Annotated in this window: 51 protein-coding genes and 2 tRNA genes (2 of these 53 cut by a window edge); 27 read left to right on the plus strand and 26 right to left on the minus strand. The window is 28.0% G+C overall.

The window, feature by feature from the left end; translation table 4 throughout:
- The 6 genes in view from NPA07_RS05375 to NPA07_RS05395 are tightly spaced (at most 51 nt apart) and all read right to left on the minus strand, a layout consistent with a single transcriptional unit that may run on beyond the window.
- Positions 1-39, minus strand: partial view of an IS3 family transposase gene (locus NPA07_RS05375; protein WP_256553197.1) — the 5' end (the start) only. Its footprint begins 252 nt before the window's first position; 39 of the gene's 291 nt are visible here — the first part of the coding sequence; it begins with the start codon at positions 37-39; its stop codon lies off the left edge, out of view.
- Positions 3-155 (minus strand): hypothetical protein, encoded by a 153-nt coding sequence (locus tag NPA07_RS05730; RefSeq protein WP_408634435.1) that lies wholly within the window; start codon positions 153-155, stop codon positions 3-5. Before NPA07_RS05730 ends, NPA07_RS05375 begins: the two co-directional genes overlap by 37 nt.
- Positions 86-403, minus strand: coding sequence for a hypothetical protein (locus NPA07_RS05380; protein WP_256553182.1), 318 nt, complete (start codon positions 401-403; stop codon positions 86-88). Before NPA07_RS05380 ends, NPA07_RS05730 begins: the two co-directional genes overlap by 70 nt.
- Before the next feature lie 29 nt (positions 404-432).
- On the minus strand, positions 433-600 hold the full coding sequence (locus NPA07_RS05385; protein WP_256553183.1) for an IS3 family transposase: 168 nt from the start codon (positions 598-600) through the stop codon (positions 433-435).
- Positions 601-632: 32 nt separating this feature from the next.
- Entirely contained in the window at positions 633-1,163 is a 531-nt protein-coding gene (locus NPA07_RS05390; RefSeq protein WP_126118075.1) for a helix-turn-helix domain-containing protein, read from the minus strand.
- A 51-nt stretch (positions 1,164-1,214) separates the two neighbouring features.
- On the minus strand, positions 1,215-1,970 hold the full coding sequence (locus NPA07_RS05395) for an MAG0110 family membrane protein (protein WP_126118239.1): 756 nt from the start codon (positions 1,968-1,970) through the stop codon (positions 1,215-1,217).
- A gap of 148 nt (positions 1,971-2,118) precedes the next feature.
- Here NPA07_RS05395 and NPA07_RS05400 point away from each other — a divergent pair, with 148 nt between their 5' ends.
- The 6 genes from NPA07_RS05400 to NPA07_RS05425 all read left to right on the plus strand — a co-directional run bounded on the left by NPA07_RS05400 (position 2,119) and on the right by NPA07_RS05425 (position 3,731).
- Entirely contained in the window at positions 2,119-2,259 is a 141-nt protein-coding gene (locus NPA07_RS05400; RefSeq protein ID WP_256553090.1) for a hypothetical protein, read from the plus strand.
- Between the two features lie 5 nt (positions 2,260-2,264).
- On the plus strand, positions 2,265-2,516 hold the full coding sequence (locus tag NPA07_RS05405; RefSeq protein WP_256553198.1) for a hypothetical protein: 252 nt from the start codon (positions 2,265-2,267) through the stop codon (positions 2,514-2,516).
- Between the two features lie 112 nt (positions 2,517-2,628).
- Complete coding sequence (locus NPA07_RS05410) at positions 2,629-3,012, plus strand: DDE-type integrase/transposase/recombinase (RefSeq protein WP_256553200.1); 384 nt, start codon at positions 2,629-2,631, stop codon at positions 3,010-3,012.
- A complete protein-coding gene (locus tag NPA07_RS05415; protein ID WP_256553201.1) occupies positions 2,997-3,404 on the plus strand; it encodes a hypothetical protein in 408 nt (135 codons plus the stop codon). Before NPA07_RS05410 ends, NPA07_RS05415 begins: the two co-directional genes overlap by 16 nt.
- Complete coding sequence (locus NPA07_RS05420) at positions 3,385-3,522, plus strand: hypothetical protein (RefSeq protein ID WP_256553071.1); 138 nt, start codon at positions 3,385-3,387, stop codon at positions 3,520-3,522. Before NPA07_RS05415 ends, NPA07_RS05420 begins: the two co-directional genes overlap by 20 nt.
- Entirely contained in the window at positions 3,462-3,731 is a 270-nt protein-coding gene (locus NPA07_RS05425) for a hypothetical protein (protein WP_256553166.1), read from the plus strand. The genes NPA07_RS05420 and NPA07_RS05425 overlap by 61 nt, the downstream gene beginning before the upstream one ends.
- Before the next feature lie 607 nt (positions 3,732-4,338).
- Here the strand turns inward: NPA07_RS05425 and NPA07_RS05430 are convergent.
- Positions 4,339-4,414, minus strand: a tRNA-Thr gene (locus tag NPA07_RS05430).
- Between the two features lie 121 nt (positions 4,415-4,535).
- Positions 4,536-5,327: a hypothetical protein gene (locus NPA07_RS05435; RefSeq protein ID WP_126118238.1), complete on the minus strand. Its 792-nt coding sequence runs from the start codon at positions 5,325-5,327 to the stop codon at positions 4,536-4,538.
- A gap of 246 nt (positions 5,328-5,573) precedes the next feature.
- Between NPA07_RS05435 and NPA07_RS05440 the strand changes: the two genes are divergently transcribed.
- Together NPA07_RS05440 and NPA07_RS05445 are read left to right on the plus strand one after the other, a co-directional pair.
- A complete protein-coding gene (locus NPA07_RS05440) occupies positions 5,574-6,701 on the plus strand; it encodes a DnaJ C-terminal domain-containing protein (RefSeq protein ID WP_126118237.1) in 1,128 nt (375 codons plus the stop codon).
- 36 nt (positions 6,702-6,737) lie between these two features.
- Positions 6,738-7,214, plus strand: coding sequence for a hypothetical protein (locus tag NPA07_RS05445; protein ID WP_126118236.1), 477 nt, complete (start codon positions 6,738-6,740; stop codon positions 7,212-7,214).
- 768 nt (positions 7,215-7,982) lie between these two features.
- Here the strand turns inward: NPA07_RS05445 and NPA07_RS05450 are convergent.
- The 3 genes from NPA07_RS05450 to NPA07_RS05460 all read right to left on the minus strand — a co-directional run bounded on the left by NPA07_RS05450 (position 7,983) and on the right by NPA07_RS05460 (position 9,430).
- Complete coding sequence (locus NPA07_RS05450; RefSeq protein ID WP_256553202.1) at positions 7,983-8,309, minus strand: hypothetical protein; 327 nt, start codon at positions 8,307-8,309, stop codon at positions 7,983-7,985.
- Positions 8,290-8,847, minus strand: a complete 558-nt coding sequence (locus NPA07_RS05455; protein WP_256553203.1) for a hypothetical protein — start codon at positions 8,845-8,847, stop codon at positions 8,290-8,292. The genes NPA07_RS05450 and NPA07_RS05455 overlap by 20 nt, the downstream gene beginning before the upstream one ends.
- A gap of 331 nt (positions 8,848-9,178) precedes the next feature.
- Complete coding sequence (locus NPA07_RS05460; protein ID WP_256553178.1) at positions 9,179-9,430, minus strand: hypothetical protein; 252 nt, start codon at positions 9,428-9,430, stop codon at positions 9,179-9,181.
- Positions 9,431-9,722: 292 nt separating this feature from the next.
- On the opposite strand from NPA07_RS05460, the gene NPA07_RS05465 reads away from it, so the two are divergent.
- From NPA07_RS05465 to gatB, 8 genes are read left to right on the plus strand one after another with little or no spacing between them, the layout of a single operon-like run.
- Positions 9,723-10,031, plus strand: coding sequence for a 4'-phosphopantetheinyl transferase superfamily protein (locus NPA07_RS05465; RefSeq protein WP_126118235.1), 309 nt, complete (start codon positions 9,723-9,725; stop codon positions 10,029-10,031).
- Between the two features lies 1 nt (position 10,032).
- On the plus strand, positions 10,033-10,779 hold the full coding sequence (locus tag NPA07_RS05470; protein WP_126118234.1) for a lysophospholipid acyltransferase family protein: 747 nt from the start codon (positions 10,033-10,035) through the stop codon (positions 10,777-10,779).
- On the plus strand, positions 10,769-11,527 hold the full coding sequence (locus NPA07_RS05475) for a segregation/condensation protein A (protein ID WP_126118233.1): 759 nt from the start codon (positions 10,769-10,771) through the stop codon (positions 11,525-11,527). Before NPA07_RS05470 ends, NPA07_RS05475 begins: the two co-directional genes overlap by 11 nt.
- Positions 11,517-12,101, plus strand: a complete 585-nt coding sequence (gene scpB, locus NPA07_RS05480; protein ID WP_126118232.1) for an SMC-Scp complex subunit ScpB — start codon at positions 11,517-11,519, stop codon at positions 12,099-12,101. Before NPA07_RS05475 ends, scpB begins: the two co-directional genes overlap by 11 nt.
- Before the next feature lie 50 nt (positions 12,102-12,151).
- Positions 12,152-12,994, plus strand: a complete 843-nt coding sequence (locus NPA07_RS05485; protein WP_126118231.1) for a pseudouridine synthase — start codon at positions 12,152-12,154, stop codon at positions 12,992-12,994.
- 8 nt (positions 12,995-13,002) lie between these two features.
- On the plus strand, positions 13,003-13,305 hold the full coding sequence (locus NPA07_RS05490; RefSeq protein ID WP_126118230.1) for an Asp-tRNA(Asn)/Glu-tRNA(Gln) amidotransferase subunit GatC: 303 nt from the start codon (positions 13,003-13,005) through the stop codon (positions 13,303-13,305).
- Positions 13,306-14,628: an amidase family protein gene (locus tag NPA07_RS05495; protein WP_126118229.1), complete on the plus strand. Its 1,323-nt coding sequence runs from the start codon at positions 13,306-13,308 to the stop codon at positions 14,626-14,628.
- Positions 14,621-16,042: an Asp-tRNA(Asn)/Glu-tRNA(Gln) amidotransferase subunit GatB gene (gatB, locus tag NPA07_RS05500; RefSeq protein WP_126118228.1), complete on the plus strand. Its 1,422-nt coding sequence runs from the start codon at positions 14,621-14,623 to the stop codon at positions 16,040-16,042. Before NPA07_RS05495 ends, gatB begins: the two co-directional genes overlap by 8 nt.
- Positions 16,043-16,194: 152 nt before the next feature.
- Here gatB and rpmG read toward each other — a convergent pair whose 3' ends face one another.
- The 5 genes from rpmG to NPA07_RS05525 all read right to left on the minus strand — a co-directional run bounded on the left by rpmG (position 16,195) and on the right by NPA07_RS05525 (position 23,064).
- Positions 16,195-16,347: a 50S ribosomal protein L33 gene (gene rpmG / locus NPA07_RS05505; RefSeq protein WP_126118227.1), complete on the minus strand. Its 153-nt coding sequence runs from the start codon at positions 16,345-16,347 to the stop codon at positions 16,195-16,197.
- A gap of 79 nt (positions 16,348-16,426) precedes the next feature.
- Positions 16,427-18,076, minus strand: coding sequence for a transglutaminase domain-containing protein (locus NPA07_RS05510; RefSeq protein ID WP_174705416.1), 1,650 nt, complete (start codon positions 18,074-18,076; stop codon positions 16,427-16,429).
- A 65-nt stretch (positions 18,077-18,141) separates the two neighbouring features.
- Positions 18,142-18,696 carry an inorganic diphosphatase gene (locus tag NPA07_RS05515; RefSeq protein ID WP_126118226.1) on the minus strand — a complete coding sequence of 185 codons (555 nt, stop codon included), beginning with the start codon at positions 18,694-18,696 and terminating at the stop codon, positions 18,142-18,144.
- Between the two features lie 238 nt (positions 18,697-18,934).
- On the minus strand, positions 18,935-22,534 hold the full coding sequence (locus tag NPA07_RS05520) for a transglutaminase-like domain-containing protein (protein ID WP_126118225.1): 3,600 nt from the start codon (positions 22,532-22,534) through the stop codon (positions 18,935-18,937).
- A gap of 188 nt (positions 22,535-22,722) precedes the next feature.
- On the minus strand, positions 22,723-23,064 hold the full coding sequence (locus tag NPA07_RS05525) for a hypothetical protein (RefSeq protein ID WP_126118224.1): 342 nt from the start codon (positions 23,062-23,064) through the stop codon (positions 22,723-22,725).
- 148 nt (positions 23,065-23,212) lie between these two features.
- Here NPA07_RS05525 and NPA07_RS05530 point away from each other — a divergent pair, with 148 nt between their 5' ends.
- From NPA07_RS05530 to NPA07_RS05540, 3 genes are read left to right on the plus strand one after another with little or no spacing between them, the layout of a single operon-like run.
- Positions 23,213-24,049, plus strand: coding sequence for an HAD-IIB family hydrolase (locus NPA07_RS05530; protein ID WP_126118223.1), 837 nt, complete (start codon positions 23,213-23,215; stop codon positions 24,047-24,049).
- A 28-nt stretch (positions 24,050-24,077) separates the two neighbouring features.
- Complete coding sequence (locus tag NPA07_RS05535) at positions 24,078-25,958, plus strand: ABC transporter permease (RefSeq protein ID WP_126118222.1); 1,881 nt, start codon at positions 24,078-24,080, stop codon at positions 25,956-25,958.
- Positions 25,958-26,986, plus strand: a complete 1,029-nt coding sequence (locus NPA07_RS05540) for an ABC transporter ATP-binding protein (RefSeq protein WP_126118221.1) — start codon at positions 25,958-25,960, stop codon at positions 26,984-26,986. Before NPA07_RS05535 ends, NPA07_RS05540 begins: the two co-directional genes overlap by 1 nt.
- Positions 26,987-27,030: 44 nt before the next feature.
- On the opposite strand, the gene NPA07_RS05545 is transcribed toward NPA07_RS05540, so the two are convergent.
- Positions 27,031-29,793 carry a YobI family P-loop NTPase gene (locus tag NPA07_RS05545; RefSeq protein ID WP_126118220.1) on the minus strand — a complete coding sequence of 921 codons (2,763 nt, stop codon included), beginning with the start codon at positions 29,791-29,793 and terminating at the stop codon, positions 27,031-27,033.
- Between the two features lie 454 nt (positions 29,794-30,247).
- On the opposite strand from NPA07_RS05545, the gene NPA07_RS05550 reads away from it, so the two are divergent.
- Positions 30,248-32,089, plus strand: a complete 1,842-nt coding sequence (locus tag NPA07_RS05550) for a ribonuclease J (RefSeq protein ID WP_126118219.1) — start codon at positions 30,248-30,250, stop codon at positions 32,087-32,089.
- A gap of 76 nt (positions 32,090-32,165) precedes the next feature.
- On the opposite strand, the gene NPA07_RS05555 is transcribed toward NPA07_RS05550, so the two are convergent.
- Positions 32,166-32,241 (minus strand) — tRNA-Lys (locus tag NPA07_RS05555).
- 383 nt (positions 32,242-32,624) lie between these two features.
- Between NPA07_RS05555 and rplK the strand changes: the two genes are divergently transcribed.
- Positions 32,625-33,227 (plus strand): 50S ribosomal protein L11, encoded by a 603-nt coding sequence (gene rplK, locus NPA07_RS05560; RefSeq protein WP_126118218.1) that lies wholly within the window; start codon positions 32,625-32,627, stop codon positions 33,225-33,227.
- A complete protein-coding gene (gene rplA / locus NPA07_RS05565; RefSeq protein WP_126118217.1) occupies positions 33,227-33,922 on the plus strand; it encodes a 50S ribosomal protein L1 in 696 nt (231 codons plus the stop codon). Before rplK ends, rplA begins: the two co-directional genes overlap by 1 nt.
- 82 nt (positions 33,923-34,004) lie before the next feature.
- Here rplA and NPA07_RS05570 read toward each other — a convergent pair whose 3' ends face one another.
- Together NPA07_RS05570 and NPA07_RS05575 are read right to left on the minus strand one after the other, a co-directional pair.
- Positions 34,005-35,141: a pyridoxal-phosphate-dependent aminotransferase family protein gene (locus NPA07_RS05570; protein WP_126118216.1), complete on the minus strand. Its 1,137-nt coding sequence runs from the start codon at positions 35,139-35,141 to the stop codon at positions 34,005-34,007.
- Between the two features lie 28 nt (positions 35,142-35,169).
- Entirely contained in the window at positions 35,170-36,084 is a 915-nt protein-coding gene (locus tag NPA07_RS05575; RefSeq protein WP_126118215.1) for a phosphatidate cytidylyltransferase, read from the minus strand.
- 153 nt (positions 36,085-36,237) lie between these two features.
- On the opposite strand from NPA07_RS05575, the gene NPA07_RS05580 reads away from it, so the two are divergent.
- Together NPA07_RS05580 and NPA07_RS05585 are read left to right on the plus strand one after the other, a co-directional pair.
- The gene (locus NPA07_RS05580; RefSeq protein ID WP_305880351.1) at positions 36,238-37,326 is read left to right on the plus strand and encodes a DNA-methyltransferase; all 1,089 of its coding nucleotides are present in this window, start codon (positions 36,238-36,240) and stop codon (positions 37,324-37,326) included.
- 228 nt (positions 37,327-37,554) lie between these two features.
- On the plus strand, positions 37,555-38,259 hold the full coding sequence (locus NPA07_RS05585; protein WP_126118214.1) for an MAG0920 family protein: 705 nt from the start codon (positions 37,555-37,557) through the stop codon (positions 38,257-38,259).
- A gap of 56 nt (positions 38,260-38,315) precedes the next feature.
- On the opposite strand, the gene NPA07_RS05590 is transcribed toward NPA07_RS05585, so the two are convergent.
- The 5 genes from NPA07_RS05590 to pth form a co-directional block, all read right to left on the minus strand.
- A complete protein-coding gene (locus NPA07_RS05590; protein ID WP_126118213.1) occupies positions 38,316-39,374 on the minus strand; it encodes an ABC transporter ATP-binding protein in 1,059 nt (352 codons plus the stop codon).
- Between the two features lies 1 nt (position 39,375).
- On the minus strand, positions 39,376-47,469 hold the full coding sequence (locus NPA07_RS05595) for an ABC transporter permease (RefSeq protein ID WP_126118212.1): 8,094 nt from the start codon (positions 47,467-47,469) through the stop codon (positions 39,376-39,378).
- Positions 47,470-47,656: 187 nt separating this feature from the next.
- Complete coding sequence (gene ftsH / locus NPA07_RS05600) at positions 47,657-49,744, minus strand: ATP-dependent zinc metalloprotease FtsH (protein WP_126118211.1); 2,088 nt, start codon at positions 49,742-49,744, stop codon at positions 47,657-47,659.
- A 45-nt stretch (positions 49,745-49,789) separates the two neighbouring features.
- The gene (gene tilS, locus NPA07_RS05605; RefSeq protein ID WP_235659541.1) at positions 49,790-50,704 is read right to left on the minus strand and encodes a tRNA lysidine(34) synthetase TilS; all 915 of its coding nucleotides are present in this window, start codon (positions 50,702-50,704) and stop codon (positions 49,790-49,792) included.
- Entirely contained in the window at positions 50,682-51,242 is a 561-nt protein-coding gene (pth, locus tag NPA07_RS05610) for an aminoacyl-tRNA hydrolase (protein WP_126118210.1), read from the minus strand. Before pth ends, tilS begins: the two co-directional genes overlap by 23 nt.
- Positions 51,243-51,357: 115 nt before the next feature.
- Here pth and NPA07_RS05615 point away from each other — a divergent pair, with 115 nt between their 5' ends.
- The 3 genes from NPA07_RS05615 to NPA07_RS05625 all read left to right on the plus strand — a co-directional run bounded on the left by NPA07_RS05615 (position 51,358) and on the right by NPA07_RS05625 (position 56,714).
- Entirely contained in the window at positions 51,358-53,955 is a 2,598-nt protein-coding gene (locus NPA07_RS05615; RefSeq protein ID WP_126118209.1) for an NPCBM/NEW2 domain-containing protein, read from the plus strand.
- A gap of 283 nt (positions 53,956-54,238) precedes the next feature.
- Positions 54,239-56,077 (plus strand): hypothetical protein, encoded by a 1,839-nt coding sequence (locus NPA07_RS05620; protein WP_126118208.1) that lies wholly within the window; start codon positions 54,239-54,241, stop codon positions 56,075-56,077.
- 88 nt (positions 56,078-56,165) lie between these two features.
- Positions 56,166-56,714, plus strand: coding sequence for a hypothetical protein (locus NPA07_RS05625; RefSeq protein WP_126118207.1), 549 nt, complete (start codon positions 56,166-56,168; stop codon positions 56,712-56,714).
- A 55-nt stretch (positions 56,715-56,769) separates the two neighbouring features.
- On the opposite strand, the gene NPA07_RS05630 is transcribed toward NPA07_RS05625, so the two are convergent.
- Positions 56,770-57,671, minus strand: the 3' end of a protein-coding gene (locus NPA07_RS05630; RefSeq protein ID WP_256553205.1) for an ATP-dependent DNA helicase. Its footprint extends 1,348 nt past the window's final position; the window shows 902 of its 2,250 coding nt (coding positions 1,349-2,250); its start codon lies beyond the right edge, outside the window; its stop codon occupies positions 56,770-56,772.

The following is a 57,671-nucleotide window of genomic DNA, read 5'->3' on the forward strand; positions in this document are numbered from 1 at the left end:
TTTTAGTTTTTCTGATATTGTGGCATTTGATATGGTCATCCTTGATCTGAATGAAATATCAATCCTTCAAGGTTATCGAATTTTGCTAACGCCTCGTCCAACATATCTTCAACCATTTTGAAATTTGGACTTTTTGATAATTTTCTAACAATAATATAACCTGTATGCATATCGCGAATTGGTGAGAGATATGTTTTTTGTCTTTCACTTTAAATTCGGTAACATCTGTTGTTCATTTTTGATTTGGCTTTGAAGTTTTAAAATTTTGACCTAATTTGCCTGTTTTATAGCCTTTTTCTTCTTTCTCTTCTAATAAATGATTAGGTATTTTCTTATTAAGTTCACCCTTAAATGATTTGTATTTTTCTCTTGGTTGAATTCCTTTTAATCCAAGTTCATTCATAATTCTTTTAACCTTTTTATGGTTAATTTTTAACCTTTTTGTAGTTCAATAGTGATTCTTCTATACCCATATCTTCCTTTGTGTTTTTCGTAGATAGATATTATTTCTTGTTTAATTTCACTATCAACTTCTGTTTTATTTACTCTTTTCAGATAGTAATAATATGTTGAACTAGAAGTTCAAAAATAAGAAATCAACTCACTTAATTTATAAATATGCCTTAGCTGATTTACGATTTCAAATCTGTATTTATTGATTTCTTTTTTGCTTTCACCTTTTCAGCTAAGGCTATCGATTTTTTTAAAATATCATTTTCCATTCAAAGAATTCTAATTTGTTCTTCATAGATTTTGCATCTTTGTTCTGAATCAATATTCTTGTATTTTTCATTATTAGTTAATAATTCTCTTCTAAGTATTTTTTTAATTCTTGACTTTTTCATAAGTCCATTATATCCTAATTCTTGGTATTTCATTACCCAAGATCTAATTGCACAATAACTAATTTTTTCTTGTATTGATATATCTTGTATTGTTTCACCATTAAGAACTCTCAAAACTATGAGATGCTTAAATTCAGGTGATTTATGAGTGGAATTTTTTCTTGGTTCGAAACTTGTTTTACCAAACGCATTGTATTTTTCGATAACATTAGTAACTGTACTTTCTGATAACCCAAACTTCAATGATATTTGACTTTTTATCATTCCTTTTTTATAAAAATTAACAATTTTTTTCTTAATACTTTTATCTAATTTCATATAAAAACCCCTAAAGTTCTTTTGTACAACTTTAGGGGTTCACTTCATAAGCTAGTTTTTAAAATTTGAGAAAAGTCTAATTAAATATAGAACACAATATATATAGTCATATGCTAATTTAAAACCAAAGAAAAGCGACATTCTAATCATTTCTTTTTTAGTTTCTTCTGTATTTATAAAATCACTATATACCTTGTTAAATTTATTAATAAGTAGTCAATCAATACCCATATATATAACCATAAGCAATACACCAAGACCTGAAATTAATGAGACTAATCAGTCTGAAAATACAAATCAGCTCACAATACTTAAGGTAATAATTGCAACAAATAGAACAATAAGTGGAACTCAAAGCATACTTAAATTAATCTTATTTGTTGCTGCTAATGTGCCCATGATTAACATAAAACCAGCTGGCAAGAATAAAACCAAATATAGTTTTCATCAATCAAGCGTATATTTTGCATAGTAAAGAGGAACAGAAAGAGCAAAGAGTCCAAAACCCATCATAATTATAGTAACTATTGGTATTGAAATTCCAAGGTGCATTTTAGGACCTAAAAACATATAAATAAACAAAAGTGCAATTGTTAGCACACCGCCTAATATTCAAGAATAGTAATGGTTTACAAAGTAATTAACAACAGTTACCATATTATATGTTGCTGCAAAAGCTGTTGTAAAACTTATGACCATACAAAATGTAAATCAAAGTAATGTATAACCTAAGAATGTATTCTTTCTAACTAATGTGTTGTCTACTATATTTAGATCATTATTATTTAATTGTTCATAATTTTTCATAGTAATCAAATTATAGCCTAATTTTTTTGCTTTATCATCAATGAACTTATTTGTAATGGTTTTATTTTATTTTGTCCACCCTGTTTTTATCTTTTATTTTGTCCATTTTTAGGTTTCAATTATTATTTTAAAAAGGAGAATTTAAATTATGGAAAATCTTGTAATTAAAACCAGATTTCAAGCAGTTGATACAGGTAAAACAACTGATTATGAAGATAAAAAAATTTTAGATTTAAAAAAATTCAACAATATTGAAATAGACCAAATGCCGAAATATCAAAAATATTAGGAAAATTGGGTTGTAGAACATCAACAAAAACAATTAAAAGATATAGAAATCAAATATTGATTGCATCTACAAATAACCAAGATGCAATCAGTATATCACATGGTAATAAAAATAAACTTAGGGGTGTGAAAGTAAGTGATTCAGTTATTATTGATTTAACTAATAGATATTATGAATTAGTGGAACATATTGAGAAAATATCAAAAGGTGATCTTAGTGTAGCCTTGTTGCATTTTTACAATAATGAGAACTACTAATGATGAAAAAAATTGTTGCCTTTCACTACCTTTTATAAAAGAATGCTTAGACTTGGTTATTGCAGTTCATATGCAACGAGAAAAGTAAAAAAATGAGATTAAGAGAAGAAGAATGTTTTTAGAAAACGGTCAAGATATTTCTAAAATCGAGGCACAGTTTATTAAAATTTATGAAAAAATTCTAAATAAAAATCCATTAAAAGGTGTTTACCAAAATAAAAGTTCTGACTATGATTTTGGGCAAATTATTGAAATTGATGCAACACCACTTCATCTTTTTGGAGAAAGTAAGAAGTACCATATTTATAATCTTGTTGATGCGGCAACAAAAAGTTTGTTAGCAATCTGAATTGACATTGAGGAAACAACAATTGGATATCAAAATCTTCTAACACAATTATTTAAAAGGTATGGCATTCCACAAGTAATAATAACGGATAGAAGAAGAACTTTTGAGGTTCAGATAGTACAAGAACAGTTATGGAAGAAGCACTAAATGCAAGAGGAATTGAACTTATAACAAGCGGCAATCCAAAGGCAAAACCAAATGTTGAAAGATCATTTTGAACATTGCAAAGATGAATAGGAACATTCTTTCATACAAACGGAATCAACTGTTTTGAAGACTTTTTGGGAAAAATTGAACTTTTAATTGATGAATACAACAAACAATTTAAAAAGGCCGAAGCAGTAAGTAAAAAATCAAATGTTTTTAGAAAGCCAAATACTGAAATTTTTGAAGAAGAGATGAATCTTGTAATTAAAAGAAAAATAGTTAATCATACTGTGAGATATGACAACAAATATCTTGCTCCATTTGATAATAATGGCGCTAGGGTTTCTATGTTTGAAAGTGGAGAGGCAAAGCATGGTAACTCCTGAAAATAAATTATTCTTTGTTGAGGGAAAAGAAAATATGAAGCCAGAGTACCGAAAGGAAACGAATTGAGTGCAATCGATGTATATGCAATATCAAAAAATCTTGATCCACAACATCAAGGTGTAAGAGCTACAATTAAAACCATGCTTCATAATAGAACATGAACATCCAGTACATTTGAAAAACTTGAAAATATATTTAAGAATTCTGCAAACCCAAACAATAAAGACATTGAATTTATTAAAAAACTATTAAGTGAAAATCTTGAAAAGTTAAATGATATTACAAAAGAAATGAAGGAATTTATTGACGCTAATTACAAATCATTTAAGTAAGTTTTCTTGTTTCTTCTTTTTTAAAAGAAGAAAGCCTATCTAGCAAGACAAAAAAAGTTTTGCTTCTTAAGACCGACAGGTCTTAATAAGAACCAACGGCTCAATACTTATTAAATAAGTTATTTTTATTTCAATCAACAATTTATTTGTTGATTGAAGAATATTTAAAAGAAATTAACAAATGATGTCAATCCCCAAAAGTTATGAAAAAACTTTAGGATTGAAGACAAAATGAATTAATTAAAAGCAACTTCTTAATGATGTTGTATGTTTTAATATGCAAAATTTTAAAAAATGTAATTTAACATTTAAAAAATGCGGTAAACCTTAATGTTGTACACACAAAAACAAAAAAATAACACATTTTTTGCTGTTTTAGTTAAAAAAATAGCCAAACTTTTATGTGTTTTGGCTATAATTTTTACAACCTTAAAAATTGGACAAAATAGAAGAAAATTATCATGCTTTATCATCAATGAACTTATTTGCCATATTTTCTTTATAGAACTCTTGCACAAATAAAGCATCGCCTAGTAGCATATGCTTTGTTACAATTTAATAAAAAAATAGTAGCAATGCCACTATCTGATTTGGAGTTTTTAACATATGGTGCCGACAACTGGACTTGAACCAGCGACCCCATCCTTACCATGGATGTGCTCTACCGACTGAGCTATGACGGCTAATTACGATTTTTATTATAGCAAAAAAGCCACTAAAGTTAAAAAATAGTCAAAAACGACTAACGGAAAAATAAAAGTGAAGTTTCAACACAAGCAACACTTCACTTTTATAATTTTCATATTATCAATATGCAGCCGTGATTTCATATTTTGTTTCATCACTTAAATCTAATTCGCCATCTTCAATTTTAACTAATCTAAATATGAATTTAAATTTATTGCCATCTCAAGTAGTTTCTAAGTAGGTATTTGCTTTTCTTTCACCGTTTTTAATAATTGTAGGATTTAAATGATTTACTAATTCATATCCATTGTATACTTTGCTTCGTAGTTCACCATTTATTTTAAATATAGTTAAAGAGATTCCAATGCGATCTCTTCTTTCCGCAACAATTGACGGACCATGAAATGTTTGATCTTTGTAATAATATATACAGTCTTTAAAATTATTCATTCTGTGGTATGTGTCACTTCTACTTCCAAAATCAGGCTTACCTAGTGTTCCTTCATACATATGTGAATCATTTGCTGCCGGAGTCGATGGATTACCTGGAATAACTGGTTGTGATGTGTTGTTTGAACCTTTTAATTCTTCAAGATATTCAACATATCCTGATACTATCTCATACCTGTTATTAAGTCATCCTCATCATTTTCTAATTGGTTTTATGGATGCAACTGAATCACTTATTTCATCAAGAGCATTGTTGATTTTACTTGTTTCTTTCTCTTTTTCCTTGCCCAAATCTTTGATTAGATTCTTAGCGTGCTTAATTTTCTCTTCAATTTTTTGTTTAAGTTCAAGTGCTTGGCTACTTATTTCTTCTTTCTCATTACAACTTGCACTAATAATAATTGGAATAACCAAAGCACCACTTAGCAAAGGTGTAAATTTTAACATTTTTTTATTCATAATTCTTCCTATAAATTTTTCTAATTATTTGTTTGATAAATTATACATATTTATTTAATTTGGTTGTTAAACCTATAATGAAGGACAAGAAATTTATTTTTATTTAGGATAAATTACAATATTGGAGTTTGACTAAAAAGGCTATAAAACAGTGTTTTTAGTAAGAATGAAAATTATGAGAAGACATTGATAAATATATTTAAATAAAAATTAGCACTCTAATCATATTTGTGCTAAAATTGAAATATGCCTAAAAAAAGTTATTATGAAGTACTAGGTGTTCCAAAAACAGCTAGTGAAAAAGAAATTAAAAGTGCTTACCGTAAACTTGCAATGAAATATCACCCTGATAAATTAAAGGATGGTACTAGCGACCAAAAAATGCAAGAGTTAAATGAAGCTTATGAAGTTTTAAGTGATCCAAACAAAAAATCAAATTACGATCGTTTTGGTTCACCTGACGGTCCACAACCTGGCCAAGGTTTTGGAATGAACTTCAACGCTGGTATGGGAGATTTTAGAAAATTTACTCAAAATATTTTTGATACTGTATTTAACTTTGGTGATTCAGGTAGATCATCTAAACAAAAATCAGCAAAAGTTGAAAAAATTAGAGGTGATGATATCTACACTGAAATCATTGTTGATTTTATTGAAGCAATAAAAGGTAAGGAATTTAAAGAAAAATTAAACAAATTTGAAATTTGTGGAAAATGTAAAGGTACAGGTGCTGACAATCCAAGCGATATTAAAACCTGTAATGGTTGTCAAGGAAAGGGACAAAAAGAAACTCAAACTCGTTCTGTTCTTGGTTACATGAAAATGATTACAACATGTGACAGATGTAATGGTTCAGGTAAGCTAACTGGCAAGACATGTCGTGAATGTAATGGTAGTTTATATACCAAAAAATTGAAAAATGTTACATTCAAAATTCCTGAAGGTTCAGACACTGGTGACAAAATTAAAATTGATGGTTATGGTGAAAAAGGTCATAATGGTGGTGAATCAGGAGACCTATACATCGTAATCATTGTTAAGGAACATAAGTACTTCAAGAGAAGTGGTTTAGACTTGTTTCTTGATTTACCGGTTTCATTCTTAGATATTGTTAAAGAAAATTCTGTAATGGTTCCAACTCCATATGGTTTTGAAAGAATTAAAATGAAAAATACTTACCAATTTGGAAAAATTCTTAATCTAACAGGTAAGGGCGTTAGATCAAAAAGAGGTGTTGGAAATATGAAGGTCTCTCTTCAAATTCTTATGCCAAACTTTACTACTGATTTGTACAATGAAATGGCTAAGATTTTAGAACCCTATGAAGATAATGTAAATGCTGAATTTTCTGAAATGGTTAAGAAAGAAAGATAATAAGTCCGTTTGGACTTTTTTTATTATAATTTGTGTATGAAACAAAGCAATTTAGTAAAAGAAAAATTAGGAAAAATTTCAGGAACATATGAAGAAAATACAATGTTCAAGAGTTTGATTCAAAGTGATGAAAATCTTTTAAAAGATTTTCAATTATTTTGTGATATTTATAAGTCAAATGACTTTATTGAACAAAAATTTTTAAGCCATCCTGTACCACCGTTTGTAAGAAACAAGAATGATGAATTAGAACATTTTAATTTAAAAGAATGAAAAGATATCAAAAATAAAATCGACTCTTTTGATACCCAAAATTTTGATTTTTCAAACATTTTCTTTAAAAAAGTTTCTTTAAAATCTGGTGAATTGTCTTTTGTTTATGACTCTTATAATAATGATAACGAAGACTATGGAGAATTTGAATTTGGCGATGAATCAAAATTTAATAATAATGAAACATCAGTTTTAGCAAAAACAACCGAAGTTGTCATAAATAAAGTGTTCAAACTTTAAAATTCACGGTAATCAAAACTTGTTGTTAAATTAGGCTTGCTTATGATCCTTATTGTAGATTAACTATGGTCATAATTTAACTAAATTGAGATAATTGGTTATGCAAATTAAATGTTTTCTTTCTAATTTTTAAGGTTTGTTTTTCAAAAAAACGTTGTCAAATACACCCTTTCCCACTTATAGTATAAAAAATCAAATTTAAAATTTGCTTATAAAAACTACACAAAAGTGCTTTTTTGCAGTTTGCAAAAAAGTTCATTTTATAATTAAATTTAAGTATAATACTTGATAATTTTCTTCTATTTTGTCCAATTTTTAAGGTTGTAAAAATTATAGCCAAAACACATAAAAGTTTGGCTATTTTTTAACTAAAACAGCAAAAAAATGTGTTATTTTTTGTTTTTGTGTGTACAACATTAAGGTTTACCGCATTTTTAAATGTTAAATTACATTTTTTAAAATTTTGCATATTAAAACATACAACATCATTAAGAAGTTGCTTTTAATTAATTCATTTTGTCTTCAATCCTAAAGTTTTTTCATAACTTTTGGGGATTGACATCATTTGTTAATTTCTTTTTAAATATTCTTCAATCAACAAATAAATTGTTGATTGAAATAAAAATAACTTATTTAATAAGTATTGAGCCGTTGGCTCTTATTAAGACCTGTCGGTCTTAAGAAGCAAAACTTCTTTTTGTCTTGTAAGACAGGCTTTCTTCTTTTTAAAAAGAAGAAACAAGAAAAACTTACTTAAATGATTTGTAATTAGCGTCAATAAATTCCTTCATTTCTTTTGTAATATCATTTAACTTTTCAAGATTTTCACTTAATAGTTTTTAATAAATTCAATGTCTTTATTGTTTGGGTTTGCAGAATTCTTAAATATATTTTCAAGTTTTTCAAATGTACTGGATGTTCATGTTCTATTATGAAGCATGGTTTTAATTGTAGGCTCTTACACCTTGATGTTGTGGATCAAGATTTTTGATATTGCATATACATCGATTGCGCTCAATTCGTTTCCTTTCGGTACTCTGGCTTCATATTTTCTTTTCCCTCAACAAAGAATAATTTATTTTCAGGAGTTACCATAAGACTTTGCCTCTCCACTTTCAAACATAGAAACCCTAGCGCCATTATTATCAAATGGAGCAAGATATTTGTTGTCATATCTCACAGTATGATTAACTATTTTTCTTTTAATTACAAGATTCATCTCTTCTTCAAAAATTTCAGTATTTGGCTTTCTAAAAACATTTGATTTTTTACTTACTGCTTCGGCCTTTTTAAATTGTTTGTTGTATTCATCAATTAAAAGTTCAATTTTTCCCAAAAAGTCTTCAAAACAGTTGATTCCGTTTGTATGAAAGAATGTTCCTATTCATCTTTGCAATGTTCAAAATGATCTTTCAACATTTGGTTTTGCCTTTGGATTCTTGCTTGTTATAAGTTCAATTCCTCTTGCATTTAGTGCTTCTTCCATAGTTGTTCTTGTACTATCTGAACCTCAAAAAGTTCTTCTTCTATCCGTTATTATTACTTGTGGAATGCCATACCTTTTAAATAATTGTGTTAGAAGATTTTGATATCCAATTGTTGTTTCCTCAATGTCAATTCAGATTGCTAACAAACTTTTTGTTGTCGCATCAACAACATTATAAATATGGTACTTCTTACTTTCTCCAAAAGATGAAGTGGTGTTGCATCAATTTCAATAATTTGCCCAAAATCATAGTCAGAACTTTTATTTTGGTAAACACCTTTTAATGGATTTTTATTTAGAATTTTTTCATAAATTTTAATAAACTGTGCCTCGATTTTAGAAATATCTTGACCGTTTTCTAAAACATTCTTCTTCTCTTAAGCTCATTTTTTACTTTTCTCGTTGCATATGAACTGCAATAACCAAGTCTAAGCATTCTTTTATAAAAGGTAGTGAAAGGCAACAATTTTTTTCATCATTAGTAAGACTCATTATTGTAAAAATGCAACAAGGCTACACTAAGATCACCTTTTGATATTTTCTCAATATGTTCCACTAATTCATAATATCTATTAGTTAAATCAATAATAACTGAATCACTTACTTTCACACCCCTAAGTTTATTTTTATTACCATGTGATATACTGATTGCATCTTGGTTATTTGTAGATGCAATCAATATTTGATTTCTATATCTTTTAATTGTTTTTGTTGATGTTCTACAACCCAATTTTCCTAATATTTTTGATATTTCGGCATTTGGTCTATTTCAATATTGTTGAATTTTTTAAATCTAAAATTTTTTTATCTTCATAATCAGTTGTTTTACCTGTATCAACTGCTTGAAATCTGGTTTTAATTACAAGATTTTCCATAATTTAAATTCTCCTTTTTAAAATAATAATTGAAACCTAAAAATGGACAAAATAAAAGATAAAAACAGGGTGGACAAAATAAAATAAAACCATTATTTTATAATTAAATTTAAGTATAATACTAAATATTAAATTATAATTTAAACTATGATTGGTGTTGATATAGTTAAAATTTCAAGATTTGAAAAAGCAGAAGTTAATTTTGTCAAAAAATTTTTGCACCCTAATGAATTCAAAAAATTTTTATTAATTGATGATAACTTCTTAAAATCAAAATTTTTAGCTAGTATTTGAGCAATTAAGGAAGCGATATTTAAAGCAGATAATTCGCTGTATGAATTCAAAAACATTGAACTCAAAAAAGAAAGAGACACTTGAGAACACGAAAAATTTAATATTTCAATTTCACACGAGGAAGATTTTCTGGTAGCGGTGGTTTTGAAGAAGAAGGAGTAATATGAACTTTCACTTTAAAATGGTTTTTCTTTGATGAATATGACTTTGAAGAATTTACAGAATAAGAGCATATGCACGTAAGTATCGCGGTAACCCAGATTACTACACACCACAACAAAGATATGACTGATTACTAAAAAAAGTTAAAAGCTACTTAAAAATGTTTAATATCAAAGTTACTGTTGAGGGTTATGAAAATTTACCTAAATCTCCTTGTTTATTGATATCAAATCATAAATCAAATGCAGACGCCTTAATTTTGATGGAGGCATTGTCTAAGAAAACAAGTTCAAAGGAAGAAAAAAACAAGATCGCAACGTTCTTAGCTAAAAAAAAACTTTCTAAAAAGGCGGTTATTAAGAATGCATTAAATTTAATTGATGCAGTTTATATTGATAGACAAAATTTTAGAGAAGCATTTGAAAGCCTTGCTAAATTTGGTTCGTTTGTTAAAGAAAATAGGACTTATGGTGTTATTTTTCCAGAAGGCACTCGAGTTGATGGTGATGGTTTAGGAGAATTTAAAGCCGGTGCATTCAAAGTCGCAATTAGCCATTATTTACCAATTGTTCCTGTTGTTATTAGTGACTCAAGAGATGCTTTTAATAAAAGTAGAAGCAAAAAAATTGAAATCAAAGTTAAATTTTTAAGTCCAATGAAGCCTAGTTCATTTATGTCAATTGAACCTGGTGCACTGGCTGATAGAGTTAGAAACCTTATGGAAAGGGAACTAGAAAATGAAAGTTAGTTTATATGCCACAGATGATCATAAGTATGACATTAAGTTAGAAAACTTTGATGGTCCACTTGATCTTTTACTAGCTCTGGTTCAAGAAAAAAATGTTGACATTATGGATGTTGATGTTAGTGAGCTAGCTACTGCTTATTTAAAAATAATTCAAAATCTACAAGAGCATGAAATTGATGTTGCTGGAGACTATTTAGTTATGGCTGCAACTCTTTTAGCCCTTAAGACTAAAATGCTTCTTTATACACCGGAAGAAAAACCTGAAATTGAAGAAGACAAAAAAGAAATTCTACGTCGTTTATATGAATATCAACAGTTCAAAGAAATTTCTCAAACACTTAGACAACAAGAAGCACTACGCCGTGAAATCTTTATAAAGAGTCCAAGTGATGTAGAAGAATTTATGGTTGAAGATGACTCAAGTGCACTTGATGGTGCTTCAAATCCACTTAAGTTAATAACTACTCTTAGAAAAATGTTCGAGCGTACTTATGCAATGCAACTTAGAAGAACAAAACTTGAAACATTTAATTTAACACCTAAGGATCAAATACCTTTTATTCTAAATTTATTTGACCACTGTGAAACAGTTACATTTGAAATGATTTTTAGACAGCCATCACTTAATCACTTTGTTATTACACTTTTAGCAGTTTTAGACCTTTCTAGAAGACAAATAATCACAATGAGACAAGATAAACAATTTGATACAATTACATTTGAAAAAGGACCTGAATATGAAAAATAAAATATTAGAAGCTTTATTATATGTCCAAGGAGATGAAGGTTTGACACTAATCCAAGTTAAAGAAATATTTGGACTTAATACAATAGCAGAAGCTAGAAAAGTTATGAATGACTTCATTAAGTCATATAATGATGCAGACGGTGCACTAAAAGTTGTTAACTTTAACGAAGTTTATAAATTGGCTACACGTGAAACTTATAAAGAATATATTACCAAAATGGTTCAGGTAGTTAAAAAACACCGTTTATCAAATGCTGCTATTGAGGTTGCTGGTATTACAGCTTACAAACAACCAGTAACACGTTCGATGATCAATAACATTCGTGGCGTACAAAGTGATCAAGTTTTAAACTCACTTTTAACAAAAGGGGTTATTGAAGAAGTTGGAATTAGTCCAACACCAGGTAACCCAATTCTTTATGGAATCACAAACAAGTTTTATGACTATTTTAAAATTAAATCTCTTGCAGAATTGCCAAAATTAACTGAATTTAACTTTGTTGATGGTGTTGAAAACGAAGCAGAAGATTTTAACTTATTTGATAGCCAAAGACCTGAAAACTATGATAATTAATATTTAAAGGTGCTATTTTTAGCACTTTTATTAATATTAAGAAAGGCACAATGCTTAAATTTATCTCAACAAAAAACGATGCTGGCCGTAAACTTATTAGTTATCTTAAGAAAATTTTAGCAAACACACCTACTTCACATATTTACAAAATATTGCGCAATAAAGATGTCAAAATTAATGGTATAAGAGTTAACAATTCTCAATACATAATTAATGATGCTGATGAGATTTTAATTTATGGTATTGAGCAAAATGATTATCAGGAAAAGGAATACAATTTTGAGTCTAAAAATCAACTTAAAATAATTTATGAAGATGAAAACATTCTTATTGTTTCAAAACCAATAAATGTTGCAGTTCACTCTGAAAAAAATTGTTTAGATATCCAAGTTTTAAATTATCTAAAATATAGTCAAAGAGATAGCTTTAAACCAAGCCATATAGGTCGTCTTGATAAAGCAACAAGCGGCATAATGATATATGCTAAAAATTATGCTTCACTGGTTGAATTAAACTATAAAACAGGTTTTTTTGAAAAAATATATAAACTTAAAAGTGATTTTAAACAAGATAAAAAAATGGTTGAAATTAATGTTGCACATGATGAAAGACTAAGGAAAATGGTGGTTTCAAATAGTATAAGCGATCCGGTTGCAAAAACTTATTTTTATACCAAGGATAAAGAAATTTTTGCTTCAATTTTAACTGGTAAAAAACATCAAATTAGATTAAGTATGAGCTACTTAAATACGCCAATTTATGGTGATATAAAATATGGTGGCAAGGCTGATAAAAGGTTGTATTTGCATTGCTTTTCAATAAGATTCAAAAATCTTGATAATGGTTTAAAATATTTAAATAATAAAGAGTTTATTGACCCTATTAATTGATAAGGAGAAAAATGAAAAAGGTTACAAAAGATGAACTTAAAAAAATAGTTGCTTCGCTAATGCTAGAACCAATTGACGAAGTTTTAGATCAAATTATGGCTGAATGAAAAGCTTTAAATAAAAACCTAAATATGCTTAAAAAACTTGATACAACAAATGTTAAAGCACTAAGTCACATTAATGAAGAACCGCTTATAGATTTTTTAAGAGAAGATGTTGAAGACGCATCATTCAGTATTAGCAAACAAAGTGCACTAAAAAATGCAAAGGACCATGACAGTGAGTACATAATCACAACAAAGGTGGTGAAATAAATGAAACTAAAAGTATTGGGTAACTTTGAATTAGCACAAGCTGAATTAAAATCAAATAAAAACAACGCTGTCTCTTATGTATATGATAAAGCATTTAAAGATGGCAATGGCTTATTAAACAATGCAACTTTTACAATTAAAGAAGTTTTTGCAACTAAGGATGCAAAAACTACTGCTTCAAGCAAAATTTTAGAAAACTTTGAGCCAAATTATAATGCTACCTGTGTTCAAAAGTTAATTGATGCAGGTGCAATAAGAGTTGCAAAAGTTTACTGTGATGAATTAGCTCTTGGCGGAAGTGGAACATTTAGTGCCTTTGGTCTAATTAGAAATCCACTAGATAAAGAAAGATTGAGCGGCGGTTCATCATCTGGTTCAATAGCCACATTAACTAATAATATATCTTTTGCCCTCGCTTCTGATACTGGCGACAGTGTTAGACTGCCTGCTAGTTTTGAAGGCAAAGTTGGTTTTAAACCAAGCTATGGGGCAATTAGTCGTTATGGTATGTTTGCTTATGCATCAAGCCTGGACACTGTCAGCTACTTTGCTCACAACGTTAATGATATTGCTCTAATTTCGCAAGTTCTTTATGGTGTTGATAATAAAGATTTTACTTCACGTGAAGTAAAAATTGATAATATTAAGCCAACTAAACCTAAGAAAATAGGAATCCTAGATGTCAAGGAAAATTTAAGTTCTTTTGTTTCTAATAACTTTGATCAATTAATTAATAAACTTCAAAAAAACAGTGATCTCAAAGTTGAAATTATTAAACCTAATGTCGACTTACTTAATTCAATTAAAGCTATATATGACATTATTTCATACTCAGAAGCAAGTTCAAATCTTGCCAATTTAAATGGTATTGCTTTTGGTTCAAGAAAAGATGGCAAAAATTGAGAAGAAATTATGACTGCTACTCGTAGTCAAGGTTTTGGTAAAATGGTGCAAAGAAGACTAACTTTAGGTAGTTTTTTCCTACATTCAGAAAACCAGAATGAACTATTTTTAAAAGCACAAAAAGGGCGCAGACTTTTTAAAGAATACTGAGATAATTTGCATAAAGAATATGACATTATTATTTATCCTGCCTATGCAGATGTTGCGCCATATATTGAAAAAGCTAACAAAAACTACAAATATATGGGGTACATTTTAACAGGTTCAAACCTTGCTGGTAATCCATCAATTACAATTCCTTGAATTAAGAAAAATCAACTGCCAATAAATTTAGCAATTGATTCAGCAATCTATCAAGATCAAAAGCTTTTAAGTTGTGCATTGTGACTTGAAGAATTTTTAGGAGGTGAAAATGAGTAATTTTGAAGTCATTATTGGTATCGAGATTCATTTGGAATTAAATACTAAGACAAAAATGTTTTCGCCTGCTAAAATTGACTTTAATGCAGAGCCAAATACAACCATAAATCAAATTGATTTAGGTTATCCAGGAACACTGCCATTAGTAAATAAGGCTGCTGTTTTAAGTGGAATTAAGTTAGCTAAGGCACTAAATATGACTATTGATGATGAGCTGCACTTTGATCGTAAGAATTATTTTTACCCAGACTTACCTAAGGGCTATCAAATTACACAGTTTTTTAGGCCAATTGGTTCAAATGGCTATTTAACAATTAATACTGATAAAGGACCTAAAAAAATTCTTATTGAAAGAATTCACCTTGAAGAAGATACTGCAAGACAACACCACGATGACGAGGGAACTAAGTTAGATTATAATCGTGCTGGTGTGCCATTAATTGAAATAGTAACTTACCCAGTTTTAAGAAGTGCAGATGAGGCTGTTGCCTATGTCGACTTAATTCGTAAGACTGCTTTGAGTTTGAACATTAGTGATGCAAAAATGGAACAAGGTAGCCTGCGTGCTGATGTTAATATTTCACTTAGACCATTTGGATATAAAGGATATGGTACAAAGGTTGAGATTAAAAATATGAACTCATTTAGAGCAATTAAGAATGCTATTGAGTTTGAAATTGAATTCCAAAAGAAACAAATTTTGACCAATAAACCTATTTTACAGCAAACTAAGCGTTATGATGAAGCGACTCAAAGCACAGTTGTAATGCGTACAAAAACAGGCGAAGTTGATTATAAATACTTTCCAGAACCAAATATTCCATTCATTAAATTGAGCAAAGAGTTAATTGATTCTGTTAAGTTAGATGAACTTCCTTGAGAAAGGGAAGCAAGATATAGAAGCGAAAATATTAACAATATTTATATAAATAGTCTTGTAAATGATCTTGAATTAGCAAAATATTTTGACTCAATTAAATACGCTGATAGAGATAAATTATCTAAGTTATTTTTTGCTGAAATTGTTTCACTTGCTAATAGCAAAAATGTTCATCCCTTAAAGTTAAATATTAAAAATTCATACCTTCTAAAAGGTATTGAATTAATGGATCAAGACATTATTTCAGGTCGTTCATTTAAGAAACTTGTTCCTTTATTAGTTGATTTTGAAGGTGACTTTGATAAACTGGTTACTGATAATAATTTAAAACAAATTAGTGATGAAGTTACTATTACAAAGTGGGTTAATGACATAATTTTGCAAAATGAAGGTGTTATTAATGAATTTCCAAGTAGGCAAGAAAGAGTGCTTAAATTTATTTTGGGTGCATTAATGAAAGTTTCAGGGGGTCAAATTAGTCCAATTAAAGCCAATGAAATTTCTCTTAAAATTCTTAATGCTAAATTCAAATAATAGTTTAAAACAAAGTGATGAATTGTCACTTTGTTTTTTTAAAATATTTATCCTGGTTTACTCAATCCACTATTATGCCTATCAAACAGCGGCTTTGGTAAAATGTGAGTATATAAATTTTAATAAAAAATGAAGCGTTTGCTTCATTATTATTATTTCTTTTCTTTGTGGTCTTGGTGTTTTTTACATTTTGAACAATATTTACTTAATTCAACTTTTTCTGGTGTGTTTTTCTTGTTCTTTTTACTAATGTAATTTTCCATTTTGCATGTTCCACAAACTAGTGTAAAACCATCTCTTGGCATTTTAACCCTCCTAAAAAGTTCAAAATTCTTTTATTATTATATAAAGAAAAGCAATTTTTAAAAATATTTATTTTACAAATTAGTAGACCTTAATATAATCAAGCCCTTTTGCATTACGTATTGAAGCAATTTCTTTTACGGTATTACTAAAATCTCTTGCAGTGTCTCGTGTGTTCTTAATTTGATTTCAAGTTAGCATATAATATTTAAATCTATGGGGCATCATTCTCTTCCCTTGAAAATTTTTGTCCATTGAAGCATCCATTGATGGATCATTTCATGTTGGGTCAAAGTAATATTCCTTGCCATTTATTCTAACCATATTTCAAGCATGACCTTCTTGGCCAGAAGTAGTTGCTGCTGGTCCACCGATGTATCAAACCGGAATATTCATTAAGGTCAGGAATCTAGAAAATGTTCTAGCATAGCCTTCGCAAACAATTCTTCTTTTTTGAGCAGTAAAATAAGAATAAGGACTACGGCATTGTGATCTTAATGGTTCTTTATCTGAATTTTTTAATTCTCAATTTATCAAATACTCATTGTTTTCAACTACTCAATTGTGAATAGCTCTAACCTTTTGCTCAATTGTCATATTTTTTGAAATAATCTTGTAAATAACTGCTGTCATTAAGGAATTAAGTTCAACTTCTTCCCTAGCACTATCTGTTCTATAACGAATACTATCAGGTTTGATCAATATTTTATTATTTGTATATGAAAGTGTTGTGTCCGCAACATCATTGAAATAATTGCTTCCGCCTGTTATGTCATATCAGGTTGAATAAAAATCAGCAAATAGTTTATCTTGTGAACGACTTGAGTTGTGTCTAGTCAGTTGTAATTGAGTTGTTATTTTTCCTTTAAATAACAAGTCTTTTCGAATTTGCAATACTTGTTCTTTACTTAATGTGTCAACTGCTTTAGCAGTTTTGAGAAAATCTAAATTGTTTAAATCAACCTCATAAGCGTCCTTAAGATCAAAAGACAAGTCAAGGTCTTTTTTGTAATAATTTATTGATTTTTCAATGTTATCTAAAATGTTTGTAAAAAATCTAATATTTCCTTGGATTGTGTAAGGGTTGTCTTCGTAATTTTCTAAGATATATCTAATTGTTGGATAAGGAGTGCCATTAATATTTGCTGTTAGACCTGTGTTAAGTTGATTAAAACCAATAGTAACAAAATTTTCATAAGCATCTAGATATGTTTTATATCTGCCCTCATGTAATCCAAAAGCATTATAAATTTTTTCATTAAGTTCAATTAATTCATCCCTGAGTTTCAAGGCTTTATTAACTAATGCATTAAGTTGTGTATTTCTTGTATGTTCAACACTATCAATATCACCAACAAAATTCATAACCTTTGACAGTGATAATGCTTTCTTATTTTCATTCAATTGCATTTCTGCAATAGAGTCAGCTTTTAATCCATACTTATAAATACGATTATCTATTTCTTCAACTTTTGGAACTGGTTTTGGTTGAGGCTGTGGTTTAGGTTTTGGTTGAGGTTTAGCAACAACCTTATTATCTTCGGTAGATCCTGTTTGGTTTTTATTTGGCTTTTTAGTTGGTTTAATGTCTGGTTTATTTATATCTTCATTCGGTTCTTGTTCTTCATTTTTCTTCTCTTTAGGAAAGATACATGAAGTAGCAAAAAATGGTAATGAAACCGTTGCAGATAGTAAACTGAATAAACTAAAAATGTTTTTTGTTTTTCTCATTTTAACCCTTTTTTATTCTAATATTTTTCGAACAAAAACACCTGTTTTATAGGTGTTTTTGAAAATTAAGCTTCGTATTTTTCTGGATGCTCTTTCATCATTTTTTTAATGAATTCTTTTTTAGGCAACTTACCATATTTATCCATTAATTCTTGACATTCTTTAAGTTCAGCCAAAGCTCATTTTTCACCTTCAAAACCTTGAACTTTTGTTGCACCTTTTTTCTTTCAATTTTTGTAATTACTAAAGAATGTTTCAATGTGCATTAAAAATGGTTCTGGTAAGTCTTCTATCTTCTTAATTTCATCCAAACGATAATCATCTGCATGCACTGCAATTAATTTTGTATCAGTTTCACCCGAATCAATCATTTTCATTGCACCAATAATTCTTGCATTAAGTACAACACCTGGTGTAAATGTTTCAGGAGAATAAAGTAACACATCTAACTCATCTCCATCTCAATCAAGAGCAGTAGGTATAAAACCATAATTACATGGGTAGACAAAATCTCCTCTCAAAATACGGTCTACATGAATATTACCATCAGCACGATCAAATTCATATTTTATGTTTGAATTCTTTGGAATTTCAATTTTAATTTCAATAATATTACTCATATTATTATTATATGTTATATGTGAAAAAGCGGTAGAAAATAGCACTGTAAATTTCCAAATTTAACAATTTATAAATAAAGAAAAACAAATTAATTTAAATTGTGGTAACACAAAATTGACCAATTAAAAATTTACTAATATAACTGTTTTATAGGTATATTAGTAAATTTTTTTGACTAAAAGTGTCAAACATATAAGTCATTGTGCAGTTTTACTGTTTTTCATTTTTAATCTTTTATTAACTAGAGAAATATTTGCCAGGAGTGAAATTAATGGAATCTTGCTCAGAAATACTTAAATATTCATTTGAGTTAAATTTGTAAATCTCGTTATCTTCTTCAACTTCGAATTCATAAAAATATTTGCCTGGTTCTTTATTTTGAGACTTAACATTATCATGTAATTTTGTTAAATTATTTATATCGATATCTTTTTCATTTATAAGTTTTTTGTTGCCATTATAATAATGGTAAAATTTTGCTTTTATTGATTTAATTTTACTCTTATCACCAGAAAAAGATAATTCTGTTTCTAGAATAAAATCATCATCGTAAAATTGGCTCTTTGAAAAAGTTGTAGAAATATTAGAATGTAATCCTAAATTAGATTTTGTATGTGAACTAAATTCTCATTTGGTTTTCCTAATATTTGAAACATTTGAAAATATGTAATTTTGCTCCTCTGTTCCGAAATAACCTTTAATTCATAAAAATCCGTTGTGTTCAAATTGATTTAATTTGATACTTTTTAATTCTTTTAATGAAATGCCTTTAAAAACTAGTTTACTTGCATTGTTCATTTCGCTTTCATCGCTTGGTTTTGTTTCACTAAAAAATACATCATAGTAAAAATGCTTATTTAATGTGTCATTAACTCAATATTTGTCTGTTAATTTAAAATTTAGACCTTGCAAATTACTATTAAAAACATTAATGTTACTTTGTAAATCATCAATCTTATAAAATGTTAGCTTACCTCATTTATTTTTAACTGCTTCATTTAATTTTTTTAATAATAAATCAATCCTTGTTGAAAACTCACTATACAAATTATTATCATGGTAATTAGTTGATAAATTTAATTTTTGACTTAATTCACTTTTTAATTCATCAAATTCTTTTCTCAAATTTAGTGGTAAATAAACTGATCTTGTAGACAAGTCTGAATACATATATGAACCAAATTGAAATCTTGCTAAAGCAAATTTACGCAATAATTCGTTATTTGTTTTTTCTTCCTCAATGTTTTTTAATTTGTCATCCATAATTATTTTTTTAGTAACATCGGGATCAAATTTTGTATTTTCATCCAAATTAGAATTGTATCTATATAGGTTTATTTCTCCATTTTTAACATAGAAATCAATTTTTTTATTTGCTAAAACTAGCTCACTTGCTTCAGTTGAAACATCTTTTGTTAAAATACAGCAAGAACTATCATTTTTTGTTAAATCATAAACTTTTAATGTGTAGTCTGATTCTGTGCTTGTTGTTGCGTCTTTTTTATAATAAAAATGATAAAGCAAATTTTTCTCCTGGAAAATACGTGCACCTGCTGCATTTTCACTTAACACTATTTTATTTGATAATTCATCAGAAGATTCAAATGTTTGAATCTCATTCTTAATCAACTTCATTTTCGTGCTTTCTAACTGAAATCTAAATAGGCCAATATGACTTTTACCATCTTTCATGTAATTTGAAATAGTATATCAATTATTCTTTCAGTAGAAAAATCTTGATGGGCCGTTTTCGTGTTTTGAATGATACATTGTTATGCTTGAATCTTCAACATAATTTAGATTATTATTTGGTTTTTTTATTTGATAAAAAATGCTATTGCCATAAAAGTTTCTATCGCCAGCATAAGAAGGATCATTTAATTTGTCTCATGGTAAATGAATATTCAAAACATTTGTAACCTTCATCCCTTTAACAGGATTTGGGATTGATAATTCATAATTTGTTAGTAATTGATCAATTTTTCATCTCTCGCGACTTGTATAATCAAACTTACCTGAAGGTAAACTTGCACTTGGTGGTGTATCAAATTCGGTACAATCAGTAAAATATCACTTTGGTTTATCGTCTGTATCTTGTTTTACTTTTACTGCTACAACTTTATGAACAAGTTCATCAGTTGATATTGGAACTGCTTTAACACCAACAAGGTTTAACAACAAGGCTAAAAAGGTAGCATAATGATGACATACTGCAATTTTAGTCTGAAGTGCTGTATATAGTGGTTGTTTTTCTTTGTGGAAGTCATAAGTAAAGCAATCAGTAACATATCTTACCAAAGTATAAATTTTATCAATATCGCTCATATCACTTTGTATTTGATTAATACCGTTTTTTATGAATTCATACATTAGTTCTTTAATTTTTTTATTACTAATCATTTCATCATAGTCTCATTTTTCTCAAGATTTTTCCATTGAAAATAGTCTAAAAAATTTGTGATTTTTTAAGTTATTGTTTATTTCTTTGTTAAAAATAGAACCATATCAATTTGCCTCATTTGGAAATGAAAAATCACTTACATTTGTGTGAATATAATTATAATCTGCTCAATGATTAGAATATCAATTTAACATTGCTTCAGTCATATTTTTTGCATTAAAATATTGGCTTCTAAGGTTATATGAAGAAGTTTCATAATTTGAAACTAAATTGTTAAATAACTCTTCAAGTTCTTTTATTTCATCCTCATCTTTACCAATTTGTGATTTTCTAAAATATGAAGAGTTGATTGATCCCTCAATACCATTAGGGTTTGAACCATAAAAAACTGAATTGTGATTTTCGCTTGACAATTCATAATTATTTCATCTTATGTTTTGTTCACTTGAAGACCAGCCATTCCCTGTTTTATATTCACCAGGAAGAGTCGACTTTGAACCTTTATAATTTTTTTCTATATATTCCTTGTATTCAACTAATTTTGAACTTTTAGCTTCTAAATTCAAAATTTCAGTTTTTGTATCTGAAACAATATTGTCTTTTGTATTTTTGATTCAATACATAATTTCAATTGAATCACTTGTTTTTAACCTAACATCTATAATTTCACCACTAATATTAGCCGGCAAGCCCGAAAGGGTTATAAAACCGTTATTTTTTCAATTTTCAACAATATTTTTTGCATATTCATTTTTATTTAATAAAACAGCTTTAACACCTATTAAAACATCATTTGTTTTTTGTTTTTCGCTTTGCTTATTATCAATTTCTTCCTTAATTGTAAAATCAAATTCTTTTGAAATTTTCTTATTTGGATTACTTAAAAATCTAAATGAAATAGAAGCCTTGACACTGTTTTTAGTAAAAATAAAATTGTCAAAATTTAAGAAATAGATTAACTCATCATAATGTGAAACATTAAATGCTTCCTTTTGCAATTTTTCAATGTTGCTTTTTGTAAAATCTGGTGATTTTAATGAAACCCGAATTGAATTTATGACTTCTTCTAAACTGGCTAGATTCTTAAAGCCAACAAAATTTCTCTTTTGTTCTTCGCTTATTAGAGACGTTTTCTTATCTTTAACATTAAATTTAATTGTCAAATTATTTTTAAAACCATCTTTTACTAATTTAAAATTAGTTATTTCAAAATTAGAACTATTGAAATCTAAAATTTCAAAATCTTTTATGCCTTTAATATCAGTTAACATCTTATTTTTTATGTCAGGTATATTAAATTTAACATTCAGAGCATATTTGTTAATATCAAAAGTGTCGCCTTTTGTTTTTCAATTACAACTTGCGATGAAAACAAAAGAAGTTGATAGTGGTGCAATTAATAAATTACTTAAAAACAATTTAGTTTTCTTCTTCATGATTAGGAACCCGCTTGTAAAATTTTTATTACTTAATATTTAAATTATATTTCATTTTCTAAGGTAATTAAGACATAAGCACTTATGCAAGTTAAATGGAAAATGGGTATTTTTGCGCTCTGAACATATGTATACAACATAATTAAAAATCAAAGTGTTGCAAGAACACTTTGAATATCTCTATAACTCTATAATGTTGTAATTGTTTTGCGAACAATCATTGTTACTCCAACAACTACTAGTAAAATACCAAAAAATATAGGAGCAAATAATTTAATTCTCTCTCAGGCAGGCAAATACATACCTGTTGCCTCATAGTTTGTTACTTTTGATTTTGGGTTATTTTTCTTATATTCTTCCATTTGTTTTTCTTTATAAAATTGTGCTTTTTCTTTTGCACTAGGGTAAAAGAAAAAGCTTGTAATTCCAATAAGAATAAATAAAATACCAAAAATAAATAAAACTAAATAAGGTGCATTTAATTGGTGTGTTCCTACATAATAAAATGGATTATTTGAGTGTGAATTCATATTATTTTGTGCTCCTTTTATAACTTTATTAAGTATAGCAAAATTGCTAATTTTGTTATTAAATTAGTTTGAGCACAAATTCAAATATAATAGCAAAAAAGCATAATGTTATCTTAATAAAATAAACTTTAATATAATTTAAATTACTATGAATAGAGAAATGAAAAAACCTAAAATAATCTTTATCGATCTTGATGGAACAACAATAGATAAGAAAACTAAATTTAAAAAAGACATTAGTCAAATTAATCAAGAAGGAATTAGGAAACTTAAAGAAAAATATGACCTTGACATTATTGTTTCAACGGGCCGCGGGGTTCTTGAAGCAACCAAAACATTGGCATCAAAGTGTGGAAACAATCAAAGCTTTGTGGCTTGGAATGGTGCTAAGGTTATTAAAAACAATGAAGAAATTTTTTCAGTTTCAATTGAGCCACAAATAGTGGAAGAAATTTTTAAATTGGCAAAAAAGTGAAAAATGTCAATTATTGTTAACTCTGACTTTAGGGGAGGGTTATATTCAAATTCACCACTTTTAAAGTTGGCAGCATATTTTAAAAAAGGCAAGTGTTTTAAACTAAGTGAATGAACCAACGAATCAGAAGTTTATAAATTATTATTTGTAAACTTCTGCAAAAAGAAGATTCACTTATTTGCAAAAGAATTGGAAAAATTATGACCTAGTGATCTTAATGTTTCAATTTCTGGCTTTAAGAATGAATTTTTAGAAGTAACATCGTCGTTTGCATCAAAAGGAACATCAAATAAATATTTAGCAAAAAGTTTTGGTGTCGAGCCAAGTGAGTGCTGACATGTCGGAGATTCACAAAACGACTCAAGCACAATTAAGCATATGGGTTATGTTATTGCTATGAAAAATTCGGTACCTGAATTTAAGCAAAAAGCAGATTTTGTCAGTCCTTTTTCTAACAAAAATGGTGGCTTATTTAAAACATTAGAAAGTTTGCTATCAAAATTTGATTAATAAAATTATTTAGTAGAAGAGAAACAAAATGAGAGCATTTTTTAATTTACAATTAAAGATTTATTTTAGACACGCATCAAGTTATGTTGTGCCTTTGGTTTTTGGTTTGTTTTTTATACTTATTAATGGAATTCTTAAAATAAGTTCGCCATCAGCAGAGATTTTTGAAAAATTACTTTATTCAATTAATTATCTTAATAATATCAACCATTTTTCGATTTTTATGATATTTATAGTTGCTACTTTTGTTTGCCAAACTGTTTTTTACAAGTACAAAAACGAAGGTGTTGATTATATTTTATATTCAAAGCCAATAAGTAGAACTCAAATTTATTTTGCTAATGTTTTGGTTTGTTTAATTGGACTTTTGTTTTCTGTAGCAATTATCGAATTGGGCTATTTTATAAGTAGATTCATTTATCCTGTCATTAATGTTAGTGAAATTTTTCAAGCTTCAGCTTCGCATTTATTAGCCATAAGTTTAAGTGCATTTTTTGCCCTTGGTATTGCAAGTTTAATTCACTCAAGTGTGGGTATAAGAATTTTTCAAATACTAATTGGTGCTATTCCTTTTTTAATAACAACTATTTTTGGTGTTGTCAAGTTTGCTTGATCAACTGACAACATTAGAACCGTTACTCGATCAACAAACAATGTTATTGCAATGTTACCAGCTAAGGAAAAAAGCAACACTAAATTTATTAATAAATTAAAGAATAAAATAAATAAAAATGAACCTATATTAATGAGTAGATACAATGATGATTTAAGAAATGTGCTTCTTAATATTAGCAATGAATCAGAGGATTTAACATCACATATAAACGACACTCATAAATCAATTTACAATTACCTGTTTTGATTAAATATTGAAAATTATTTCTCAAAACAGGCTGGTGCTTTTGACCACCGTATTAATGCCTTAAATAAAAAAATAAATTATTATTCAATTAATCCACTTAAAAATGATGGCACTCTGGACTATGAATTATTCAAGAAATATGGTTACAATTTAGAAAACAATATAACTTTTAACATTTGAAATGTCGAATACACAAATGATACTAAAAGTACTATAAAACAGGTTAATTCAAAAAATGTGTTTGGTGTTTCATATGATGCTATTTCGCTTCAAAATAAGTTAAATAGCAATCTGCAAAGCAAGAGTTTTTTATATTCAGCAATTTACAAAACATATAAAGAGGAAAAAATAGAGCCAATTCTTGATAAATTAAAATTGTTTGAGAATTTGTTCATAGATACCTTATATAAAAAAGTTGAAAATATTGATTTTTCAGTTCTGCCTTATACAATTAATTACGAAGGAAAAAAGGTACTTGTTTTATCAAAACTTGTTAAGGAACTTTTAATAATCAAGAATCATTTAGAAAAAAATAACAATGATTTATCGACATTGCCAACCAATATTTTGAATAATTGGTCGCCTTTTCTAAATCAATTTAACAAGCAAAAGATCGATGAATTGAGCGGTTTCTTTAATAATAGTGCAACTCTCTTAACAAAAAAACCTTCAAAGCCAAAGGCTAATGCTAACATAAGTGAAAAGATTAAATATCAAAAAGAGAGTAAGGAATACCATAAGAAACTTGAAGAAAATAAAGATCTAATTAAGAAAGCAGGCTACTTACTTGCTCTTCTATATGGTATTAATAAGGAAGAATTTGTTATAAGTTATCAAACTTCTAATGATAATCTAGATGAATTAAATGCACTTGAAGAAATTAGTAAAATTGAACTAATTAAATTAACTCCTCTTGATAGAGATTTAATCGTGGTGACTAGAAAAGAACATATGTCCCTTGCTTCAACAATTGTAATATCAATATTAGCATCAAGCACAATGATAGCCGGTGGATGAGCAATATTTATTAGAAGGAACTTTAAATAATGAAAGAAGATAATAAAAAAAGTAAGTGAAAACTTTTTTGAGAAAAAAAGAAGTTATATAAAAAGGAAATTAAGCAAGCTAAAAGTAATAAATATCAAAAACCATCTGAAGATGTTGCTATATCAATCCAGCATTTACATAAGTTCTTTAAACTAGATTGTGGAGATTTCAAAAAAGCACTTGATAATGTCTCATTTGATGTTAAAAAAGGCTCTTTTCATGGTTTTATTGGAGATAATGGAGCAGGAAAAACTACAACAATAAGATCTATTTTAGGTTTCTATCCATCAAAGATAGGTAAAATTTTTATCAACGGAATTGAGTCAACTAATAAGAAATCAAAAGAACTTATTGGTTATATTCCAGAAGTTTCCCTTTTTCCAAAGAAGATTAAGGTCCGAGAATATCTTTTAGCATTTGCTAAAATGTCAAATTTAAGTCAAAAACAAGCAGTGGAAAAAGTTGATAGTTTACTAAAAAAATACAAATTTGATGGAGCTGAATTTGAAAAGTCACCTGAACAACTTTCTTCAGGTCAAAAGAAAACAGTTTTGCTAATGCAAGCTTTGTTAAATGACCCGGAAATTTTAATTATGGATGAGCCTGCTGCTAATTTAGACCCAAGTGCAAGGGTAATATTTTATGAACAAATTAAGGATTTAAATAAACAGGGTAAAACTATTTTTATTTCAAGCCATATACTTCTAGAATTGGAAAGATATATCGACACCTTTACTGTATTAGCAAAAGGAAAAGTGCTTGACCATGGTACTATTGAAGAGAAGTTAAAAAACACAAAATATAATAAGAAGATTAATTCAAGCAACAATGAACTTATTGTTAAATTTCTGGAAACCAACAATTTTGATTATCTAGTTAAGCATGATTATATTTATATTAATATTATGTCGCAAGATGTTAATATCATATTTGAATACTGTCTAAAAAACAAGATAGAAATTTATAGTTTTGCTGAAAATAAACTAAGTCTTAATGAACTATATTTTAAGGCTGAAAATAGTGAATAAAAATAGAACCGTGTTAAATTCATGGTTCTATTTTTATTACAAACTTAACGTTTCATAGGTCCATTAGGTCTTTGAAATTGGTTATGTGGTCCTTGATTCATGTTTGTTGGGTTGTTAATTTGATAAGGGTTTTGGTGTGGCGGATATTGATTGAATCTTGGATTTGCATAGCCATTATTTGGAATGTTTTGATATTGGTTAAGTTTAGGTTGTTGATTTGGTTGTTGCTGAACATTTGGCTGATACATATTTGGGCCAAAAGGTTGTCTATATTGATTGTTATTAACTTGACGGAGTCTTGAAGCTTGTTGTTGTTCTTGTGGTTTATTTAAATTAAATCTTTGTTGCTCACTTTGAACATTTGGTTGTGGATTAACAAATGGTTTAGGTTGTTCAAGAACCTCTTGTTTTGGTTCAATAATTCTTTCGGTTTCTATTTTTGGAGTTGGTTTTGTTTGTTCAACTTTAACTTCTTCTGCTGCTTCTTTAATCTCTTCTTCTATGATTTCATCTGCAATACCTTGATCATTTTTTGAAACTTTTTCCTCATCAATTTCGGCTTCTTCAAAATCTGCAAGATTTTCTAAATCAACAACTTTTTTAACTTCTTCTTTTGGTTGATCTAAATTTTTCACATTTTGAATCTTAATATTTAAGTCAACTTCATTTTCATTTGTGCCAACTTCTTCACCACTTCCATCAATTTCAATTTCACTTGAAAGTTGATGACTATCATTCATATAATATTGGAAATCTAAACCAATAAATGAATCTTTATAAAGTTGTTCAATTAATTCAAGATGTTCACTTTGGTATTCATCGCTAATTTCTTCTCTTGCTTTTTCAAAATCAATTATACTTTTCTTAGTTTCAATTCTTTGGTATTCATCTTGTGTGAAATTCATAAAGATTTCTTTATTAATTATAACTTCTGCACATTCTTTGTTTGAAAGTGATTCGACAATGGCATTGGTTATAAATTCTCTTGATCAGTAAAATGATTCAGTTAAATTCATATCAAGATTTAATTGTGAGCATAAATTAAATGTTAATAAATATCCTATTCATTTAACTGGAATTGACTCACCGTTCAATTTAATATTTGCAAAAACTTTTTCATTATTAGCGTTTTCAACTATTTTGAATAATCTATTAAATTGTCTTTTCTTAACTGAATTTAATCGGTGTAATCAACCTTTGTCATCAAGTAAATTGCTGTATTCTTTTGTGAATAAATTCTTGTAAATTAAGAAAGCAAATAATTTTGTTCTGCTGTTTTTTAAAGTTTTTCTTGAATAAGTAATTAGATATCTACTTTCATTAGGTTTCTTAACTTTAAGGAATATTTCAAGTTCAGGATTATTTTTTAATATTTCTAGTTGACTTTCAATATATGAGTCAAAGCCTACTTCTTGATAGTGAATAGAACAACCGGCATAGGCTAACTCTTGTGCAATCTTGTTTTCTTCGCCAAGTGTTTCTTTTAGAGCTTTGAATGCATTTAATGCTAAATTGTTTTGGTTTTTAATTTTGCTAAATACATTGTTTTGCAATGAACTATTTACATATTTAACAATTTCTTCAAAATTATTGTTGTAATCTTTCTTAAATTCAGCCTTTACATCTTCACCCATTGTATTGCTTAATTTGAAGTTGTGTATTTCTGAATACATATTAAAGTCATTCATCAATACTTTACTTAATTTAAGATCCTCAATTTGTTTAATTCATGATAATTCTTTTGTGCCTAAATTTGCTTGAACTAATAGCTTATTAATTTGCTCTTTTTTAAATTCCCTACTGATTGGTAAAACTGTTAGTGAGAAGTCAAAGATATTTCCTTTATCTTCTAATGAAGCAAGTGTATTATCAATTACATAGAAGAACTTAATAGCTTTACATTTTCTAACATAAAATTTAGACTCATAAAACTTTTTGATTTGTTCCTTTTTGTCAGCAAGTTTAATTAAAATCTTACTTGTTCTCTTCTCTCTTCTCTTGTTCACAAGAGTATTAATATCTTTAATTTTTTTGATATATTCAAATGCATCATTTTCACCAAAATCTTCAATAATTAGAGCATCTAAACCTGCCTTATCAATTAAATTAATAAGATTTTCTTTGTCCTCAATAACCGCTATTTCCTTAGTCTCTTGAATAACAATATTTTTAGATTTCTTTAAATCAATCAAGTAATTTCTACCATAATAAATAGCAACTGCAAGAAAACCTACAACCATCCCAAAAAGAATAAAGGCTATTGGTAGAAAGAATGCAATATGGTTTAAATCAAACGTTTTGCTTCAACCTTGGTTAATAATTTTACGTGCACTGAAACTAAAGAAAACAACAGAAAGCAAGATAAAAATACTTGTTAATGTTGTCCATAAAACAATGTGTTTTGCACTTGTTTTATTACTTGCTACATTAATATTTTTCTTGCTAACTTGTCCTGTGATTTGGTTGATAATTTCTGACTCAAGTAAGTCTTTGTTTGCATTTGCCAAAGAAACATTAGCCATATTTAAATCAGTTCTGCTAGTTTTATATGTTTCAATAACATTTTTATTTTGTCCATCACGTGAACCAATAATCGCAATATTATTAACTTTATCATTATTGTTACTAATAGCAAAATCAAGTGATTTTTTATATAACTTGAATGCATTAGAATTTTTCATTTCTTCACTTGTATATAATTCTTGAGTTTCAATTTTGTGCTCGTCATTTTGAGCTTCGTTTTGGATGTTGCCGTTTCTTATACATTGGTGATTTGTAAAAGAAGAAGCATTATTGTTTTGTGACATCCTAACCTCCTAAATATAAGTAGTAAAATTATACATTATTAATTTAACTAATAATTAAATTGGAAAATCAAAAAAACGCTGGTTTTTTTTTTACGCTGTTTTAAAGGTTTTTTAATGAAAAAATTGGTTAAATTAACTAAACCCACATAAAAAAACAATCGTTATTTTTTGCTGATTGTACATTTAAAGGCTTGGTTTTTATGCTTATTTTAACTAAAACCATAAGCAAATTTGCACCTGCTTTTTGGTTGCTAATGCGTAATAAATATCGGGTACAAGCAACTATAAAATTCTTATAGTTTTTTTATTTTTTTAGTAGTAAATTTTACTTTTATTTGATATCATAATTACATAACTAATTTTAGTAACTGTATTAATTTTTACATCTTATAATAAATTCTTAATTTAAAGAATAAGGGTGCTCATAGCAGTTTTTAAACATAAAGGAGAATATATGAATCCTACTAGATTAATTCCTATTGGTGGAGTTCAAGAAATTGGTAAAGCTTCATTAATAATTGAATATGAAAATCAAATTTTTATTATTGATGCAGGAATTAAATTTGCTGATACAGCTATAACAGGTATTAAAGGAATTATTCCCGATTACACTTATTTAGCTCAAAAATATAAGAATATTGAGGGACTTTTTATTACCCACGGACACGAGGATCATATTGGTGGTGTAATTTACTTAATGAAGCAAGTGGCTGTTAAAAAGATTTTTGCCCCTCGTATAGCAATTCAATATCTTAAATTAAAATTTGATGAAAATAAACTTAAGAATAAGGTTGAATTTATTGAAATTGAAAAAAATGCAGTTCATCAATTTGGTGAATGTTTTGTTGATTTTTGAACTGCGCAACACTCAATTCCAGATGCCTTTGGTATCAGAGTTAAGACACCTAATGGTTCAGTAATGTGTACTGGTGACTTTAGATTTGATTACAATCCAATCGGTGAAACCTATACAGATTTTGCCAAATTAGATCAAATGGGTAAAGAAGGCTTAACAGTTCTTTTATCGGATTCAACAAATGCAATGCGTCCTTTTCACTCACCGAGTGAAAATGATATCTTAACAGATATTGAAAAATACATGCGTCAAGCAACAAGAAAAACAATAATTACTGCTTTTGCTTCAAACCTAACAAGAGTAACTGCTATTATTGAACTTGCTGTTAAATTAGGCAAAAAAGTCGCAACTTTTGGTCGTTCAATGGTTCAAGGAATCAAAATTGGTCGCAAATTGGGTTGTATTAAAGCGCCTGCAAGTGTTTTTGTAGATAAAAAGGAAATTGCAAAAGTTCCTGAAAAAGACCTTGTTATATTAACTACAGGATCTCAAGGCGAACAACTTGCTGCTTTATCAAGAATGTCATATGGTAAGCACCAAAGTGTTAAAGTTGAAAAGGGTGACTTAATTATTTTTTCTTCAAGTCCAATTCCAGGAAATAGAATGGTTATAGAACTTTTGGTTAATAGACTTTCAAAATTAGGTGCTATTATCAAAGAAAATGGTGTTGATGGTTACTTACATACTTCTGGCCACGCTTATAAACATGAACATGACAAAATTTTTCAACTTACAAAGCCTAAATACTTTTTACCATACCATGGTGAATTTAGAATGAGCATTGTACATGGTCAAAGCGCAGTTAGAAATGGCGTTAAAGAAGAAAATGTAATGATACCTGAAATTGGTAGAGTTTACAATATGCTTAATGAAGTTATAACACCAAGTGATGAGAAAATAAATTGTGGGCCTATTTATATTGATGGTCATACAACCTTAAATTTAAGTGCAAATATTCTTAAAGAAAGAGCAAAATTAGCTGATAGTGGTTTTGTCAATATAGTTATGAATATTAACAAAAAAAATAACTCAATAATAGGACGGCCAAGTTTAGTAAGTCGTGGAAGTTTTTATGTAAAAACTTCACTTGAATTAGTTGAAGAGGCTAAAAGAATAGCTCATGGGGCTGCTTTATTCTATATTAAGAATACTCCAAATTGAAATGTTGTGGATCTTAAACAATTAATTGTTGAACGCCTTGAAAACTTGTTCTATAAAGAAAAAAGAAGAAGACCTGTAATTGTTCCAACAGTTCTCTTTAGTGATGATGAAAATGAACCAGCTTTTGCAAAAAGTAAAATAAAATTTAATGATAAAAATGCAAAAGATGAAGAAAAATCTAAAAAAGCATCTGCAACTCTTAAAGAAGTTAAGAGCGAAATTTTTGGTGAAAACGTTGAAATTACCGAAGATATTCATGATGACGAAGATGAGGAATAATAAAAAATAGTAATTTTCTGTTATTGCTATTTTTTTAAATTTGGCTATAAAACAGCCTTTTTGGTCAAAAATGATTTGGTACACCGTACAGGGCTCGAACCTGTGACCCGCTGGTTAAGAGCCAGCTGCTCTACCAACTGAGCTAACGGTGCTTTTGTTAACTTATTATATAACATTTGCGATTTATTTAAAGTTTTTTTAAAATTCAAAATTATAAAAGTTGAATTCCAAAACAAATTAAATTCTTATCAAGCAATGTTTTTGCATGTAAAACATTTTTTTATTATAAATTAACTCACTATTTACTTTATTCCTTTTAGAAAATCACAAATTTTTTTAGGTGATTTACTTTTATAATTTCAATTATTTGTTCAGAAATATTGCTAACTTTTTTAGGTCAAATTGTTAGTTAAAATACTTAAATATTTCTGGATTTTGTATATAATTGAAAAGCAATTATAAATAATTGCCTCTAACTAGTGGGAGAGAAAATAAAAAGTATCATTAGTACCACACTTATCGAAAGGATATTACAATGGCAAAATCAAAAGCTGATATTGTCCGTGTTCGTAAGTTGCAATTTATTGCTGGCCAAGCTAAACCTGGTCCAGCATTAGCTGGTGTTGGAATCAATATGCCTGATTTCACTCGTGCTTTCAACGATGCAACACGTGATAGAGGTAATGAACCAGTTCCTGTTGAAATTACCGTTTACAAAGACAAATCATTTGAATATAAATTATTCACAGCACCTGCTTCATACAAATTAAAGCAAGCTGCTAAATTAAACAAAGGTAGTTCAAATTCTAAAACTACAATCGCCGCTACAATTACAAAGGAACAATTAAGAGAAATTGCTGAATACAAATTACCTGACTTAAACACAAAAGATATTGAAGCTGCTATGAGAACAATTGCTGGTACAGCAAAACAAATGGGTATTGTTATCGAAGGTTTTGAAAATGTTGCCGCTAGAAAAGCTGAAGCTGCAAAAGCAGTTAAAGCTGAACAAGCAGCAGCTGAAAAAGTTGCTGCACTAGATGAAGCACAAAACTTATTAAAAGAAACCAAAGGTAAAGCAATTGATGTTAAAACAATTTCAGATGAAAAAAGTGCTGCTAAAGAAGGGGAAGAATAATGTCTCTTAAAGGTGGAAAGAAAATAAGAAATGCTCGTGAATCATTTGACAAAACAATTGCTTATGATTTAAATGAAGCTTTAGAAATTGTTAAAAGAACATCATTTACAAAATTTGTTCCTACAGTAGAATTAATTTTTAAATTAAACCTTGACGTTAGAAAAGCTGACCAACAATTGCGCGGTGCAGTATTATTACCTAACGGAACAGGTAAAAATGTTCGCGTTTTAGTTGTTTCAAATAATCCAGCACTTCAAAAATCATCAAAAGCTGCTGGTGCTGATATTGTAGTTGATGGACCTGCACTTGAACAAAAAATCAAAGAAGATGAATTTGATTTTGATGTTATGGTAGCAGATCCTGCAATGATGCCCTTATTAGGTAAATACGGTAAGAAACTTGGTCCTAAGGGCTTGATGCCAAACCCTAAAACAGGTACTGTTACACCTACACCTGACAAAACAGTTGCTGAACTTAAAAAAGGTAAGGCAAACTATCGTACAGACAAAGCGGGTATTGTACATACAATTATTGGTAAACTAAATATGACAACCGAACAACTAGTTGAAAATGCTCAAACAGTTATCTCTTTAATTAAAAAACTTAAACCTGCTGCTGTTAAAGGTGCTTACATGCAAAACCTTGTTGTAACATCAACAATGGGCCCTGGTGTTAAGGTTAAAATTGAAAAATAATAATTAAAAACTTCCAAATATGGGGGTTTTTTTGTACAAAAAATAGGACACTATTGTCCTATTTGACTGTTTTATAGTACTTTTAGCTTTTTCAATGGGCCAAAACTTCTTTAAGAGCATATACCAATTTTTTGGCTTTAAACATATTAATTGTATTAGGTATTCCAATTCTTATATGTGTTTTTCTTTGTGATCCTATACCAAGTTCAAAATACAAGTTGTATTTTTCATCTACTTTCTTTCTTAATTCAAATGCATCAACACTTTCAGGTACTGCTAAAACCAAAAGTCCATGCGTTTCATTTTCTTCTTGCACTGCACTAGCAAAACCTAATTTAATTAAACTTTTCTTCATAAAGTTGAATATTTTCTTTTTTTCACTTCTTATTGTTTCAATACCTTTTTGCTCAATAATCTTTAGTGAAGCATATAGCGACATTAGTGTTGTTGTTGCTGGTGTAAAAGGTGTTGAAGAACCCTCATTATGAAAATCTATATATTTAGCAAAATCGAAATAGAATTTAAAATTTTTATTATTTTTTGCAACTGACTGTGCTCTTTTTGAAAGTAGAATACAACTTAAACCAGGTAAAGTACAAAAACCCTTGCCACTTGTTGCCATAGCAACATCTAATTCTCACTTGTCAAAGTGAATTTCCTCATGTAAAAATGAACTAACAGTATCAAGAATAAATAATGAATCTTTGGCATATTCCTTAATTAATTTAGAAATTACATTCATATTATTTAGCACACCTGTTGATGTCTCATGATGGGTCATAAAAATTGCTTTATAATGACATTTTTTTAATTTTTCTTTAATGTCTTCAGGATTAAATGCTTGTCCATTTTCATAATGAATAACATCTAGATAATCTTTACCTACCAGCCTTAATAATATGTCTTTAAATCTTTTGCCAAAAAAACCACACTCAACAAGTAGAACTTTATTACCTGGTTCTACTAAATTAACAATTGACGCTTCCATTGCACCTGAAGCTGAAACAGTTAAAAACAACGGCATTGCATCTGTTGTGCCAAAATGTTTTTTAATTAATTCTCCTGTTTCAATAAAATATGACTTAAATTCTTCACTTCTGTGGTGAATTGAAACATCTGATAGCACCTTAGCAACTTCATAATAGTTGTTTATTGGACCTGGTGTAAAGAGTACCTTTGTTTTATAGTTACATATGTTCTTTTTGTGCGGTAAACTCATAAAAACCTCCAAAAAATTTTTTTTGGTTTTAAAGACCAAAAATAACATATGAAATAAGGAAGAAAAATGTGCTAAATGATACACTATCAAAACGGTCCAAAACTCCTCCGTGACTAAGAAGAATTTTTGAATAATCTTTAATTGCATTTATTCTTTTTATATACGAAAAGTATAAATCACCTAAAATTGCAAATACTGGCATAAATATTGATGCTGTAATTTGTGCGAAAATATTGTTATTAAGTAATTTAAAACCAAGAATTAAACCTAGGCCTGTTGAAATCCCGAAAAGTATTGCGAAAATAAATCCTTCTCATGTTTTCTTTGGTGATATGGTTGGAGCAAAAGGTTGCTTAATTCATTTTTTTCCTGCAACTGAACCACCAAGATAGCCAAAAATATCGCAGCATGTTGGAATTGCAAAAATTAAAATTGTATATTCTCATTTCAGGATAAGGGTTAACTGAATGGTTTTTATTGATATTATAATTAAGTACAATGAAATCATCATTGTGATTGCTCTAACGAATCTATCTTCCAAAGACATATTATTTCTCTCTGCAAATTCAACAAAAGTAAATGCAATTGAAACCCCAAGTAAGATGAGCAGAGTAAATCAATCTCTAGCAATATTTTCAATGAAAAATGAATGTCATTCTCTTTTTGTTTTTAAAGAAAATATGATTAACTCGTTAAAATTTTTAATTGGAAATATAACAGTTGGCAAAATAACCAAAATAAACAAAAAATTAACATACCATTTTATATGGTGTGCTTTAAAATATTCATAACATAGAACAATGAACGCACATGCACTAAAAACATATGAAGCAATTCTTGCTTCAAAATTTGTTGGTCCATAAATTGCCATTGGAATCATTATGACTAACATTAGTGTAAGAAATATGAAGCCCGGTAGTATTCTATTTTTAAATAGTTTCATGTAAATAATTATACATTGTTTTATAAAATTAATTAGCAATGTAAAACTATAAAATAGGCTGATAAGCAATTTATTTATGTACTGTTTAAAGCAAAAAAGCAATGATATTTATTTAATTTTATTATTTTGGTTGTTGAATTGTAAGGAGTTGAAATGACTATTCAAATTGATATGGATAAAATAAACAAAATAATTCATGGTGACACAATTGAAGAGTTGAAAAAGATGCCCGATAAGTCTATTGATTTAATTTTTGCAGATCCGCCTTATTGGATGCAAACTGAAGGCGAATTATTAAGAACAGATGGTTCTAAATTTAGTGGGGTTAATGATGCATGAGATAAATTTTCTAGTTTTGAAGAATATGACAATTTTACATTTCAATGATTAAAAGAATGTAAAAGAGTCCTAAAAGATAGTGGCTCAATTTGGGTTATTGGTTCTTTTCAAAATATTTTCAGGCTTGGTTACATTATGCAAAATTTAGGTTTTTGAATTTTAAATGATGTTATTTGAAACAAACCAAATGCAGTACCAAACTTTGGCGGTACTAGATTTAAAAATGCTCACGAAACATTAATTTGGTGTTCGAAATCTAAAAATTCGAAATTTACATTCAACTATAAAACAATGAAATTCCTAAATAATGATATTCAGGATAAAAGTGTTTGAGATATAGGCATTTGCATTGGTAACGAAAGACTTAAAGATGAAACCGGCAGTAAAGTTCACTCAACACAAAAACCAGAAAAACTATTATATAAAGTTATACTTTCAAGTTCAAAACCAAATGATATAATCCTAGATCCTTTCATGGGATCTGGAACAACTGGGGCTGTAGCCAAAAAATTAGGAAGAAATTTTGTGGGTATTGAAAGAGAAGAAAAGTATATTAAAGCAGCTAACAAAAGAATAGAAAAAGTGTTATTCGAAAACAACGATTTGCATAATTTGAAATATGAAATTAAACCACCTAAAATATCAACTAAACAGTTGATTGATAATGGTTATTTAAAAATAAATGAAGAACTTTTTGACAAAAAAGGTAAATTCATTGGTTACTTAACTGAAAATGGTTATGTAAATGATAAGATTGAAACATTGTCAATACACAAAATGGCCGCAAAACATAAGGGCGTTGATAATTACAATGGTTGAGACTTTTTTTGAATAAAAAACAAAAATAATAAACTGATTTCAATAGATGAGCTAAGATACATTTGCAATTCAAACATTGAATAATCAATTATGAATAATAGTAAAATCAAAGATAAAATAGTTAATTCAGTTAAGAACATAATAAATTCAACCATTGAAATTATAAAAATAGAATATAGTGAATAAAACTATCTTTTTACCAAAATATCTGTTTTATGGATATTTTGGTTTTTATAAACTTCCTTGATAAAAGAAAACAGCAAACTTATAAAAGGATTATAATTTTCATATAAATTAATTTAAGGGGTTGCTATGGAACAAATTATTTGGATAATTTTATCTATTGTTAATGCTTTAATGTTTATTTCAGTTATTATCTTAACTATTTTACCTTTTTCTAGAAGAATATTCTATTCTGCTGGTGCTTCCAGAAAAATGTGTATTAGCAAAGGCATTAAGGTTCAAGATTATTTAATTAAAGATAATATTAGATTTTTTACAATATCGTCTAGCACAATATTTTTGTGAATATTTGAAATGATTGCATGTGCAGTTGTTGGTATTGCAATGAAGACATATGATTTTGAACACAAAAATTTACTAACAGTTATACCATTTCTTATTAATGTATATTTTCTTTTTATGAGTATGTTTTTTGTTGCCCTTTTCCTTAATAATTTAGTTAATAATAAAAAATGAGAAAAAATCAATATTACACTTTCGGATGAAAATTTAATCGAAAACAAAATAGATACTGAAACAAGTGTAGAACAAGAATGTTTGTTCACAAACAAAAAAATTACATTTTGATCAATGGGTTCATTAACAACAAATAAAATCTTTAAAAAGCCTGAAAAAATAAGTAATGACAAAAAAAGATTAATGGTTTATAGATTTTTATTAATAGATTCTGAATTAGTCCACCCGTTTAAGACAAATAAAAATTTCGACATTAATATGTTTAAAGATGAAGCTATTAAATACGGAATAATTAAGATTAAAAAAACTAACCAATAACCTTTCTTCTTACGGTTTTTTATTAAAAATATTCCTCAAATTGCGAGGAATATTTTTTATTTTTCCATTTTGAAAAGATCAATATCATCTGGGTGTGTTGGTTTTTGGTTTACTTCAACCTTGTCAATTCTTCCTTTAACAACATGGATAATTCTATCAGCCATCTGGGCCATAATTGGATTATGGCTAACCATAACAACAGTAGCTCCTGTTTCTTTATTTATATTGTAGAGAAATCTTAAGACGATTTTTGTTGTTGCTTCATCAAGGGCTCCGGTTGGTTCATCAGCAAAGATTATGTCAGAATTCTTTGCCAATGCACGCATAATCGAAACTCTTTGCTGTTGTCCACCGGACATTTGAGATGGAAATTTTGAAATTTCTTCTTCCATTTCAAATTCCTTGAATAATTCAACAATATCCACTTTTTTAGCAGGGTCTTTTTGTAAGTAAGCTCCTGTTTGTACATTATCAAAAGCATTTAAGTTTGCTAATAAATTATAGTTTTGGAAAATAAAACTTAGATGTTTTCTTCTAAAAAGAGTTAGTTTACTATCTGACATATAAGGTAGGTTATTATCACAAACAATTACTTGACCTTTTGATGGTCTATCAAGACCTGAAATAAGGTTTAAAAGTGTACTTTTTCCACCACCACTAACACCAAAAATAAGCATTAGTTCGCCTTTTTTAATGTCTACTGAGACATCTTTTAAAACTCTAGTAACTATGTTTCCGCTAACATAATATTTGCTAACATTTTTAACCTCAATAACTGTGCCTTCTGAATTTTTCAAATTTTCATTACCATCTTTCTTTCTTTTTCTTTTCGAAAGTTTGACAAGTAATTTTCTTACTTTTTTAGGAACAACAATATTCTTTTTTGAACTATCTTTATCAAGAAGTTCAAAGACATTTTCTTTTGTAATCTTAACGTTTTTATCAATTTCTAGTTCGCTAATTTGTTCTTCAAGTATTTGCTCTTCTTTAATAATAGCTTGCAATAAATTTGTATCTTCTTTTTTCTTGCGTGGCTTTTTTATAGTCTTTTTATTAGTTTTAGAAGATTGAGATTTTTTAATCTCTTTTTCTTTTTTTTCTAGTTCATCAGACATTTTATTTTCCTTTCAATAAGTCAACTGGTTTCATTTTGGCAATACTATATCATGTAACAAAAGAAGTAGCAATAAATATAGCAAAAATTACTATTGTTGTTAAGAATACGTGCAATGGAGTTAATACCAGAGGTAAAGAAATCGAGGAGGAGGCAAGCAGGAATTTATTAAATGTAAATATCATTAATAACACAACTGGAATCGATAATGCAATGGCCAGAATAATAAATGGAATAAATACACCAAAGAACATACCTAATTTTTCTTTTTGTGTGTATCCTAGAATTGATCATATAGCAATGTTTTTCTCGTTTTCACTAATCATAATTGTCGACATAATGATTAAAATTACAAGTGAAATAATGAAGCTAATTGCAATAATAGAAGTTGAAATTGTGCCAATAGTTGATCCAACTTGGCTTGTAAATCCAGCCTCAATATCTTTTGAATCAATGCTTGTACCTAATGCAATATAAAGTTTTGAATCATATAACTTGGCAAATACCTCAATTGCACTCTTAGGAGAATTTTTTATTTGTTCATATTTTGCTTGATCAAATACAAATTCATTTGAATCAAGGAAATTCATTATTTGATTTTTAATTTGAGTCTCATTATTACCAAACTTTTTCACTAGTATGTTTTTAAGTACACCATTGGTTGGGTTATATATTTGTTCAAACATTGATTTAAGAGTATTTTCATCAATACCACTTAAATCAAAACCATCATAAGCAGACCAATATCCACTTGGTGAATAAAGTGAAGCTGAGTCAATGACTTGGCTTGGAACAGGGTTGTTTGTCATAATACCATTGAAAGGCTTGAATCCTAAATTGTTTTTGAAGGTATCAAGGCCACTTAGTTTGTTAGCTGCATCTATTGTTGTAATCAATTCATTATTTATGTATGTTGGATTAATACCAACAACCTTAAATGTAATACTTTGATTTGATAAATTAGTTCCATTTTGAAGTGATTTATCAAGCTTATTTATCACCCTGTTTGTAAACCTGTCTACATGATTAAGAATTTCGAATTTTACTAAATCACCTATTTTATAGTTATATTTATTCGATGTAACTTCATTAAGAACCAATGGATAAATATTATTTGAGGTATCAAATTCATATAATGAATCATATAGATTTTTATTGTCTTTATCTATAAGTTTTACAAACCTGCTGTTCTTTTGATAACCATAAATTTTGAAGGTGTTGTTATTATTTGAAACCTTTAAATAAGTATATTTTTCATCATATTTTTCATCAAAATATACACCACCAAAACTAATAAAGTAATCTTGAATTGTTGGTCCACTTAAATCACTTTTATCAGTAAGTCAATAATCAGATAAATTGCCTGGTTTATTTACTCTTGTTTTAATTAAGTTTGGATCTTCTTTTTCTGCTTTAATTTTTTTAGCTATTTCTTTATAACCATTAACTAAAAAATCTCTAAATTCATCACGATATTTATCTGTTGTTATATTAAGCATTTGGTAAGTTTTACTATTTTCATCTCAATGAGCATATTTAAAACTTCCTTGCTTTTCATATGGTGATCGGTAATATTTAAAGAAATCCAATTTTTGATTATTAGTCTTACTTACAAAACTCATTGCATATGTATTAGGGTCAACATTAAAAATCTTGTCTGTTGTTTCTTGAGTTCGTTCAAGTTGATAACCAACTCGGTCCCTAATCTTATCAATTTTAGCTTTCTGAGTATCAGGCATACCATTGTATGCAACTTGTCATGGATCAACTGCAACACCTGCTGCAACAGCAACATTAACTGAAAATTGACTTAAGATATGTGAGTCAAATGAGGCTTTATCAGGATCTGGTGAAAGAGGACCATTTTTACCATTTTTATTAATTATGCTTGAATAACCAGGCTTAAAGTAATCTGCAGCTTCTCTATTTCCATCGCTTATATCACCAAGTGGTGTATATAGATTATTATTTAAATCAAGTGGTTTAAATGGTTTAAATGGACCACCTTCTCTTGTTGGGGTTTCAAGGTCAACCTTAAAAGTATATGACCTGTTTTTATAAGTATCATTAATAGTTCTATTAAAGACATTGGTATTGGCTACACCAAAAAGTGTTGCTACACCTGTTAGCATAACACTAACAGTAAATGAGATTAACTTCCAAAAACTTGTAAATGCTAATGTAAGAGAGAAGCGTTTTTTAACATTGAACTTTCTTGTGGATTTTTGATAAGCTTTGAAGAATTTAGATTGTGGTATTTCATTTACTCCACTAATTAAATCTATTGGTTTATGTCTTAGTGCAAATAGTGAAACAACAAAAATTAATAAACTCATTCCAAGAAATGGTAAGAATACCGTGAAGAATAATGTAAAGAAATTAAATCCTATTGCATTCTTAGGTAAAGTTCAATATGTGTTTATAACATTCATAGCAAGAAGTTGATTCTTATAACCTATAACATAACCTAGAACACCACCAATAACAGAAGTTACAAGTGCAAAAGTTGTAAAACTTAGTGATATTTGTCATGTTTGATAACCTTGAGCAACCAAAATACCTATAACCTTATTTTTGCTTGCTATATATCTTTTTATAATAAATATAGTAGAAATAGCCACAAGAGTAACAAAGACAGAAACAAGAGCAATTGTTGTAGTTGAAACAGCTTTAATAATACCTTGAACAGTTGTAATTCTTAGTGCTCTTTCTGGGTTAACTAAATCAATTTCATCTGCCAAGAAAACTCTTTGTAACTTATTATTATCAGTAATTGACTTATCAATTATGTTAGTAATATACTTTTTAAGTTCAACATTGCTTAAGCCTGTTGCCTTTGAGTTCTTAACATATAAAACTTTTTTAACAACATTGCCAACATAACCTGAACGAATTCTATCAAATCCGTGTTCATTAACATAAACTAGAGCTTGGCTTTGAGTATTAACTTGTAAGTTGTACTCGTCAATAACTGGATACATATAGTCTACTGTTGTTTCTTGTCCAACAATAATAAACTTAGTTCCGTTAACATTTAAAACATATTTTTCATCAAGTTTTTCTAATAATGAAAGTAATTCAAAAGGATCACCTGGAATTTGGCCTGTGTAAATAGCTTTATTATTTTTTACTAAGTATGCATAGTTAACTTTTGCTAAATAACTGTTTGAATTATTAAAGACAATATCTTTTATTTCTTTAGGTTCAACAATGGTGTTAATTACTTCTAGGGTAAATTTAATAAAGTCAATTCCAAACAATGATGAACTGATACCTTTGAATTTATCAAATGTTGCACCATCTAAAACTAAGGTTTGCTCATCATCAATATCAAGAGGAACTAATGATGTATCTTTTTTACTGAATGCTGATTCCAGAATACTGCTTAGGGTATTAAATTTGTCTTCACCATCTTTAACGATTTTTTCAAAATCATCTATTTTATTGAGCAATAAGTATTGCAAATTAGCCTTAACTAAACCAACATTAGACTTTTGACTAGCTAAATAAGATAATGTAATCTCTGGAAAAGTAAATCTTAAAATAGGATCAACTAAGGCTTCACTTAGACCAAAAATTTGTAATGGAAGGCTTAAATTTAATGTTGACATTATAATGTGAGCTTGTTCTCTAATTTCAAAGAAGTCTTTTTTAAATAAATAGTTGTTTAAGAATTTTCTAATTATTCCTAAATATACACCGTCACTATATTCACTTGAGTTGCTGTAAATTTTACTTGCTGTGATGTAACCTAATTGTTTAAGTAAAAGCAATTTATTTTTCTTAATTCACTGTCTGTAAACTTCATTTTTTGTCACAAACTCTTCAACCTTGTTATTCACAAATTTACCACTGTTATCAAAAGCAAATAAATTTGATTTTTCAGGGTCATCTAGTAATTCTAATAAACCATAATCCGTTATACCAGCAAAAGGAATATTGTCATTTTCTGTAATTTTCTTGTTAATGTCAAATATTTCACTATCTAGTGCAAGATTTATAAAATCATTAACAAATTGAACTGCTTGAGAATGGTTTGCGTCTTTATTCATAAACATTTGAATTCATGGATTATAAATAGAAAACGCTTGTGCACCTAATGCATATTCATTTTGAATTGTTGGAGTTGACAATGAAGAAAGTAATTTTTTAATTATTGATCAAGTTCCATTATTTTCAAAATTTTGTAGATCATTCAATAAATCAGAACCTGTTTTATTTGATTCATTACTAATGTAGGAAGCTCCGCCTTTTGTTTGATTTATGAAACCTATAATTTTTTCTATTTTTGCCAAAATATCTGTTTTATAGGTTTTTGAAGAAAATAAACCATATTGTTTTAATATTCTTTTTTGCGATTCTTTTAGTAAATCTAAATTAACACTACCGTTTACTTCATCTAGGTTTTGAATTGATGAATATAGTGCTAAAAATTGTTGCTCAATTTTGTAATTATTAAATTCTTTTACTTCTGTATTTGATAGACCAGAAGCAAAAATTTCAAGAAAATCAATAAAACCTACTTTATTATCATCCTTATCTGGAATATAAATTTTTTTGCTACTATTTAACAATTCAATTTCCTTATATTTATCAGATAAGTTAAACATTTTAATTAAATTATCTTTGAATGCTCTATTTGATCCATGTATACCAAACATTGATCTCAGAAATGCTATCATTCCGTCCTTAGGACTAATTGAATCTAATACAATTGGGTGTATTTTTTCTTCATCTTTATTTAGTTCACTATTAAATTTAATTACTTTGTAATCTAAATAATGTCTCTTAACCATTTGATTAAGTTCACTTGCTAAAATATTGAAATCAATATTTGTTAATATGTTTATTAAGCCTTCTTTAACATTAGAATAAGGTTTAGGAGGATTAGAAGTATCAGCATTCATTTTCTTAATTATTGGTTTTAAACCATTAATTAAGGATGGACTAAATTTAATTAATAAATTGTAAAGTAAACTACTTGAATTATCTAAATTGATTGATGCAGCTATATCAAGATTATCTATTAATAATTTAAGACCCTCTTTTAAACTTTTTTGATCAATTGAGTTAAATAACCACTTGATTATTAAACCTGTTGAAAGTTTTTGAGCATATTCTTTATTATTAAAGATTATTTTTTTATCACTTTCGCTTTTGTATCACTCGTGTGAGAAATTGCTAAATTTTTTGAAGTCAATTGAGTCAATTATTTTTCAAATTGCATCAATAAATTTATTTGGATCATGTGAAACATCAACCAATGCTTGTGCACTTAAATATTTACTTAAATCAATTGAAACTATATCTTTTATTAATTTATATAAGTTTTCAACTTCACTAGTTAAATAAGCTTTTCGTTCAACTAATGATGATCTTGATTTTATTTTTGCTTTTGCTTGTTCTAAAATGCTAAAAAATACCGATTTAAGAACATCACCACCCTCATAATGACTTAATTCATATACGAAGTCAAAAATGATTTTAGGTAATATTTTTTTATTCATTTTACTTGAAGCAAAAACTGAAGCAAAGTTGTTGTCGTTTAAAACTTTTTTCAAGACACTTGTTAATTGATAAACTTGCTCAGGTGTGATAAATTGTTGTTTGACTAAGTCAAAATTTAATAGGTATTTTTCAATTGCGCTAGCTAAGTAATCAACTTTTCCATAACTTAAAACGTCTTGAACCAATTGTGCTTTTGGACTCAAGAAAAGCATAGGGATATATGAAACATTTTGGAATGTTGAATCTTTTTTTACTCAACCACCATTTTGTGTTCTAATGAATTTTGTAGCTATGGTTAATTGATATTTTTCCATTCATTTTGACAAAAGACCTCTATCCATTCCACTTTGTGGCATCTTGTCTGGATAAATTGTCTCTCATGTTTCAGGTTCAATATATTTATTATTTGCGTCTTTAACTCTGCGTGCTATCTTAAATTTATTTCCTAAGAATACCACACCAAGATTTGTTAAATTGTAATCAGGAGTTTTTGAACCATCGACATTTTGCTCATGTGGCACAAAATTTGTTAGAGGAATTATTTTAGTGTTTTTACTTTCTTTTAATTCTCCACTATTTATGTTGTAGTCAAGCAATTTTGCAAAATGATAAGCAGGTCTAATATATTTTGGGTCTGGGTATAGATTTCTACCAATAGATTGAATTACTAATGATGAAACATATGGTGTCAATTGATGAGTTTCATAAACATTATTCTGACTTTGACTTACTTTATTTAAGACCGATGGATCATAATATTCATCATATAACTTTCCAACATTTTGTTTAACACCATCAACTACGTAATTTTCATTTCCGGTGCTAATAAAGTGAAATGTGTTTTGCTTGCCTGTTTCTTCATTAATACCATCAACTGTCATTGTTTTACGAAGACCAATATTTTCGATTTTAACTTTTTGAGCAATTTGATTAATTATTTTTCGCTTTGTTGTTTCATAGGCTTCATTTTTTATAATAGAAAATCTCTCATCTTTAATATTTTCATTATTTATTTCGCTTAGGAAACTAATTTTGTCATCGACATTTTTAGTTTCTCTTTCGATTTTATTAATTGGACGTGAATTATCTTTGTCAATTTGATACTTGTTTCCATCTGGCCTAATTCTTTTATCTTCTGTATACAAGTCAACTTGTGTAAGTTCAAAATAATTAAAACTAGAACCTAGTGGTATATCTGATGATTTTTCAATTTGCTTGTCAACATCAAGACTTTTGTCACTCTTATATGGTGTAAGTTTATTTATTTTACTTTTTCTCCAATATGAAAAAGTGGTTAATTTATCCAACAATAAACTTTTTTCAGGGTTAGTTCTTGAAGACTCGATTAAATCTTCCATAAAGGTTTTAAAAGCACCTAATCATTTGTCTTTTGAGCCGTCTTTATCAACAAAGCTTGTGTAATAATTTCATCTTAGAAATTTAACTTTATTTTCTTCTTGTACTATTCATTCAATTGGCAAAGTAAATTTCTTGCCTTTTTCTAATTTTAATTTCTTTTGTGCTTTAATAGGGCTTAGGGTATTACTAAATATTTCATTAATCTTTCACTCTGTCTTTAAGTCAAGGTTTTCATTTATTTCTTGAATGCCAGAACTATAATTAATAAATTTACTTAAATCTGCACTTTTATTCTTTTGTTTAAAAACTAAACCACTGGGTGTATTACTACCAAATGATGAGGGTTCAAAATCAAATAATTCAGCCAATTCGTTTGGTTTAATTTCGATACCTTTTTCTTGGTCAATTCAATTTTTACCTTTTGAAAAATTAGCTGTTATTTCTTTTGTTTCAACATTAATAAATAATGAACTAAGTTGTGTAGCATAAATTTGGTCATCTTTCTTAATAAGATTCATTAGGTTGCCAATCTTGTATGTTTTATCAAATTTGACATTTCCGCTTTGTTCAAGAGTTTTGTCAGTGAAAACTTGTTCAAAAACATCATTTGCTACTTTATTATAAATATTTAGATATCTGTCTTTTTCCTTTAATTCAAAATTTAAATTATCTAAGTTTTTTAAATCAAAATTAATATCAGGTTTAGGATTGTTATCAATGTTTTGCTCTGCTTTATAAATTGAGTAAAGATTCAACAAGTCTTCTTTCTTAAAATAGTAAGCATTCAATAATTGATCAATATTTCCTATACTACTAAAAGGTAAATATTCGGTTTTATTATTTCCAAAATATAAAATATTTCTTGTGCTATCATAGTATTCTTTCTTGACTGATTCAGGTAATGATGAAGTTTTGATGCTTTGCGGGTCAATTTGATAAATTATTGGCGTGTAGTTTTTATCTTTACCTTTAAAATCATCCGATTTTTCACCATTAATGTAGTAGCCTTGGTTGTATGCACTACCCTGCATTGGCAAGTTTAGATCAACATTAACATCTTGTAGTCTTGAAACATTCTTATAGTCATTAAAACCACCTACCATAGATGATCTAACATTTGAAAGCAATGTAAAAATTGCAGAAGTTAAAAAAACAAGTATACTTAGGCCTGCTACTATAACTTTGTTTTTAGAAAGAGATTTAAAAACTTCTTTAAATAATCTTCACATCACCCCCCCTATTAATATGTATTATTATAATAAAAAATACTAATTTAGTAGTTATTTATTAAAAAATACAAATAATTTAGATTTGATAATTCCTGATCCGGTTTATAGGTTACTTTTTTTCTAAAACACCTATTTTATAGATATTTAAGAAAAAAGATAAAATAAAACCCGACGGTGCGGGTTGTTATTATTCTTTAGAATCTTCCTTTTCTGTTGAATTTTTTTCTTCTTTTTTGTCACTACTAATTAGTTCATCAAGTGTGTAAACTTTTGCTTTTGTGTTGTCTAATTCTTTTTTAGGAGGAAGTTTCATATTTTTTTCAATATATTCGATTTCTTCTGCAACAATTGTTTCGTTTTCAAGCAATGCAGATTTTATCAGTTCAAGAAGTTCTCTATTTTCCTTAATAATTTTTGTTGCGTTTGCTTCTGCTTCAATGATTATTCTTCGAACTTCGAGATCAATTTCATGGGCAACTTGAGAACTAAATGAAGCACTTTTTAGATAATCACGCCCTAAAAATGGAGAACCTTCATCTTTCTCATATTGAATTGGACCAAGTCTTGACATACCAAATTCAGTTACCATTTTACGAGCAATTTTTGTTGCTTTTGAAATGTCATCGCTAGCTCCTGTTGAAACATGATCTTTGCCATAAATTAATTCTTCAGATGCACGACCACCCATAAATCCAGTAATCATTGCAATTAATTCCTGTTTTGTTGCATTGTATTTTTCTTCTTCAGGTGTCATTAGATTATAGCCACCAGCATTACCACGAGGAATGATGGTAATCTTTTGAACTTTGTTTCCGCCTTTAACTTTTAAGCCAACTACAGCATGTCCTGCTTCATGGTATGCAACCATTGTGAGTTCTTCTTTGGTAATAACTCTATTTTTCTTAGCAGGACCTGCCATAACTCTATCAATACCTTCATCGATATCATCTCGTCTAATTACATCTGAATTAGCTCTAACAGCTATTAATGAAGCTTCATTAATAACATTTTCAAGTTGTGCACCAGAAAAACCTGGTGTTCTCTTTGCAACTTGGTCAAGTTTAATTTCAGGAGATAATCTCTTTCCTTTTGCATGTAATTCAAGAATTTCAGCACGCTCTTTAACATCAGGTAATCCAACTGTTACTGTTCTATCAAAACGTCCAGGACGTGTTAGCGCAGGATCTAGAACATCAGTACGGTTTGTAGCTGCAAAAATTAGAATTCCGTTGTTTTGTGTCATACCGTCCATTTCAACAAGAAGTTGATTAAGTGTTTGTTCACGCTCATCGTGACCACCACCTAGACCCGCTCCACGTGTACGACCAATAGCATCTAATTCATCAATAAAGATAATAGCAGGGGCGTTTTTGCGAGCTTCTTCAAATACTGTTCTAACTCTTTTTGCACCTAGACCTACATACATTTCAACAAAGTTTGAAGCAGAAATGAAGTAAAATGGAACATTTGCTTCACCTGCTGTTGCTTTTGCTAAAAGAGTTTTACCTGTACCGGGAGGACCACCAAGTAAAATTCCATGTGGCATTCTCGCACCTGCAAGTGCATACTTTTTAGGATTTTTAAGATAGTCAACAATTTCCTCAATTTCTTCAATTGCTTCTTTATTACCAGCAACATCTTTAAATGTTTTATCTGATTTAACTTTTTTGGCTGGATTTCTTTCATCTCCAATTGCACCCATCATACTCATATTTTTCTTCATTAAATATCTGTATAAGAAAAACAATAAAAGTACCATAACAAAGGTTGGAAGTAATGATGTTATCAAACTTCTTAATAATGATGGTTGTCCATCAGAAAGTGGTTTAGATGAAAGCAAGCCAACAAATTCTTTGCCATCTTTTTCGAATGTTAAAACGTGTTTTGTAAAGAAATCATAAGGCGTCAAATTCATAAATTTATCCTTATCACCTAATGACTTAGCTAATGCCTCACCTATTAAACTGTGTGTCGAACTATAAAACGCTGCATTAATTCTATCTATCTCAGCTATCTTTTCAATTGCGACTGAACCATCAACAAACACATATCTTGCAGTTCCAAAATAAGAGTCAAATTCAAGCTTTGCAATATATTTATTGTCAGCTGAATTCTTTGCCGCTGCTTTAAGATCATTTATAAAATCATTAAGACTGGCAACTCTAGGCTTTGGTCCAAATTGTTTAAACAAGATATATGCTATAAAAGAAAATGCTACAACTGCTAACAATGTGATTAGTAAAATTGAAAGTGGACTTCTTTTACTTTTTTGCATAATTCTCCTTTCTGCAATAATTAAGTAATAGTTATTATATATTATTTAAATATTTAATTTAGTTTTAAACATTAAAATTCCATTTTCTTTTTGCAAATAATATTTATTATTTAACAAAAACTGTGGTTTTTTTGTATTATTTGCCTTCACAAAATTCACAAGATTATCAATTTTGCCTGATGATAAATTTATTTTTTCATTGCAATTTGCAAAAACAAATTTTCTAATAAGTTGCTTTTGATATTCATAATTCAAAGTGCAGAAAAAACTTACTCTAAATTTGTTTTCTTCTCATTGTTTATAGACACTGCTGTGTTTTATTTCTTGTAAAGCTAGTTTCTTATTTTGTTCATATATTTCATCTAGTATTTTTTGTTTTTGTTCATTAGATAGTTTACTGAGTTGGATTCTAAATTTGTTTCTGGTATAGATTGGCAAACTATTAGTGTAATCAAGTGCATAATCTATATTTCTTTCTTTGCATTTTATTAATATTTCATCTTTGAAATATTTGTTAACAAATGGCCTTTCAATTATGCAACCTTTATAAATATTGAATTCTTTAATGCCTCAAAACGACGGGGTTCGTTTTGCTTCCTTTTGCATAAAAACCGTTTCAATAAAATCATCTTTATGATGAGCAAGCAATATCTTTGAAGCTTTTAATTCATGATATTTATTTATAAAAATATCCATTCTTTTTTCACGTGCTCACTCTTCAAAATTGCCTGTTTTATAGTCGTTTTTGTCAAAGTTATATATTTCAAAATTTATATTATTTTTGGTGCAATAACTTCTTACAATTTCAACATCCTTGTATGAATCTGCTCTTTGATTATAATTAATGCAAATTACAAAAATTGGCTCACTTTTGTGAGCATATTCATCAAGAAGTAACATTGAATCAGGCCCACCACTAATTCCTAAAATATACATACTATTTGCCTTTGCGATGAACATTAAAATTATTCATTACTATTTTTATATCGTTGTAAACAAAGGATATTGCAGCTTTAACAGCAATGGCAAGCACTTGCTCAATAACGAGCATTTGGTCACTTGTAAAATTACTTAAAACATAATCTTTTAATTCTTTTTTAACATCTTTTCCAATGCCAATTCTTAGTCTTTTAAATTCACTATTTCCTAAACTATTTATTATACTTTGAACGCCATTATGACCTGCACTTGACCCGCCTATTTTAATTGCTGCTTGTCCAATTTCATAATCTTTTTCATCATGAATTACTAAGATATCAGCAGGATTTATCTTATAAAATGAAGCTACTGCTTGGACAAACTCACCTGAATTATTCATATATGTTGCAGGTTTAGCTAATATAAAATCTTCAGTTTTTGCATAATAACCGTTAAATTTTTCTTTTGTTAAAGTTAAATTAAAATTTGAACACAATTTGTCAATGGCTAAAAAACCAACATTGTGTCTTGTGAATCGATATTGTGAACCTGGATTTCCTAAACCTACAATTAATTTCATATGCTAATTATAAATTATTTTTTATTTATTATTAGCATTAGAAAATTGCAAATTTAAATATGTTTATTAACATGTTAATAATGAACTAATTTTGACTAGTTGTTATAATTAAGACATGAAGAAAAAAATAATTAAATTTGCTTTCCTACCGGCTTTATTATCAACCTTGCCAATTTTCATTTCATGCCACAAAAAAGAAATAAATGATAATAATGAACAGATTTCATTTGTTGATCAACTAACTAAAAATTACAATGAATATTTGCAAAAATATAATCAAGATAGAGAAACAAAAACAAAGGAATATGAAAAGAGAACTATTGACAAGAACACTCCTTTCCTTTCATTAGAAAAAGTTAATTATTTGTCGGTAACTGATAAGTCTAAAATTAAATTTGATCGAAGTTTTGCAGGTGAGTCGTTTTATTTGATTGAAAATGGTAAAAAACTTAAGTTTGAAAAAGGAATAGGTATTCATTCTCTAAGGGGTAACAAGGAACAAGAGATTGTTTATGACTTATCAAATTACAATTTTGATAACTTCTTTACTTTTTATGGTCTAGATGCAAGAAATAATAACAAAGGAGATGGAATTACTTTTGTCTTTTCAGTTTCACTAGACAACAAAAGTTATCATGTTTTACATGAAGACTCAAACCCTAAAAAAGGAAATGATGAACTTTCAAAAATTAACCTCAATATAAAAGGGTACAAATATCTAAAAATTAGTGTTAAGTCAAATCAAAACATTAATAATGATCACGGGGTTTTGGTAAATTCTCTATTTTACCAAAAAGACTATAAAACAGCATTATCCAATAAATTCGGGCTTGAATTGGATTTGGATAAATATGATAAATTTTTAGCAAATTTTGATGAAAATTCAACATTAAGTAATGAAGACAAGGTTAAATATCACAAAAGTATTATTGTTAATAGAATTGAACCTTTTAAACTTTTTGAGGCTCTTGAAATAGATGAAAATATTTTGTTTGCATTAAATTATTTATTTAATGAAGATAATGAAGCACTTGAACTTTATGCAACTGGTGGAGAAATAAATGATGAAAACAGTTCTGATAACTGATTAAATTCACTAAGTTCTCTTGGTTTGTTACTAAGGTTTCACAAAAGTGATTTGCAAATTAATAATAAGGACACTGATACAAACGTTAGGTTAGGTCTAATCTACAAAAAAATAATAATTGCTCTTGCTCTTAATAATCCATCAAAATATAAAGATTGATGAAACCAAGAGGAAATAAATCCATATGTTAGATACAATATTTTTAAAAAGCTACATGAAGAAAACGATGAAGAAGAACAAAAAGAATACTTCGAGGAACTTAAAGTAAAATTAAACCGCAGTAAAAAAGAAGATAAGGCACTTCTTGAATTAGAACAAAGAATTCAAAATAAAAGTTGGCATCCAAAATTAGACAAAAATATTTTTGATAATCTTGATATTGAACACATGAGAATGGTTATGGATGCAAGAATTTTTGACCAAGAAATAATGTGGTTTAACCACTATGCTAGAAAGCGTTCACATTTTGATGGTAATTTTTCAAAAGGTGGTTATGACTATGTAAAATACACAAAAGCAAATGCTCACGATATTTATTTTAAACAATATAACCTTTATAATCCTAATGATAGTGATGCAATAAAAGAATTTAATAAAGTTGACAAACTTTACAATTTGTCAAAATTTGGCATCAAAAATGATGGAAAATTTAAGGGTTGAGTTGCCGTTCATGTTGGTCAGGTTTGCGGTGGTATTTCTAAGCATGGTGCTGGAATGTGTGCATCTGTTGGTCGTCCAGCAAGAGAACTTGGACAACCAGGCCATTCAGCATACTTTAACTATAGACCGAATAATTATTGAAGTTTGGATAACAATATCTTTGGCTGATCTAAAACAAGATATACACTACACGGTGGTAGACTAATGAATAATTGAGTTCCCAGAGATCTTAAACATGTGAACATTGAATTTGCAGCTCCTTTTTTGATTTTAGCAGAAAATGTTTTAATGAATAAGGATGATTTTGATGTTTCGCAATTTTATGTATATTTAGCATCAAGACTTGAGAAAAAATATTCAAGAAATTCAGTAGAGTGAAACAAACAAATTAGCAAATATGAAAAACTGCTACACAAAGCAACTGTTGTTTCACAACTAAACTATAACGCTTGATATAAATTGACAACTAGTTATATTAATTCAAATAAAAGCGACCAAGACAAGAAAGATTTAACTAAGAAAATAGTTATTGCATTGCAAAATTATCCTATCGCTTATTATTATTTATCTAAAGTTCTTATTGAAAACATTAATGACCAAGCAATCAAAAGTGAATTAAATCAATTTGTTCTTAGTTTTCTTCATGCAAATTTAAAGCTTAAAGAAAGCGATATGATTAATGCAAATGTTTCAGTTGATGTTGCTAAAAATATTTTGAATGTTGATGAAGCAATAGCAACATTTAGTACAAAAGGTAAGGATGCGTATAAAATAATTTTTAATCCTAAATACGAAGGATCTTCTAATGTTTATCGAATAAGTTTAGATAATAAACAAAGTTTTATTGAAACCAGAGAACGAATTTATACATTAAATGAAGACGAAAAACAGAAACTAAACAAATCATTTGGTATTTATGTTGGAATTTTAGGAATTGATGAAACATTTAAAATTCAAATACGCTAGGTTTAAAGCACAAATTTTGTGCTTTTTTCTTTGACACTTTGAACTCTTTCATTTACCAAAAGTACTATAAAACAGTGTTTTTAGAAAATTTTGCCTTTTTAAATTGTGTTATAATAGCTCGGTTTGCAACGACTAAAATTATTTTCATAATTTTGCTTTTTTACTACTTATATTGGTGTGTGAGAAAAATTAAAATAAGTATAATTCATTGTGCTTTAATCAAAATGTTTTGCTTTTTGATAACGAATTTATAATGAAAGGTTTTTAATTAAAATAAATTTTTATGAAAAGTAATAAGAAAAAATCGTTTCTTGTACTTAATTCATTACCAATTATAGGATTAAGTACAATTCTTGTTTCTGCTGCTTGCAGTGAAAAAGTTAAGAATTATCAAGATAAAGAATATCTTAATAGATTAAAAAGTAGAATAGATGAAATAGAAAGAATGAATTTATTTGACAATTTATTAGAAACAAATGAAACAGATGTTTCTAAGATTGAATTGAATAGAAAGTTTACAAATAAAGGTAATGTTGATAAATTCAAAAGTGCCCTGGAGCATGCTAAAAGTGTCAATTCAGATGCTGATGCTAAAAGTGAACTTGAAAAACTTGAAACTTCACTAATTGATTTTAAAACTTCAATTAAAATTGGAACAAAAACTGTGGTTTTACCCTCAATTAAGCCTTCGCTTCCAACTGTAACTGATTGAAAAAATTTTCAAGAAGGTGTTAATGGAATCAAGTTTAATAGGTTTGGCAACTTAGCTAATATTTTTGAACTTAATTCTTCAAAGACAGTTAGGGAAACACTAGGGTTATTAAAGGATACAACAAAAGATAAAGACACCATTTCTAATATAAAAGTTTTATCATATGATGAATACGAAGGTAAAATTACAATTTCAGCAAAAATAACATCAAATGGAATTGAAATTGGAACAAATGAAATAGAAATGTCAGGTTTTAAATCTTTTGATTTGCCAAATGGTCAAAATTCATCAAGCTTAAAATTAAAGCTAGGTAAGTTAATTAAAGAAAAGAAAAAAGTTGAACAAATTAAAGATCAAGAAATTGAAAGCTATATTGAAAAATTTGAGGTTTTAGGCAAGAAAAATGGGGTAATGGATATTAAAAAACTTACCAATGAATTTGAAAATCATTTTACTTCTAAAACTTTTACACTAACTGGCACTAAAAAAGATGAATTAAATTTTAAAGGTGAATTTGAATATAAAAAACTAGATAAAGGGTCAACTGAGGTTCAAACTATTAAAACAAAAATTGAATTTAATAAAGTAAAAATTGACAATCCATCATATAGTGACCAGGATGTTTTAGACTACATTATTTCAACAGCAAAAATTAAAAAAGATACCAATGATATAAATGACGCTTTTGCTTCTTCATATTTAGAAAAATCAAATAGTTTAAACAATATTGCACTTACATTTATTGAACATGAAAATGAAAACTATTTTGGCGAAAATAGAATCCAAACCGAAAACGAAAAAATTGAAACCAATGATAATGATGGAACAATGACAATTACTTATCAACTTGCAATAGAGGATAACAATAATCAAAAAACAGTTTCAAATGAAGTAAAACAAATTACTGTTTTAGGTTTCCAAAAAATAGACAAAGAATATTTATCAAAGAAACTTCTTCTTTCTGTCGCAATTGAAGGTAATGGCGGAAACAAACTTAAAGAATTTATTAAAAGTGAGTATAATGCCAAAAAATATTCTCTAGATGCTGAATGAATAAAAAGTAAAATTGGAAATAACCAACACACTTTCGTTAGAAAAGAATCACAAGGGAATAATGAGTCTTTGAAATTTCACAAAAATGCCTACTTTAATTTGTTAGGTAACGGAAAAGATATTAACACATTATTAAAAAATACATCTATTAATTTTGAAGGAGAACACAAACCTAAGAAACAATTTGAAATTGAAGCTCTTGTTGTTAATTTTAAAAAAATTGAAATTAACGAACAACCCGTCGGAAACAAAGTTTCATTTAAAATTATCTATGAAGTTACTGTTTCATCATCAACAAGAAATAAAATCGACATTTCTTATGAAGCAATTTCTAATGGTTTTTTCAATGTAAATTAATAAACATAAACAAGCAACACTGCTTGTTTGTTTTGAAATTTTTACTTCTTAAATATAATATTTATAAGTTGAATATAAAGGATTAAATATGGGAGATTTTTTTAGTGGTTTGTGAACATTAATCACTTGACCTTTTAGAACAATTTGTGGAATATTAGATACAAAAATTTATGTTGGTCCACTGGTTGGCATATTGGCTTTTTCTCTTTTTTCTGTATTCGTTTTTGGTTTTAATTGAATAAATACAACAAAAAATTTCTTTTGACTTTGAGTAATTTCAATTGTGGCTGTATTTATAATATTTTTTAACTTTTTTTATTTTATGACACTTGCTGTTTATTTATTTGTGGATAGCGACAGATTTGTTTATATGTTTTGATCAATCCTATTACTAATAGTACAAGTTTTTATTGTTAGTTGTTTTGTTGGTGCATTCACTTATTTTGTTAGTTGATTAGTTAATGACAAAACGGTAATGAGACACCTTGATATAATCTGGAATTATATTAATAAAAATGAATGAGTCATTTGAACACTCTTAGGATTTCAATGTACAAGTTTAGTTGGCTTACTAATTCACACAATTGTAAACACAATAATTGATAAAATAAATAGAAAAACAAGCAAAGATTACTAAATTAAAAACACCTTTTGGGTGTTTTTTGTTAAAAGCATGAAGATCTTTTTTTATATTAAATCTTTTCATTTTTCTTAATTAAGTCAAATAAATAAGAGTTTTTCTCCTGTGTACCCTCGGTTTTTGTTTTCTTAGCATATAGGTTTAAATCCCCAAGAATAAATAATTTTTCTTTTGCTCTTGAAACTGCTGTATATAAAAGTTTTTTGTTAAGCATTCTAGAATAATCATCAAAGATAGGAATTACAACATTTGGTGCTTCTGAACCTTGGAATTTATGAACAGTTAGTGCATAAGCTAATGATAAATTGGTATATATTTCAGACTTGCTATATGTAATTGTTTTAAATTTACTTCCACCTTGTGGAAATTCTACAACAAGTTTTTTATCATTAATTATTTCTTTTATAATTCCTATTTCACCATTAAAAACATTTTTTTCATAATCATTAACGAGTTGAATAACATTATCGAACAGGTAGAATGACACACCATCACGGATTGAAATATAGTTGTGTTTACTTTGTTTAAATTTAGGTAACTTAAATGTATAGTTATTTAATTTTTCACTCTGTAATCACTTATTAACTGCTTTTGCTCCAACGCTGCCTTCATAAAGTGGAATTAAGGTAACCATTTTTTCAGTATTATATTCAGGATTATATGTTTTATAAAGATAAGCCAATTCATTTAGTAATTCCTCAGAATTAATTTCTTTCATTTGAATTGTGTTTGTGCTACCTATTTCAACTTGTTTAATTTTTGGATTATTAATACTTAGAAAATGTTCACAAATTTCATCACTTTCAGTTCTTTGATTTTCAACCAAAAGAGTTTTAGGAATAAAGTTTCATGAACATAAATCTCTCATAATGTTTCCAGGCCCGATGCAAGGAAGTTGGTCTTTGTCACCAACAATAATTATTTTTTCAAGATTTGAAAGATGACTTAAAAGAA

The organism is Mycoplasmopsis caviae (assembly GCF_024498215.1).
In the GTDB taxonomy this organism is placed as follows: Bacteria; Bacillota_I; Bacilli_A; order Mycoplasmatales; family Metamycoplasmataceae; genus Mycoplasmopsis; species Mycoplasmopsis caviae.